46 protein-coding genes and 1 tRNA gene (2 of these 47 cut by a window edge) are annotated in these 57671 nt (G+C 42.3%); 23 read left to right on the top strand and 24 right to left on the bottom strand.

Translation table 11 applies throughout. The features are described from left to right. The 10 genes from OKW21_RS01210 to OKW21_RS01255 form a co-directional block, all read right to left on the bottom strand. Positions 1-2253: the 5' portion of a sacsin N-terminal ATP-binding-like domain-containing protein gene (locus OKW21_RS01210; RefSeq protein WP_277476536.1), read on the bottom strand. Its footprint begins 405 nt before the window's first position; the window shows 2253 of its 2658 coding nt (coding positions 1-2253); its start codon is at positions 2251-2253; its stop codon lies off the left edge, out of view. Positions 2254-2489: 236 nt separating this feature from the next. After that, positions 2490-3548: a type II toxin-antitoxin system antitoxin DNA ADP-ribosyl glycohydrolase DarG gene (gene darG / locus OKW21_RS01215; RefSeq protein WP_277476537.1), complete on the bottom strand. Its 1059-nt coding sequence runs from the start codon at positions 3546-3548 to the stop codon at positions 2490-2492. 3 nt (positions 3549-3551) lie between these two features. Beyond that, positions 3552-4196, bottom strand: a complete 645-nt coding sequence (darT, locus tag OKW21_RS01220) for a type II toxin-antitoxin system toxin DNA ADP-ribosyl transferase DarT (protein WP_277476538.1) — start codon at positions 4194-4196, stop codon at positions 3552-3554. 3 nt (positions 4197-4199) lie between these two features. Continuing rightward, complete coding sequence (locus tag OKW21_RS01225; RefSeq protein ID WP_277476539.1) at positions 4200-5324, bottom strand: restriction endonuclease subunit S; 1125 nt, start codon at positions 5322-5324, stop codon at positions 4200-4202. Between the two features lie 92 nt (positions 5325-5416). After that, a complete protein-coding gene (locus OKW21_RS01230) occupies positions 5417-6886 on the bottom strand; it encodes a type I restriction-modification system subunit M (protein ID WP_277476540.1) in 1470 nt (489 codons plus the stop codon). 29 nt (positions 6887-6915) lie between these two features. Continuing rightward, complete coding sequence (locus tag OKW21_RS01235; RefSeq protein ID WP_277476541.1) at positions 6916-9003, bottom strand: GmrSD restriction endonuclease domain-containing protein; 2088 nt, start codon at positions 9001-9003, stop codon at positions 6916-6918. A gap of 10 nt (positions 9004-9013) precedes the next feature. Beyond that, entirely contained in the window at positions 9014-10498 is a 1485-nt protein-coding gene (locus tag OKW21_RS01240; protein WP_277476542.1) for a type I restriction-modification system subunit M, read from the bottom strand. 413 nt (positions 10499-10911) lie between these two features. Continuing rightward, a complete protein-coding gene (locus tag OKW21_RS01245; RefSeq protein ID WP_277476543.1) occupies positions 10912-11709 on the bottom strand; it encodes an endonuclease/exonuclease/phosphatase family protein in 798 nt (265 codons plus the stop codon). Between the two features lie 320 nt (positions 11710-12029). Further along, positions 12030-12103, bottom strand: a tRNA-Arg gene (locus OKW21_RS01250). Positions 12104-12255: 152 nt separating this feature from the next. Further along, positions 12256-14118, bottom strand: coding sequence for an ABC transporter ATP-binding protein (locus OKW21_RS01255; protein WP_277476544.1), 1863 nt, complete (start codon positions 14116-14118; stop codon positions 12256-12258). 73 nt (positions 14119-14191) lie between these two features. Here OKW21_RS01255 and OKW21_RS01260 point away from each other — a divergent pair, with 73 nt between their 5' ends. Further along, positions 14192-15271 carry a helix-turn-helix domain-containing protein gene (locus tag OKW21_RS01260; RefSeq protein WP_277476545.1) on the top strand — a complete coding sequence of 360 codons (1080 nt, stop codon included), beginning with the start codon at positions 14192-14194 and terminating at the stop codon, positions 15269-15271. Between the two features lie 4 nt (positions 15272-15275). On the opposite strand, the gene OKW21_RS01265 is transcribed toward OKW21_RS01260, so the two are convergent. The 7 genes from OKW21_RS01265 to OKW21_RS01295 all read right to left on the bottom strand — a co-directional run bounded on the left by OKW21_RS01265 (position 15276) and on the right by OKW21_RS01295 (position 26298). Beyond that, a complete protein-coding gene (locus OKW21_RS01265; protein WP_277476546.1) occupies positions 15276-16052 on the bottom strand; it encodes a hypothetical protein in 777 nt (258 codons plus the stop codon). Next, positions 16019-17419, bottom strand: a complete 1401-nt coding sequence (locus OKW21_RS01270; protein ID WP_277476548.1) for a sensor histidine kinase — start codon at positions 17417-17419, stop codon at positions 16019-16021. The genes OKW21_RS01265 and OKW21_RS01270 overlap by 34 nt, the downstream gene beginning before the upstream one ends. Positions 17420-17474: 55 nt before the next feature. Then, positions 17475-19805, bottom strand: a complete 2331-nt coding sequence (locus tag OKW21_RS01275) for a PAS domain-containing sensor histidine kinase (RefSeq protein ID WP_277476549.1) — start codon at positions 19803-19805, stop codon at positions 17475-17477. Positions 19806-19917: 112 nt separating this feature from the next. Continuing rightward, positions 19918-21048 carry an AMP-binding protein gene (locus OKW21_RS01280; RefSeq protein ID WP_277476550.1) on the bottom strand — a complete coding sequence of 377 codons (1131 nt, stop codon included), beginning with the start codon at positions 21046-21048 and terminating at the stop codon, positions 19918-19920. After that, positions 21045-23192 carry an NADH-quinone oxidoreductase subunit L gene (gene nuoL, locus OKW21_RS01285; RefSeq protein WP_277476552.1) on the bottom strand — a complete coding sequence of 716 codons (2148 nt, stop codon included), beginning with the start codon at positions 23190-23192 and terminating at the stop codon, positions 21045-21047. The genes OKW21_RS01280 and nuoL overlap by 4 nt, the downstream gene beginning before the upstream one ends. A gap of 138 nt (positions 23193-23330) precedes the next feature. Next, positions 23331-24524, bottom strand: a complete 1194-nt coding sequence (locus tag OKW21_RS01290) for a pyridoxal phosphate-dependent aminotransferase (RefSeq protein ID WP_277476553.1) — start codon at positions 24522-24524, stop codon at positions 23331-23333. A 184-nt stretch (positions 24525-24708) separates the two neighbouring features. After that, complete coding sequence (locus OKW21_RS01295; protein WP_277476554.1) at positions 24709-26298, bottom strand: flavin monoamine oxidase family protein; 1590 nt, start codon at positions 26296-26298, stop codon at positions 24709-24711. Between the two features lie 294 nt (positions 26299-26592). Between OKW21_RS01295 and asnB the strand changes: the two genes are divergently transcribed. After that, the gene (gene asnB, locus OKW21_RS01300) at positions 26593-28476 is read left to right on the top strand and encodes an asparagine synthase (glutamine-hydrolyzing) (protein ID WP_277476555.1); all 1884 of its coding nucleotides are present in this window, start codon (positions 26593-26595) and stop codon (positions 28474-28476) included. 163 nt (positions 28477-28639) lie between these two features. Further along, complete coding sequence (locus OKW21_RS01305) at positions 28640-29860, top strand: glycosyltransferase family 4 protein (protein WP_277476556.1); 1221 nt, start codon at positions 28640-28642, stop codon at positions 29858-29860. On the opposite strand, the gene gldB is transcribed toward OKW21_RS01305, so the two are convergent. Further along, a complete protein-coding gene (gene gldB / locus OKW21_RS01310) occupies positions 29835-30827 on the bottom strand; it encodes a gliding motility lipoprotein GldB (RefSeq protein WP_277476557.1) in 993 nt (330 codons plus the stop codon). The two genes, OKW21_RS01305 and gldB, sit on opposite strands and share 26 nt — an antisense overlap. 62 nt (positions 30828-30889) lie before the next feature. On the opposite strand from gldB, the gene OKW21_RS01315 reads away from it, so the two are divergent. The 6 genes from OKW21_RS01315 to OKW21_RS01340 all read left to right on the top strand — a co-directional run bounded on the left by OKW21_RS01315 (position 30890) and on the right by OKW21_RS01340 (position 38691). Then, positions 30890-31525, top strand: a complete 636-nt coding sequence (locus tag OKW21_RS01315; protein ID WP_277476558.1) for an outer membrane beta-barrel protein — start codon at positions 30890-30892, stop codon at positions 31523-31525. Positions 31526-31600: 75 nt separating this feature from the next. After that, positions 31601-34894, top strand: coding sequence for a CHAT domain-containing protein (locus tag OKW21_RS01320; RefSeq protein WP_277476559.1), 3294 nt, complete (start codon positions 31601-31603; stop codon positions 34892-34894). A gap of 33 nt (positions 34895-34927) precedes the next feature. Beyond that, positions 34928-35497, top strand: a complete 570-nt coding sequence (locus OKW21_RS01325; RefSeq protein WP_277476560.1) for an RNA polymerase sigma factor — start codon at positions 34928-34930, stop codon at positions 35495-35497. A gap of 5 nt (positions 35498-35502) precedes the next feature. Continuing rightward, the gene (locus tag OKW21_RS01330) at positions 35503-36237 is read left to right on the top strand and encodes a tetratricopeptide repeat protein (RefSeq protein WP_277476561.1); all 735 of its coding nucleotides are present in this window, start codon (positions 35503-35505) and stop codon (positions 36235-36237) included. A 97-nt stretch (positions 36238-36334) separates the two neighbouring features. Next, positions 36335-37051, top strand: coding sequence for a hypothetical protein (locus tag OKW21_RS01335; RefSeq protein WP_277476562.1), 717 nt, complete (start codon positions 36335-36337; stop codon positions 37049-37051). Positions 37052-37068: 17 nt separating this feature from the next. Further along, positions 37069-38691 carry a thiol-activated cytolysin family protein gene (locus tag OKW21_RS01340; protein ID WP_277476563.1) on the top strand — a complete coding sequence of 541 codons (1623 nt, stop codon included), beginning with the start codon at positions 37069-37071 and terminating at the stop codon, positions 38689-38691. A gap of 75 nt (positions 38692-38766) precedes the next feature. On the opposite strand, the gene OKW21_RS01345 is transcribed toward OKW21_RS01340, so the two are convergent. Continuing rightward, positions 38767-40068 carry a glucuronyl esterase domain-containing protein gene (locus tag OKW21_RS01345; RefSeq protein ID WP_277476564.1) on the bottom strand — a complete coding sequence of 434 codons (1302 nt, stop codon included), beginning with the start codon at positions 40066-40068 and terminating at the stop codon, positions 38767-38769. Positions 40069-40231: 163 nt separating this feature from the next. Here OKW21_RS01345 and OKW21_RS01350 point away from each other — a divergent pair, with 163 nt between their 5' ends. Beyond that, on the top strand, positions 40232-40804 hold the full coding sequence (locus OKW21_RS01350) for a helix-turn-helix domain-containing protein (protein ID WP_277476565.1): 573 nt from the start codon (positions 40232-40234) through the stop codon (positions 40802-40804). A gap of 128 nt (positions 40805-40932) precedes the next feature. On the opposite strand, the gene OKW21_RS01355 is transcribed toward OKW21_RS01350, so the two are convergent. Together OKW21_RS01355 and OKW21_RS01360 are read right to left on the bottom strand one after the other, a co-directional pair. Continuing rightward, positions 40933-41502, bottom strand: a complete 570-nt coding sequence (locus OKW21_RS01355) for an outer membrane beta-barrel protein (RefSeq protein ID WP_277476566.1) — start codon at positions 41500-41502, stop codon at positions 40933-40935. 933 nt (positions 41503-42435) lie between these two features. After that, positions 42436-42762 (bottom strand): winged helix-turn-helix transcriptional regulator, encoded by a 327-nt coding sequence (locus OKW21_RS01360; RefSeq protein ID WP_277476568.1) that lies wholly within the window; start codon positions 42760-42762, stop codon positions 42436-42438. A 134-nt stretch (positions 42763-42896) separates the two neighbouring features. Here OKW21_RS01360 and OKW21_RS01365 point away from each other — a divergent pair, with 134 nt between their 5' ends. Next, the gene (locus OKW21_RS01365) at positions 42897-43898 is read left to right on the top strand and encodes a YhdH/YhfP family quinone oxidoreductase (protein WP_277476569.1); all 1002 of its coding nucleotides are present in this window, start codon (positions 42897-42899) and stop codon (positions 43896-43898) included. Between the two features lie 408 nt (positions 43899-44306). On the opposite strand, the gene OKW21_RS01370 is transcribed toward OKW21_RS01365, so the two are convergent. From OKW21_RS01370 to OKW21_RS01380, 3 genes are all read right to left on the bottom strand, one after another. Then, on the bottom strand, positions 44307-44699 hold the full coding sequence (locus OKW21_RS01370; RefSeq protein ID WP_277476570.1) for a PIN domain-containing protein: 393 nt from the start codon (positions 44697-44699) through the stop codon (positions 44307-44309). Next, positions 44692-44913, bottom strand: coding sequence for a DUF2281 domain-containing protein (locus OKW21_RS01375; protein ID WP_277476571.1), 222 nt, complete (start codon positions 44911-44913; stop codon positions 44692-44694). Before OKW21_RS01375 ends, OKW21_RS01370 begins: the two co-directional genes overlap by 8 nt. 95 nt (positions 44914-45008) lie before the next feature. Further along, positions 45009-47555 (bottom strand): M14 metallopeptidase family protein, encoded by a 2547-nt coding sequence (locus OKW21_RS01380; RefSeq protein WP_277476572.1) that lies wholly within the window; start codon positions 47553-47555, stop codon positions 45009-45011. 200 nt (positions 47556-47755) lie between these two features. Between OKW21_RS01380 and OKW21_RS01385 the strand changes: the two genes are divergently transcribed. From OKW21_RS01385 to OKW21_RS01440, 12 genes are all read left to right on the top strand, one after another. Continuing rightward, positions 47756-48943 carry a phosphoglycerate kinase gene (locus OKW21_RS01385; protein ID WP_277476573.1) on the top strand — a complete coding sequence of 396 codons (1188 nt, stop codon included), beginning with the start codon at positions 47756-47758 and terminating at the stop codon, positions 48941-48943. An 82-nt stretch (positions 48944-49025) separates the two neighbouring features. After that, positions 49026-50186: a pyridoxal phosphate-dependent aminotransferase gene (locus OKW21_RS01390; protein ID WP_277476574.1), complete on the top strand. Its 1161-nt coding sequence runs from the start codon at positions 49026-49028 to the stop codon at positions 50184-50186. A gap of 13 nt (positions 50187-50199) precedes the next feature. After that, positions 50200-51057: a prephenate dehydrogenase gene (locus OKW21_RS01395; RefSeq protein WP_277476575.1), complete on the top strand. Its 858-nt coding sequence runs from the start codon at positions 50200-50202 to the stop codon at positions 51055-51057. A 180-nt stretch (positions 51058-51237) separates the two neighbouring features. Beyond that, a complete protein-coding gene (locus OKW21_RS01400) occupies positions 51238-52158 on the top strand; it encodes a DUF4421 family protein (protein WP_277476576.1) in 921 nt (306 codons plus the stop codon). Positions 52159-52231: 73 nt separating this feature from the next. Then, positions 52232-52576: a hypothetical protein gene (locus tag OKW21_RS01405; protein WP_277476577.1), complete on the top strand. Its 345-nt coding sequence runs from the start codon at positions 52232-52234 to the stop codon at positions 52574-52576. A gap of 217 nt (positions 52577-52793) precedes the next feature. Beyond that, on the top strand, positions 52794-53588 hold the full coding sequence (locus OKW21_RS01410) for a HipA family kinase (RefSeq protein WP_277487592.1): 795 nt from the start codon (positions 52794-52796) through the stop codon (positions 53586-53588). After that, entirely contained in the window at positions 53566-53949 is a 384-nt protein-coding gene (locus OKW21_RS01415) for a DUF3037 domain-containing protein (protein WP_277476578.1), read from the top strand. Before OKW21_RS01410 ends, OKW21_RS01415 begins: the two co-directional genes overlap by 23 nt. 143 nt (positions 53950-54092) lie before the next feature. Further along, entirely contained in the window at positions 54093-54647 is a 555-nt protein-coding gene (locus OKW21_RS01420; RefSeq protein WP_277476579.1) for a hypothetical protein, read from the top strand. 278 nt (positions 54648-54925) lie between these two features. Next, a complete protein-coding gene (locus OKW21_RS01425; RefSeq protein ID WP_277476581.1) occupies positions 54926-55486 on the top strand; it encodes a hypothetical protein in 561 nt (186 codons plus the stop codon). A 154-nt stretch (positions 55487-55640) separates the two neighbouring features. Beyond that, on the top strand, positions 55641-56492 hold the full coding sequence (locus OKW21_RS01430) for a sugar phosphate isomerase/epimerase family protein (RefSeq protein WP_277476583.1): 852 nt from the start codon (positions 55641-55643) through the stop codon (positions 56490-56492). A gap of 100 nt (positions 56493-56592) precedes the next feature. After that, positions 56593-57330: a subclass B1 metallo-beta-lactamase gene (gene bla, locus OKW21_RS01435; RefSeq protein ID WP_277476584.1), complete on the top strand. Its 738-nt coding sequence runs from the start codon at positions 56593-56595 to the stop codon at positions 57328-57330. Positions 57331-57477: 147 nt separating this feature from the next. After that, positions 57478-57671, top strand: the beginning of a protein-coding gene (locus tag OKW21_RS01440; RefSeq protein WP_277476585.1) for a S41 family peptidase. The gene runs 3103 nt beyond the window's last position; 194 of the gene's 3297 nt are visible here — the first part of the coding sequence; its start codon is at positions 57478-57480; its stop codon lies beyond the right edge, outside the window.

Here is a 57671-nt window from a genome sequence, read left to right on the forward strand (position 1 = left end):
GTCATAATCTCTTTTACGATCCAAGCTAGCTTCATAAGACGGAAGTTCTCTTTTGAAGACATTATTCAAAATTTGTTCTACATTTTCACCAATCTCTTGTTTAAAAACCCTTTCTTCTTCTTCTCTAGCCAAATCTCTTGCCGACTCCAAGACTTCATCAATTCCAGCAGTCTTTGACAGATTGGCTAATTCAGACATTTTATTGATGTTTACGCCCGAATTACCTATTGCCACCATTGAATTGATATCCTCGTTAGTAAGTGAAGATTCTGCCAGTTTAGAAAGAGAGGCTAGCTTCCCGCTTTGAACTATACTGAAGGCTTTATCCCGATCGTTTTCATTAAATGTTTCCAAAAAGAGTTGCGGACGATGGCTTGCAAACCATTTAAAATGTTCTTTTAGTTCTTTTTCAGGTAGATCGGATTCACGTGCCCATTGAAATGTAAGCCTCAGTGCTTTTAGAAAATTGGGGGCTTGCTTGTTGCCCTGGTATTCACTGAATGAGTCATCAATTGCTTTTGCTAAATCACGGGTAGTTTTTTCTCTTTTCCCTTCGAGCAGATTAGCAATATTAATTTCAGGATGAACTAAAATTTCCTCGAAATCCTCTTTTGTCATTAAACGATAGACTTCAAATAAAGAGCTATCAACATCATTATTCCAGTAGATAGAGTCCTTTCTTCGTACAAAATTCCCAAGACGATTTGGAATAATTGCATACTTATCTAGCAGATCAGGGTCTTTCTGTAGAACAAAATTTAGAACCATATTGAACCAGGAATAATTTGTTGTCTCAGCTGCTATAATTTGTTCTAATGAACCAAGTTCTGACAGTTCTTTAACAAAATCCTCTAAAGAATAACGTAAGCCAGGGAAAATTGAAAAATCTAAGTTTCTATTCCAGTTGAGATAATCAGCATTTTTTGGTAAGCTTTCAGAACGGAGTGGACAAACTAAGTCATAGTAATTTAAGAGGTCTTCTTCGGAATAAGCGTCCTGGGGAGCATAAGGTATTATTGTATCATCAAGCTTGATCCAATCATCAGTAGTTTTTACGATTTTAGTAGCTAAGTACGTTGCCTTAATTTTATCAATGACTTCTGTTTTATACCAGGCTCTTTCTTGCTCTGTCTTGAATGATGCAGTTGGCCATTTAACTAAACAAGACCAGTTTTCAATCCTTTCTTCAGAAAGTGTTTCTAGTGCCTGACTATGAGCAATGACAGCATCTTCAAGAATGGTTCTGTTTTCTGTATCGTTAACTGTGAGACTTATTCCATCCCGCTCTAAGTGGGGGACAAACTTTTTGCTGTTTAATACTAAAGGAAAACTAAAAGCCTCCGTGCCAATCATTGGAAGTGAACAAAACAGCTTAGTAATCCCATTGGGATAGGGAATAATCCTATTGTTCTCAACTCGAATAACTAGTTGTGCATCATTTTTATTAAAAAGACGTAATAGGATAGAGTCGAAAAGGTGTTCAAATTCAAAAACATTAACTATAACAGATTTAGAGTCATCTGACGATTGTGGCTTGAATATTCTATTTGTATAAGCAATACGATCAGTATTGCTATTGTGGATGGTTACAGATTTAATCTTGGGCATAAAAGCCAAGGTATAGGGAAGGACATCGGCTATATATTTAAGGCCTTCTTTTACCACTTCTTTTGAATCTATATTCGGAAGTGAAGTATTGAGATCATAAGTGAATTTAGTATAAAATTCTCCTGGTTGATAAGTGATTGGCTTAATGCTTTCATCCAACTCTTTAGAAGTTTTGGGAATGGATATCTTAAGTGCTTCCTTATCATCGTAGGCTGTGCGATTCAGTGTGAAGTGAAACTTCAAATATTGATCGGTTTCTCTTTCTGATTTCATCACACCTTCTACCTTTACAATAGGAGAAACCACATGGGTAGAAATAAATCCAGTTCCAAACTGCCCAATCATATCCTGCTCACGTAATTCATCTGAGTCTTTTCCAGAGTCTGGCGCAATCAAATTCTCAGCATCAGAAGGCCGAAAGGGATTGCCATTGTGCATGAAGATAAGACGATCTTCATAAACTTCAAGACCCACATCCACAGAGTCATTGTAATCACTGGCATTTTGTAATAACTCCCAAAACCAGCGATGTTGAAGATCATTTACATTGCTTGGGATGGGACGAAGTTTTTCCATTAACCTTTTGGCTGGGATATTTAATCTATTCTGCTCTCTTGCCTCCCTTATTTCGTCTTGTATACTCATGGTTTAATTATTTCATACTTTATTCTTTGACATTTGGTATTCAAATCTATTTCACAGAGTTGGGGGATAATAAAATGCTATATTCTATCAATTTCGCTAAAAGCCATGATGGAGTATTTTTACGCACACATAAGTATATCATTTTTTGAAGAAAAAATAATGCTTTTTGTGAGATAAAGTAATCTTTTTGAGATTATTACCTAAAAGTAGGGAGAGGAAATGAAAGGCTACTTGGATTATACCATAAAAGCCTTCTCGCTTTGGTATTGCTTGAGGTGTTGATACGCTATTTCTACGTATTCTTTTTTGAACATTTTGGTCTTGCGATCAGACCACTCTGCTATTTGTGGAAGGAGTTCTTCTGCTGAGGCTTGTGGATTGTCTTTTAGTAGAAAATCTACGGATGCGAGTAGTTCAAGGGAGAAGGCTGACTCAAAACCATCTATGAGCTTTAGTAGGTCCTGAAGGCGATTATATTGCTCATTGCTGAGCTTGGTATGAACATACTGATTTACCTCCTCAAAGAGCTCATAATTGAGCAGAAGAGGCTCAAAAGGTTTGGCATTCTTTTGCTCCATACCCTGTATGTACTTGCCATTAAGATGATAAAGCACATGCCCTACAGCAGGGGAGTAGGGGCCATAATAGCTGGGAGTAAAATCTAACTTATTCAGTTGCTGTTCACCCATTCTTTGTAAAAAATAGACCAGTTTATTGGCTACAAATAGACTAGTCTCTTCACCTAAACGTTCGTACTGGAACATGGTAAAAAGCAACATAGCCCTGGCAGGAGTGAGTTTAACTTCCTTTGCAGGAGACTCTTTTCTTAATTGTGCTTTGATGTTAGGATTAGGCTCATATACCAGTACCTCCGTACCCAACGGAGCGAGATACTGTTCTATCACCGCTTTTACTTTATCCCACTTCAAGCCGCCATTGCCACAACCTAAGGGGGGGATAGCAATGCTCTTAATGTTGTTAGCTTTGAGATCGGAAGCCAGGGTTTTTAGGCCCTCCTCTACATATTTATAGCTGGATTTGCGGTAGTAAACGGTTTTGGTAGGGAAGTTGACAATCCACTTCTCCCCCTGGGGGGTGAGCTCTTTTACCCACAGCAGTTTACCGGGTACTAATTCTTTTTGCTCGCAGGCTTTTTTGTACGCCCGAAAGTTCTCTGGAAAAGCTTCCTTAAACTGCAAGGCAATACCCTTTCCCATAATACCCATCGTATTAACGGTATTCACAAGTGCCTCAGTAGGGGCATCTAAAAGGTTACCTTGGGTATACTGGATCATGGGCTAATAATAAAACATTTCATTTGGGTTTACAAGTACCTCAATTTCCAAACCATATTTGTTTACTTCCTGTTTCACCCACTCTGCTTTATCTTCAGTATAAGTAATAATATGGGTGATGCATTGAAGAGGTACATGATCTTTTACTAAAAACTCTGCCTGCTTTCGCCGCATTCTGTCCCGATCATCTGCCGTGTTTTTCCATACCCTTTTGTATACGATATCCCAATCTACTTTATCCAAATCGGCTTTGTCAGTATAGAACTTAGTTAACTCTTTTTTAGCATGGCCATCTGTGAAGACATAAGTGCATTGGCAAGGTTCTATTTGATCTAAGGTAGTGCGGAGATAAATAATATCTTCCTGAGGGAGCTTTTTGATGCCTCTATGACCACTTATGATATTAAGTAGCATAGGAGAAAGCGTACCAAAATAAAAGGGTATGTAGTCACCTACATTTCCGTAGCCAGATAACTTTATTGGATATTCAGTGCGTTTTCTGATAAGGTCAGAATCACCAATTTCTACATAATTGGGATCGAAATGAGGACTTTTACGAGTATAAAGCCCATGCTCCAGAATATGAGGCAGGTTCCGGTAGTGTACCAGCCTGTAAAGCCTTACGATATCTGGAACTTCTCCGGGCATACTTTAAAATATCTGATTGATGAGGCTTTTTTGGAGCGCTTTGGAGGAAGAAAGTTTTTTTTCAATAGCATCCAATGAGTCATCTATATGCTTTAGTATATTTACGATCCCCTTCTGTTCATCAAGACTAGGTACAGGAATATACATTGATCCTAACTCTTCTCTGTTAACTTTAGGCATACCTGTTCTATTTTGAAACCTTAGTAGCTTTTGGGTGAACTTATCTGTCAATAAATAATAAAAAAGATATTCTTTACAAAGAAGATCAGAATTGGGTTTAATAGGATAAATGTCGGCGCTACATAAACCTGTAAAATTAGGATTAGCGACTTTTTTAAAGTAGGGGCGAATCTTTGAATAAATTATATGTTCTTTTGAAAAAAGGTAGTTACCACTAGTTATATTCAATTCTTTAGCGGTTTTAAATTCTGTTATTCTACCAGTATTGGGTTCTATTCTCTCAGAACCAATTTGTACTAAACCTGAATACTTCTCATCCTTAGGGTCCACTTGCCCACTAGTGACTTCAGCGATATTAAAAAACTTATGTGCTTGCCATTCCTTATTGATTAAACCGCATTTTGAGTTTTTCAACTTAATATTCTTAGCATTATCAAGAGCAGCTATACCATAAGTAAATAGCTTCTCCCTATTAATTAGTCTAAGAAATTCAGTTTTTTCTTTTACAAAAATGATGTTTTCAATTACCTCATCCATAGCCCAGAGGAGTTCGGCCAGTTGGGCTTGCTGCTCTTTGGGAGGGAGGAGGAATTCGTAGTTGGCGAGATCATGAAACTTCACTCTGGGGGAGAGTCCACCAGCAGAATGCTTCACGGCATAATCAAAAAACTTGTCATTATTAACTACAAATGGAAGTAGTTTAGGCAAAAGTCCTTCTTTAGCCCGCATGACGGTAATATCACCAGAACAAATGCCATCAAAGTTTACCTGTGCTGCTTTTTTGAGATAAGCTCTTCTTCGTCCAAATAAGATATCTCCCTTTCTAAACTTTTTTGTAAAAGTAGTACTGTCTTCAATACTGGCAGCTCTTCTAAGGTGTATATCTTCAGGGTCAATGTGCTCAAGACCTACTACATGTGCAATGCCTTCGGCATGCATATCCTTCATCGTTTCCCTGGGTTCACTTACCACCTCTCCAAACTTTACTTTTTGCCAGGTTGATTTATCTAAACTTAGGCTTTTGCTCAGTACTGCTTCCATTAATTTTCAAGTATTTGAAAGAGTTCGTTCATCTTTGATTTCAATTCATCAGAAGATTTTTCCCACTTGTCATAGACTACTTCAAAATCTTCAGAAGAGTCAGGGTTGTGCTGGACTGGGCGAACATACAAATTGATAGCCATATTACCGTTTTTCTCCTTTAGTACTTCATTAGTAGCAACTAAAGCAGCAAAATTATTTTTTTCGGTAAAATCCTGATAAGCTTTGAAGATTTTATCAACATGGACCTTCTCTAAGAAACCCATTGTTTTATCCTGCCTAACTTCATTTACTGCATTAATGAATAGAATTTTACCCTTTTTATGCTCTTCTTTATTGGTTTTGGTAATCAGTAGACAGGCTTCCATAGGAGAGTTGTAAAAGAGGTTTGGTCCCAGACCAATGACACATTCTACCAGATCTTCTTCAATCATCTTCCGGCGCATATCAGCTTCAGAGTCCCTAAACAATATACCGTGAGGCCAGAGTGAGATAGACCTTCCGTTATGTTGATCCAGACTTTTTTGTATATGCTGCTGAAAGGCATAATCCGCACATCCTTGTGGAGGCGTGCCCCAGATATTCCTGCCGTAAGAATCTTGCTCAAAGCTTTTACGGTCCCAGGCTTTAATGGAGTAGGGGGGATTGGCCAAAATCACATTAAACTTTTTCAAAGTATCATGTTCCAGAAAGGCCGGATGCGTCAATGTATCTCCTCTTACTACCTGAAACTCCTCTATGCCGTGCAAAAACATATTCATACGGGCTATGGCTGAGGTGAGCAGGTTAATCTCCTGCCCATAGAGCCTTAGTGTGCGGTATTCCTTGCCTTCTTCCTTTAAATGTAAAGCACAGTTGAGCAGAAGCCCCCCAGAGCCACAGGTAGGGTCATACACGCTCTCCCCCGGTTGCGGGTCCATGATCATGGTCATGAGCTTTACCACCGTACGGTTGGTGTAAAACTCCGCAGCGGTATGTCCGCTATCATCAGCAAACTCCTTAATCAGGTACTCATAAGCATTGCCCAGCTGATCATCCGGTACATTGGCCAGGTTGAGCTTATGCTGAGAGAAGTGCTCAATGAGATTGGTGAGCGTTTCATCGGAGAGGCGGTTCTTATTGGTCCAACTGGCATCTCCAAAAATTCCGTATAATGTTTCCGGGTTGGCCTTCTCAATACCTCGCATCGCTTCCTGAATAGCCCTACCTACATTTACGGTAGTTTCCCGCACATCATTCCAGTGTGACCCTTTGGGTATCTGGAAGCGGTGGTTCTCTTCAAAAGAGGCGTACTCCAGGTCTCCGCCACTTTCCTGCATAGCCTGTTCAAACTCCTCATCATACACATCACAGATACGCTTAAAAAAGAGTAGGGGGAAGATGTATTGCTTATAATCTCCGGCATCTATAGTGCCTCGCAGGGCAATAGCGGCCCCCCAGAGATATTTTTCTAATTCCGCCTGGGTCATATTTTGTTTAGGTAGTTTTTATCAATTCTTTATTCTGCCTCACTTACAAGAAGGCTCTCCTCCAAATAAGGTCTAAGGATAGAATGAAACCATGCAATGGCGGCCTCCCCATCTTTCAGGGTAGCCTCAGTAATATCCCTGCTATGTCTTATGCTATTCCTGAGCTCTCCCAACTGACTGAAGCGTGTCATGATCATTCCTTTGCTACCAAAGTTCTCTTCAAATATAGGCCATACTCCCTTAGCTAGCATTACGTCTTTATATTCCTGTAGATCAAAAAAGTCTAATTTTCTCCGTAAGGCATCAAATTGCTTTTTATCCTCTCCAGGATTTTTTCTCAGCCAGTGATTAATTCGCCCTTCAGACTTTTCACGAATGTGTATAGGAATAAACTCCTCGTAGGCATTGAGTTCAGCAGTGTTTTCCAGTTTCATCGCAATTAGGTTCCTCATCGCAATTTCCAGATTTTCTACCTCCTTATCGTAGTGCTGAAGGTCTTCAGGTACTACATTCTCCTTTTTAGTTTCATGATATGACTTCAAGAATTTATTGATACCATCACATATTTTTTTCCTTCTTTCCTCCAAGAAAGTTTCGTATTGATCAATATCATACAGCTCTGTATTAGTAGGTACAAACTGTTTCCTTAACTGCTCAGCATCAATCTTGGGTAGATATTCCGCTGGGTCGGTATCCAAAATTTCAATGTTAGATTGCTGAGTAATGAAAGCAATATTGGCAATCTCATTAATCAGGGCCTTATGAACAGAGTTTTTAGAATTGTATTTTTTATAAAGAAAGGCTTTAGGGAATATATGATGGCGTTGAAGCTTATTATTATAGCCTATGCTTTTTGAGTAAAGACTTAATGCAGGATTGGTCCAGTCCTTAGCATTTTGAGCTCTAATAGCGCTGTAAAAAATATTATAAATTCTACTTCTAACCCCTTGGTAAGCCAGGTCTTCTGTTCTCAGATAGAGGTTAGTGCCCCGGTAAAGCTGCATCTCTTTGATCAGTGCATCTAATGAATCTGTTTCTTTGATAATGTTGATGTCCTTCTCCAGATAGGATTCAGAAGATCCACTAAAACGCCCCCAGAGCAATGCCATGAAAAGCCAGAAAATAGCCTTATTGGCTTCCTCTGCACTTTCAAACTTTAAATCTTTGCGAGATAGATAGTAGATTAATACATACAGTACATAGAATGAACTGTAACTATCAGAAGAGTCAATGTATGCACTATCCCTTAGAATATTGATGAGATACGATAATAGTTTTTTGAGTTTAGGCCATGCTTCCTCAAATTGCTCCTGGGTGACATCTGCAATTTCAGCAGTGTATTTTCCTCTGCCAGTTGTTAAGATGTTGATACATCTGGTCAGAAACCTGAAGCTAAAGTCGTAATTATAAGTTTTGTACTCCTCTATTACTTCCCTAAAACGTTCTTTTACCTGGGGCCAGTTAGAAGTAATGATGGCTAAGGCAAGATCCGATTCACTGAGCGTAGTACCTGTCTTATTTACTAGGTTAAATATCTCTACAACTTTGTCTAACTCGGTAATTGTAATTTCTTTGATATAGTATCCGTAGTTTTCAATTTCACCTAGCTTGTTGATAGTATCAATCTTGCTTAGATAAAAACTCTTTGTATCTGCGTCCAAGCTATTTAAATCCTTTAGAAAAGCAGATACTCCTCCCTTGCTCAAAAAATCGGAAACATGAATCCACTCCGGATTATTTTCCATCTTCCGAGGCATATAGTATTCAAATTCTTCAGTCTCCAGATTGAAGTATAAGTCCGTACGCAGAGATACCCCTTCATACCAGGAGGGTGTTTTACCTCTGAAAATAGTATAAATGGTAGTGAGTCTTTGTTGCCCATCAAGAATAAGCTGATGGTAAATAGAATTGGTATCAGGCTTATCTCCTCGTATTTTAGAAGGTTCTCTGGTTTTCCAGATCAGAAATGACCCTGAAGGGTACTCTAAAAAAAGAGATCTAAAAAACTCTTTTACCTGGGTGCTATTCCAAACATATCCTCTCTGAAACTCAGGGATAGTATACTCCCCATTGTCAATAGACATTAAAATGTCCTTAATCTTCTTTTCAATAGCCATCTTACAACCTTTAACTTAAGAATTTTTGAAGTACTGATTTAAATTTATCTTCTGCTTTCAAGCTCTCATTCCATGCCTCTTTTAGGTCAGCTAAGGCCTCTTCAACGGTAGGTAAATCATCTTCAATGATTTTTTCTACATACAGAGGAATATTGAGATTGAAGTCATTTTCTATGATATCTTCTAGAGATGTCACTTTTACATGGTTTTCTACATCTTCAAAGGCCGAATACCACTCATAAATCTGTTTTACGTGCAGCGGCTCCAGGAAATTCTTGGCTCTTCCTATTCTGATCTGATCAGCAGCATCAATAAATAGTACCTTATCTTTTTTAGCTGCTTCTTTTTGCTTTTTGAAGACCATAATACAGGCTGCTAGTTGTGTACCGTAGAAAATATTAGGTCCAATACCGATCACAGCTTCCAACAAATCATCTTCTAATAAGGCCTTTCGTATTTTGCCTTCTGCCCCTTTACGGAATAGCGCACCATGAGGAAGTACTACAGTCATTCTTCCACTCGCATTCATGGATTTGATCATATGCTGTACCCAGGCCATATCAGCATTACCCTGAGGGGGTACACCGGCTATGTTACGTCCAAAGGGGTCATTGGCCCAATTCTCCGCTCCCCAATTACCAAGTGAGAATGGAGGGTTAGCAATAACACAGTCAAAAGTCTTCAAACCATCAGCCTCAAAAAATACTGGGTTTTTCAGTGTATCACCTCTCTCTATAAAGAAATCCTCAACCCCATGCAGAAACATATTCATTCTGGCAATAGAGCTAGAAGTAAGGTTCTTCTCCTGACCATATAGCTTAAGTGTGCGGTAATCCTGCTGATGGTCTTTTAGGTGATCCACACATTCCAAGAGCATGCCTCCGGTACCGCAAGCCGGATCGTAGATGGTTTCACCTTCTTTAGGATCTAGGATATGACCCATAAGGTGAACTACTGAGCGAGGAGTATAAAACTCACCTGCTTTTTTGTTAGTGAGATCCGCAAAATGCTTGATCAGATACTCATAAGCCTGGCCTAAAATGTCAGGGTCTACCAGTTCATTAGATAAAGTATATTGGGAAAAATGCTCAATTAGATCAGTAAGAAGGCGATCCGAGAGTTTATTTTTATTGCTCCACTGGGCGTCACCAAAAATATCATATAAATACTCTTGGTTAGCCTGCTCTATACCTCTTAGGGCTTTTTCAATAGCTAACCCTACATTGGTAGTAGTCTCACTTACATCTTTCCAATGACACCCTTCAGGAATCTCAAATCTGTGAAATTCAGGTAATGAAGCATATTCTTCATCGCCACCAGATTCTTCTAAAGCTTGTCTATATTCTTCATCGTAAGTATCTGAGATTCTTTTAAAAAAAAGGAGAGGGAATATGTATACTTTAAAGTCTGAGGCATCTACTGGACCTTTAAGTATCCATGCTGCTTTTGAAAGGTATTGTTCTAATTGAGAGAGCGTTAGTTTGGTTTCTGTCATAGCATAAGTGTAAAATTCAGTATTATTCACTGTTTCCACCTTTTAAATTAAGATTGGCTAAATTGAGAGAATTCGTGAGCATTTATCGCAACCTGTTAAATTACACTTGAGACAGATATGATAATCTATCAATGCAATCTAAATCATTAATTTTGTAATAAGCAGTAACACTTTATTAAACACAAGCAAATAAAGATTTCAATATAGTAAAGAAATTGTGATGAAAAATCTAGGTGAAACCGATATTCCCAACGAAGTAAAATTTTCTTATGAATTCCCGGAAACTACAATCAAGAAGTTGAATAAGTAAATTGTAGACACACCTTAAACCGTTAATTTTAATTAATATTAATGGAATCAAGCTTTTACTCTCTATTATTTTACTCGGTGGGTGTATTTTAAGACATAGAAGCTTATTCCCATATGCTGATCATCATTGAGTGATCACTAAGCTTGTTTGTACGTACATTATGGTCATAGTAACAGTTTACTATGGTGAGGTTTTTAGATAGAATATGGTCAAACCTCCTTCCCACTTTATTGCTGTGTCCCACATGCCAGCTGTAGTCGTGCACATTGTAGCCCTGAATTGTACGATAATTATCCACAAAACCATAGGGCTCTAGTCCTTTCAGCAAGCCATATTCACCATCATGCCATCGGCTTCCCTGCTCTCTGCACCTGGCAAGGCGGATACTACCATCCTTACGAATTTTTTGCCCCCAGGTGACCAGTGTACCATCGCAAAGTTCAGTTTGGGGAGAGTTGAAATCTCCACAAAGAATAGCAGGGGTATCAGAAACACAGGTCAGATGATGATGTACACCTTCAAAGGTCTCAATCTTTATCCATCCATTGGAGGCTCCGGGTGGAATGTGCGTGGTAGTTATTTCAAGGTTGTCATAGGCTGGCACACACACAGTCAAAGCCTTCTCGGGCCAGATCAATTTGGGTTGGTCTGTAGGGTATATCTCTTCTTTGGCAGCAATCATCACAAAGTTGTTCCTGGATTTAGGAAGTTCAGGATCATAGTGATGAATTGTAGAGGTCACATGATAACCTTCTTGTTCTAATACTCCACACCATAGATCATGAGTAGAGGCCTTAATTTCTTGTAATGCAATAAAATCCGGTTTATGCGTAAGAATAGCTTCAAATTGGAAAGGTAATTTCTTTTTGCGACCAGCCGTATTCCAGGTAATGAGTTTCATAACCCTTAAATAAACATAGACAAGGCAAATCAAATAGACAGAACAAATGGGTACCTTACTCAGGTATAGTTTTATGACTTAATTTCTGTTCAATAAGAATTAATTTGACTTTCACATCTAATCTTTTTCAGAACATTGCAGCCTATGAGAAGGTGTTTTATTGGCCATAGAAGTTGTTATGTAATTGAAAAGATTTATAGCCTTATATTTCTTTTATGAATAGGATGAGTAAAGAGTTATAAACTAAGAATGTTGGTGAAATTGTTGGTGAAAAAGAAAAAGCCACTCACAATTTTGATCGTAAGTGGCTGATTGTCAAGTGATCCCGCCAGGACTCGAACCTGGAACCTACTGCTTAGAAGGCAGTTGCTCTATCCAGTTGAGCTACGAGACCAAAATTTTAAAGAGCAGAGTATTTGCAAAACTCTCATCCCCTTGGTCTGCGAGACCTTCAAGATTGCCTTAGTGTAGAAGGCTTTTCTTAAATGAGCTGCAAATGTACGCAATATCTGCTTAATTATGCAAGGCCATCTGCTAGAATTTCGCCTAGCGATAACCCTGGGCTTGTAAATCAAAGAGTTCAGCATACTTCCCTCCTTTAATCAGCAACTCTTCATGAGTGCCTATCTCCAGTAAACCTCCTTTTTCCAGTACCAATATCCGGTCGGCCATGCGAACAGTGGAGAAGCGGTGAGAAATTAAGACCGCGCTTTTGCCTTCAGTCAGGTCGGCAAAACGACGAAATACTTCGTACTCCGCCCGGGCATCTAATGCAGCAGTAGGTTCATCCAAAACCAGCAATTGAGCATCTCGCATGTAAGCCCGGCTGATAGCGATTTTCTGCCATTCCCCTCCCGAAAGGTTGACCCCTTCCGCAAACCTACGCCCAATCATCTGCTCATAACCTTTGGGCAACTTACTGATTACTTGGTCAGCCATGCCACGATATGCGGCATCATCTACTTTGAGGCGATTATCTTTTTCTTCTATTTTCCCTACCGCAATATTTGTGGAAGCATTCATCTGATAACGCACAAAATCCTGAAAGATCACACCAATGGCTTCCCGTAGTTCTGCAGGGTTATATTCTCTAAGATCACGGCCATCAAGTAATATTCTTCCTTCATTAGGGTCATAAAGACGAGTAATTAGTTTGATGATGGTGGTTTTTCCAGCACCGTTTTCTCCCACCAGAGCCAGCTTTTCTCCGGCATGAAGCGTAAAAGATAGATTCCTTACTGCCCATATATTTGTGTTAGGGTATTTAAATCCTACCTTTTCAAAGGTGAAGCCCCCTTGTATGGGCTGAGGTACAGGCAAGGATTTGTCATTTACCGCGATAAGGGGTTTCATTTCAAAGAAATCAAAGAAATCCTGCAGATAAAGCGCTCCTTCTGCCATGCTAGAAAACTGGTTCAGAACATTCTCAAGCAGCGTACGCAAACGTGAAAAAGAGCCAGCCAAGAAAGTAAGGTCACCAATGCTAAGCTGGCCATTTACGGTTTGGAGAATGATCATGACATAGGCGCCATAATACCCGGCGCTGCCGATGGTGGCAAACACACTCCCCCAGCGGGCACGGTCTATGGCTACTTTGCGGTTGGCCAAATAGTATTTATCAGCCAATCTGCTGAAGTGTTTGACCAGAAAATCTGATAAACCAAAGATTTTTACTTCTTTAGCTGTCTCATCACTGGCGCCGATAAAGCGGAAATAGTCCAGCTCTCTTCGCTCAGGTGTCCATTGGGTATTGAGCGAGTAGCTACGCTCATTGAAATGTGATTCTCCCAAAAATGCAGGGACTACCGCTACCAGTATGAGTAAAATGAGCCAGGGGTTAAAAGCTACCAATCCGGCAGCCAGAAAACCAATGGTAATGATGCTCTGAAACTGGCTGAGCACCTGTGTCATTAGCGTAGTACGCCTTACTGTTTGCCGACGAGCCCGCTCCAGTTTGTCATAAAAATCTGCGTCTTCAAACTGGGCGAGGTCTAGTGAACCAGCATGCTGCATCAGCCGTACAGAAGATTCGTTGGCGAATTTATCGCCCAAAAGACTATCCAAAAGTACAGTAGCCCGGTTGATGGCATCTGAAACAATCGCTAGTAATAGTTCCAGCCCTATGTAGGTAAAAAGTAATGTGAGCTCAGCCTCTCCGGAAGCTTGAGTTAGCCTTACGACTTCATCAATAATGAGTTTACCAATGTATAAGGTTGTAACCGGAATAGCAGCTCGCACCACACGCAAGATCACATTGGCCGTAAACATTTTAGGGCTTACCTGCCATATTAAGCGGAAGAAAGCAGGCAAGTGCTGTAGCGCCTGAAATCTTTCTCTTAGTGAAAGCCTTTCTCCTTGCTTTACTTTATCTTTGGCTGAAGTTTGTTTTTTATCTTTGTTTAAACTCATTTTCGGGTAGAAAGGGAAACTTTTTGTATACTTACTAAGTACTTTAGCTAATTGCTAATCAAAACCAACTGCCTTGAATACGGCGAGTCAAAATATCCGGTACCTCAGAAGAAAGTACCAGTTTACACAAGAACAAATGGCCCAAAAGCTGGGTATTAAGCGGTCCTTGCTAGGAGCATATGAGGAAGCCAGGGCCAACCCCCGGCTGGAGGTGCTGGTGAAAGCAGCCGAACTATTCAACGTCTCGGTGGATCAGTTGGTTTCCAAACCCCTGAGTAAACCCCTCGGAGAACCCCAGAAGTCTGGCCAGTCCGGGAATATCCATTCTGGGACTCGCCAGTCCAGGACTATCCAGTCCGAGAATATCCATTCTGAGAATATCCATTCTGGGAATATCCATTCTGGGAATATCCATTCTGGGACCCACCATACCAGGATGCAGCAAACTCATGAAGAGGAGGCAGATGACGCGTTTTATGGTGAGCATTTATCAGGAGAAGGGAAGTCCGCTAGCCGGGAAGCTAACAAGCTATCAGATGAATCAGATACATACGCTCATCAACCACCAGCTAAAAGACCTTATCTGCCTCCCAGGAAAATTAATTTTCCAGCTTCTGAGAGCAAAAAGGCTTTGCAGCGTGTGCGCTTAGTAGTGGAAGGTGAGTTTAAGCAGTATTTCTATAATGCAGTGGAAAGAGAATATCTGGAAACTTTGCCAGAACTAACACTCCCGCTACCTTCATCTGCCGACCAATACCGTGCTTTTGAGATCATTGATGATGCTATGCGGCCCCTAAAAAAGGGAGCAATAGCAGTAGGATGTAGGATAGAAAGTATCCAAAAGCTTAAAGATGGTAAACCGCATATTCTGATTACCCGAACTGAAGGTATTCTTTTCCGTCGCGTTTATAATCATATTGCCCGCTCAGGAAACTTACTGCTGGAAGCCAATCATCCGGCTTATGAGCGCATTAGCCTGCCTGTACTGGGTAAGGAGGTGGAAGCATGGGAAGTGGTCTTATATATCTCTGCTGATGATCCTTATCAGTTTTCTCCTGTTCGGGATAACAATGAAGCGATAGATTTACCCCGGCTCACGTCCATCGTATTAGAGCTGCAGCAGGAAGTGATGAAGCTGAAAGAGAATTTGTAGTTTTTCAGAAAAAGCTTCTGAACATCTTCTCCATTTCACCCACTGCATCCTTTTTTTTACTGGGGTTGCTCACTGCAGTTCCTAGCTTGTACCAAAGTCCATCTCCCTGATCAATATACTTTCCGGGCTTATTGGGAAGCTTGTTTTTAGCTTTTTCAGGATCATAATCAGGCAGGTAGACAGTCTGTAGAAGAGGCATAAGCTGCTCCCACTTGAGTGTTTTCTCTTCTTTCTTTCCATTTTTCTCTCTCATCACGGTAAGAGAACGATGGCTGAAGCGAGGCTGTACACTGATTGTTTGCTTATCGTTAGCGCCTAGTTCTACATAACTTATCTTCAAAGGAAGTTCTTTCTTGCTGATTTCATAAATTGCCTGGATAATCTCTTGCGTAAAGTATTCCCAACCCTCTATATTGTCAGGAATACCTTTCTCTGTCTCATCATTTTCGTAATTCAGCTTAAGTTCAAGTACCTGCTGGCTATCTGGTTTTGGCGATTCAAAAAGATGATTGGTACTGGCTACTACATCTAAGATGGCAGGTTTCCAGGGCTTAGGGAGCGAGCCTTTCCACTCAAAATCATCATAAAGCGTAAAGCCTTCTTCTATAATTTCTTCCTCACTAAGCTGCTCACGTTCAGTATATTTGATCTGAAAAGAAGTTTGAAGCTGGGCAGAGGAGAAGTCAATGCTCAGGCGATACTCGTGGGCGTAGGGAGGAGGTACTACCAGGGTTTGAAAAATGATTTCTATTTGTTTAATACGGGATTTAATGAGCGACATGGAATTTTATTAGGTATTTTAACTGTAAATATAGTGCCTTTTCCTAAGGTTGACACTACACTTATACTACCCTCAAGTTTCTCTAATGTTTCATTAACGATATAAAGCCCCAGGCCGGAGCCTATGCCATCCTGATTGGCCCGAAAAAACATCTCAAAAACTTTGTTCTGGTGATCTTTTGCTATACCCATGCCATTGTCTTCTACTTCCAGCATAGCCATATCATCTTTTGTAGTAACCCTGATCTTTACGAATGACTTTCTACGGTGGGGAGCCGAATAGCGAATAGCGTTGGACAACAAATTGCTGACAATAATGCTCAGCCTGTGTTTATCAGAATAAAATGGACTGTGCTGTTGTATACTGACGTATTTCTCTATGTGGATTGAGTTATCCATATAGTCTAATTGTTCAAATATCATATGGATTATGTCAGAAAAGTCAATTTCCACTTGTTGAATTTCTGTGCGGGCATTTTTGCTTACATGCACGATATCCTGAATGAACCCATCCAGCCTTTTGACGCTTTTTTCTTTAAGCAAAAGATACTCTTTTACCTTATCAATGTTTTTTTCCAGTTTGGCAAGGTGAATGAGGCCAAGGATAGAAGTAAGTGGCGCCCTGAGATCATGAGAAGCCCGGTAAACAAAACGATCCAGCTCATGATTAATCTTTTTCATTATCTGATTTTGAGATTCCAGAGCCTGCGTTCGTTCAGAAACCATGCTTTCCAGCTCAGTATTGTACGTTTTTACCTTGAGTGACTCTGCTTCAAGTCTTTGAATAAGGTTAGTAAAGGTCTTTAACATACGATATGCAATAATGCTTAGTATTGCGAAAATCATCATGTAGCTAAAGAGGAGGGAAAACGGATGGGTATCAAAAGGTTGTATAGATGTCTTGTATGCAATGATAAAGTAGTGAATGGCGATAGACACAAAACCTAAGCTGCAAACGATAAGCATTTGGTAAGTTTGCTGCATAAAAAACGCTACGCAGAGTATACACAAGGTAAACAGAAGGGTAGTTTCAAGTATTCGGTAATACGTAAGGTCGTGGGCATAAAAATAGTCAGTAAGTATACTATGGATGATGATGATGCTAACGAGACATATCAGGTAAATATGAGCGGCAATGTTTTGGCGGCAGGTTTTGATTAAATATAGGGCAAATGCAGAAGACAATAAGAAGATCAGGTCTCCAAATATCACCAATAAGGGCTTGGCATCAGCAATATGAATAATGATACCGATTAGAAGAGAAGGAATAGTAATAAGGCAAGCAATTACTAAAACTCTGGCTTTTTCCTTCTCATACAGCGATCCCTTTTCGTAAGTATGTGTAAAATATTGAGTCAACCCGTCCACAGCGAATTATTAATCAATGGGTGAAGTAGTAAGTAAGTTAGCAATTTTGTAATAGCTAGTCCAGTGTAGGGAGGTAAACAGTAAACTTAGTCATTTTTCCAGGCTCAGAGTAAACATCAATGGTCGCGTTAAGCTTATCAACAGTTTCTTTGACAATATATAAACCTAGCCCGCTACCGCTTTTATTCTGGTTGGCTCTGTAGAACATCTCATATATACGGGCTTGATGTTCATTATCTATGCCTACACCATTATCTTCTACCGCTATCTTAGCACCTTTCCGGTTGACTTGAACACATACTTTTACAAAGGGTTGGGGCTGGTTGAGGTTGGCATAACGTAAAGCATTAGAAATCAAATTTCTAAGTATGACTCGTATCCTTCGGGTATCAGAATAAAAGTCTAATGTTTGATCAATCTCGCTAATTTTTTTAATACTGTGACTTTCCTGATCATATTGTTGCTCTTCAAATATTTCATCTATAAGCTTCTGAAAATCAACAGCCTCTTTCTGAATAGTTAGGCGTGCGTTTTTAGAAAGGTCCATGATTTCTCTGATAAAGCTATCTAGCTTCAGTATGCTTTTTTCCTGCAGGTCCAGATAGTGCATTATTGTGGAGTGGTCTTCTTCTTCCCGGGCAATATGGATAAGGCCTAATACGGAAGAAAGGGGGGCTCTGAGATCATGAGACACACTATAGACAAACTGGTCCAGCTCACCATTAACTTTTTTGAGTGCCAGGTTTTGCTGGAGCAGTTGCTCTTCCGCCTCTTTCTGGGCAGTAATATCCTGAGATATCCCGAAGATTACCTTTGGCGCATTAGCCTTGTAATGCGAGTATAGCATGAATTGGAGCAGCGTTCCATTTTGGTGATAGAGGCGATAGGGAAACTGATCCTGAAAATGAGGGTCTCCTTCATTTTGCTCAGCCCAGGCTAGCCTTTCCTGTAAGAACGAAATATCCTCAGGGTAGAGAAAGCGCTCAACAAATTCTTCCATGCTAAGGATAAGATCTTCATCTGTAGGGAGTCCTATTACGTTGAGTCCTTCTTTACCGATTTTGATCATACGGGTTTGCAGGTCAAATTCCCAGCTGGCAGCGCCAGCGATTTTAAGTGCCTTAATCAGGTTGTATTCGTATTCTTTTGCTTTTTCTTCAACTTTTTTAAGGGTGGTGATATCCTGTCCGAATAATGAGACCTCTCTTACTTCCTGCTCTGTTTTGATTGGGTTGAACGTAATCTGGAAAAAAGTTTTTTCCTGCTTTACCATTTCCACAATCATCTCGCTAAAACCCTCTCCACGAAATGCTTTTTCAAAGCGAGTTTGCCAGAAGTCTCTGATATGCTCAGGGTATTTGGAAAGCAAAAAATCCCCGCTCTTTAGGTTTTGCCCGTAAGCTTCGTGAAAACGTCTCTGAAATGCTGTATTGATCACCTGTACCTGCCAGTTGCAGTTAACCGACATGATCATTTCCGAAGTATTTTCAATAACAGAGGATAGCTGAGAGGTTCTTGTGGCGACCTCTCTTTCCAGGGTTTGGTTGGCTCTCTTTTGTTGATTGAAAATCTCTTTCATGTCGTACTGCAGCAGTGCTAATGCGCCAAATACATTGTAAAAAGCATCATTATAGTCAGTGTGAAAGTCTGTGGTATCAAAGTCTTTGTGCCAGGTCATTCTCCCAACCATCTCTAGTAATTTCTGAGCCCTGTTTTTATGGAGATAGTGAAGCTTTTCGTGCTTATCTGTCAAATACAGGTATTCCTGTAAAAGCTCCTGATGACTTGCCTGATGGGGGTCAAAAGATGTATCTGAATGGCGTTTAGACCTCGCCTGTTCTGAATGTTCTTTTCTTAAGATAATATGGATAGCTTTGGGCAGAGACCTGGCTAAGGTGACCTTATCGGAAAAACCGGGATGGATGCTGGTATAGATTCTGAAAATGGTTGTCCCCAAGCCAGATAAGACATAATAACTGTGTTTCCAATGAGGAGCGAGTGCATTGGTGATGTCTTCATAAACCTTGCGGGCCGAGAGAGAAAACGCATTGATGTTAGAAAGGTCAAGTATATGATAAAGCTGTTGAGATTGATCAGCAAAAGCGACAACTTTTTTCATGCGTTCATAAACCGCCTTGCTGTGCTTTTTTCTTACGTTGCCTTTTACCCAGTACAAAATAATTTTCTGATTGATCAGAAAACCGATAAAAGCATATTCGTCAGCGATAAATTGCCATTCCTTTTTGCTAATTACTTCTAGCTCTTCACTACTTTCGTTAAGAATGAGATGGCGAATTGCATTGACATCTGATGCTACTGACTCCAGATCGTAACCATCACTTATTGGATATGTGTCGTTCTTGCTAATGTTGTTTTCAGGTTGCATAGGCCAAGAGGATATCAATCAACAATCTTCTTATCATGACCATTTATGCTGGAATTTAGCTGTTTTTCGGTCTATTCCAAGTGAACGATATGATATTATAGTGCTTTGGCCTTTATTTAGAATCAGCTTGAAGTAGCTTTAGCGTATGCTTTCGCCTGATCTTACCGCTGGGACTGAGGATAAATTCGGGAAGTTGAATAATTTGCTTAGGGACTTCATAAGGATGCAACTGCGCCTTCATCCATTTTATAAGGTCTTCTTTCTGAGCAAGCTGTAAATGGTTTTTTCTTTCTATGATAAGGCAGAGCTTTTCTCCCAGTTTTTCATCGGGCAGTCCGGCTAAAAAAAAACGTTCAGCAATTTTAAATGCTTCTATTGCAGGTTGTAGCGCCCCTTCCAGCTTATCTGCAAATAATTTTACCCCGCCACTATTGACCACATTATCCAACCTGCCGAGCCAGCGGAAATGCCTGTAATCAAGCATCTCCACAATGTCATTGGTTTGCAGCCACTGCTCTCCGCTGACTTTGCCTTTAACAGAAATACAGGCTCTTGCATCTTGTTTTATCTCTACTCCTGGCAGTACTTCGTACACATCCGATGCTTCTGGACCATTAATCTTTCGCAAAGCAATGTGGGAGACTGTTTCTGTCATGCCATAGGTGCTGTAAACCGGCGCTTTGAGCTGATCTTGGATTGATTGTTCCAGGCCTGCATCAATTGGAGCGCCGCCCACCAGTATGGCTTTCATAGCATTGAGGCTATGCTTAAACCTACGATCATCAGCTTCAAGCATGCTTTTAAGCTGGAGTGGCACCAGGGCCGTAAAATCTATAGGCTCATCTACCGCTTCCAAGGGCTTAGATGAAGGAGGGATAACTGTGAGGGGCATCCCCAGTTCAAGGCCTCTGACTAACATCATTTTTCCGCCGATATAAGCTGTGTTGATGCAGACAAGCGCCTGATCTCCTGCCTTTAAGCCTAGTGTAGAAATCGTAGCCTGTGCACTGTGCTGCATCTGCTCGCGGCTGATCAGGATCTTCTTTGGCGTACCTGTAGAACCAGAAGTATTTATTTCAAAAGAGGACTGTCCACTAAGCCAGGCATGGCAGAAGGCAAGCGTTTGCTGAGTATAGGGAGAAAGGTGCTCATATGCCGTAAGGTCCTGAATAGCTCGTAAGCTTGCGATTTCTTCGCTCAGGTAGGTGTTTCTTTCAATTCTGATCAGAGTGCCAGCTGTCATAGGATCAACCAGTATAAGAAGGCGATGAACACTAATAAAGTGATGATAAAATAGGTCTGAATTTTTCCCTGCTGGGCGGGACGAGCCAGCCAGCCAATAAAAGAGGAGAGCTTAGCCATAAGTGTTACCAGCCCATCTATAACGTAATGGTCAAACCAGGCGATCAGGTGGGCAAATACAACCTGAAAAACACCTAGAAAATCTATAAAGCTATTGATTACCTTCTGGTCAAAGTGATGGATAAAAACGGATATACGAATTATCGGAGTGATCACCACAAATCTGTAAAGGCTATCCAGATACCAGTTTTGGAAAGAAATGCTTCTTAGTCCTTTGTTCTGCTTATCATATGATGCATAATTTTTGGCAAACTTTCCCCCTGGCCGGTAAAATAAGTAAGCCAGCCCCACTCCGCCTGCTACTAAGCCTAACGCCAGTACGCTAGTAAAGAAGTGCCAGTTATCTTTGAGGATGATGATTTCTTCCAGATACCTGAAATCACCGGGCACCGCCAGTATCGGACTAATCAGCTGGGTAGTGATCCAACTCATGCTGCCTTCCAGCGGATTGAGAGAATACACAAAACCTATGGAGAGTGCTGACAATACCATCAGGGGTATGATCATCAGTATCGGAGACTCCTTAAGTTGACTCTGTACTGCCTGTAGTCTTGCGTATTTTTTCGTTGCCCGAAACTCTCCCCAAAAGACGAGTAGCAGCTGTCGCCCCATATATAAGGCTGTGAGAAAAGTAGTGATAAAAGCCAGTGCCGGTACCAGATAATAAAAGCTGAGCTGTGGTGGTGCAATGGCATCAGTCCAGGCAAGGGTGCTTGCCAGAATTGCGTCTTTGGATAAAAAGCCTGAGAACAATGGTACCCCTGCCAGTGATAAAGCTGCAATCAGATAAGCCGAAAAAGTGTAAGGTATTCTTTTTCTAAGCCCCCCCATCATCCGCATATCCTGAGCGTCAAAGTGCACCCCCTCCGCATGATGTTCCAATTGGTGCAGTGCATGAATGACTGAGCCTGCCGCCAGGAACAGGCAGGCCTTAAATGCTGCATGCGTGACGAGGTGAAAGAGTGCTGCATCATATGCGCCTATGCCCATCCCCATGATCATATAACCTAGCTGCGATACTGTAGAGAAAGCCAGCACCCTTTTAATATCATGCTGGGCAAGTGCCGCGATCGCGCCCATAAAAGCTGTGATAGCTCCGGTAAAAGCGATAACTGTTAGTGCGTCGCCATCTAATAATACAAAGACTCTGGCTAATAGGTACACACCGGCAGCAACCATTGTAGCAGCATGGATAAGTGCTGAAGCAGGAGTAGGACCTTGCATGGCATCGGGTAGCCAGGTTTGCAGGGGAAACTGTGCCGATTTACCTACCGAGCCGCAGAATAAACCAATACCGGCAAGGGTAAGCCAGTGGGCTGGGGCCGAGTTCTCAAAAATCTGCTCACCTATCCTGAAATAACTCAGCCAGTACCCGTCTTTGGTAAGTACCGACTGCTGCATGAGCCGCTCCAGTACCTGCAAATCTAGTGTGCCAAACTGTGACCAGAGAATCATAATGCCTACCAGGAATCCGGCATCACCTATGCGGTTCATGATAAAAGCTTTGCTCCCTGCCTGAAGGGCTGCTGGTTTTTCGTTCCAAAAGCTAATCAGCGCATATGAAGAAACCCCTACCAGTTCCCAAAAGACGAAGATCAGCAGCAGATTATCCATCAGCACTACGCCCAGCATAGCGAAGGTGAACAGGCCGAGGTAGGCAAAGTAGCGAGTGTAGTGTTTATCGCCCCGCATATACTCAATAGAGTAGAGGTTTACCAAAGCGGAAACCATCGTAACGACCAGCATCATGAGGGAGGCTACTTTATCTATCAGTAGCCCAATCGTAAAAGAGTATTGAAAACCGTCGGTAGTGAGCTGAAACCATACCGTACGGGCATGAATTGTTTCTCCGTTCCATACAGAAGTAAATACCAGGGCAGAGGCTACGGCTGCTCCCAGGTGAATACCGGTACTCAGCCAGGCCCAGGTTTCTCTTCCTCTTCCGAATGTGATCAGCAGCAAAAAGCTGAGAAAAGGAAGCATCATGACCAGCAGAGAAAGTAAGCTGCCGGTGTTGAGTGCCAAAGTTTTTGATAGTGATGCGTAATCCAAGTCGCTACAGGTTTGGCACAAAAGTAAAGGCTTAGCTGATAAATAAAAAGCCCGCCTGACACCAAGCGAGCTTTTTTACACCAGTAAGTTAGACTGATATGAAGAAGGTTTTTAAGATATTTCGTTAAATGCTTCGGCAAAGTATTCCATGTCCTGCATGGTACCGATACTTACCCTGCACCATTCCTGATTACTGAAGCTCCAGCTTCTTACGCCTACACCTCTTTTCATCATCTCGCCACGGAAGCGGTCGCTATCCAGACGAACAGGGAAGAGTACGAAGTTAGTATCGGAAGGGATGTACTCATAGCCTGCGTCTTCCAGTGTTTTGTAGAGGAACTGCTTAGATTTTTCATTCATCTCCTTGGCGTACTTCTGATATTCAGCATCTTTGTAAGACTCAATAGCCGCTGCCATAGAAGTAGATGAAATATTTCCGTTGCCATTGCTGTACTTGGACATTTCTTTAATTACTTCAGGCTGAGCCAGGGTATAGCCGATTCTCAGGCCAGCGAAGGCGTGTAGTTTGGAGAAGGTACGGGTAACGATCACGTTGTAACCTTCAGCAACCAGGTCCGCCATAGAGTATTTGACCGGATCGGGAGTGTAGTCAATATATGCTTCGTCAATGAAGATAGGCTTCTTCTTAGAAACTTCTTTGCAGAAAGATCTCAGCTCTTCCGGATCTACAGTGGTACCGGTTGGGTTATTAGGATTACAGATATACACCATGCTGTGCTCATCTGATACCGCATCGGCAAGCGCGTTTAGGTCATGCTTATAATCTTGAGTCAGGGGAACAGTATCCCACTCAGCACCTACGTTCTGGGCAGTACGGATAAGCGACATATACGTAGGGTCAGCGGAGAGTATACGGCCACCATTTTGTCCGTAAACTATGGAGGCTGCCAGCAAGAGTTCGGTAGAACCGGCACCCAGCATCAGTTGTGTGGGGCGAGAGCCTCCTCTACCTCTTTCATCCGTTTTGGAAAGCTTGAAGTCATCGGCTAATAGCTTAGCAAACTCCGATTTCTTTTCAAAGCCATACCGAAAACTTGAGTCAATCTCAGAAACCAATGCTTCACGCGCTTTTTTACAGGGACCGAAAGGGTTCTCATTGGCCAGCAGGCGGGCTTTCATTTCCGGCCTAGCCATTACCATATTACCTACCTGCTCCTGAGGAAGCATATAGAGCTGTGCTGCGATTTCGTTAGCAGCCTGAGCCGTATTCCACTTCATGGAAGAGCCAAAAGTAAGCCCTCCGGCAAGCATAGCTCCGGATTTTAACCAGTTTCTTCTATTCATCTGTGTAGACATTTTTAATAGATTTTGACTTTAAAGATTACGTAAGTGATTGAACGATGCGCCGCTCGTAATTTTTTATGTAAATTTATGAAAAATAAAATTTAATAGTTTGAAAAATCTTATTAATTCAAAATAAAATTTTTAATCATAAATTATTTAAGATTAATTGTTCTGTGAGTATGCCTTACTCTTGAGATCTATACTGTGCCTGTCCTTCGGTCACTCTGGCATGAATACTAGACACGGTACGACGGGCTGATTCAAAAGCGCCGGCCATCCAGGCGGTATGGTAAGAAGTGTGTTCGCCTGCCAGATAAATATTGTCATCTGGCTTGATCAGGTCAGGATAGAAACGCTGTCGGGTAGCCTCATTGTATTCTGCCCAGCCGCCTTTGCTATAAGGTATTTTATGCCAGGCCAGAGAGAAAGAGTTTTCAAACTCGTCTTTGTACTGAGGGTGAAGTTTACTTCCTTCTTCCAGCGCCAGTTGCTCTCTCTCTTTCAGGGAAAGGTTTCCGGTATATTCAGCTTTCTCACTAAAGTTATAGAAACCCTTCAGTACGCCTTTTTTGCCCAGATAATCATAATTAGGGTACATGATTTGGGTGATGGTGGTGTTGGTACGGGATAACCCACCAAAAATATTTTCGTCTTCTTCCCAGAAGCGGCGCTTAAACTGTAGACCTATTTTACAGGCCTTTTTATAATCTATAAAGTCACAGGCCCGCTGAACATTGGAGGAAAGGTCATTCTTTACATTAGCCAGGACAGGAAGAGGCAAGGTACAAATGCAGTAATCTCCTTTGATCTCCTGCGTTTTACCATTAGAGGTGTAAACGACCCTCACTCCTTTTTCTTCCTTACGAATCTCATTGACTACCGACTCGTACCGGATATTGTCTTTCACCTGCTCTGCCAGTGCATAAGGTAAGCGATCCATACCTCCCACCGGCTCAAAAAGCGTCATTTGCAGGTCATGGGTGTAGACAGGCAGGTTAGACATGGCCGGGTCAATGAAGCCTGAATTGATCAGGTCCATCAGCTCATAAGCATCGGCGGGAATTCCCGGCTGGTTACCTGCTCCGGGAGGCGTTTTATAGCCTCTTCTGGAATCACCGGTATATAGCATGTCGGGATTCAGACCACCCTCCACTCGCAAAAACTCAATAAGCTTTTCCTTATCTTCATTGGTCATAGGTAAATCAAGCGCCTCCTGATCAATAGCTTTGTTGAGAAGCTCGCAGATATAACCCTGCATATCATACTTGACCTCTCTGATGCGGACAGGCTTATTAGAAAGCGATCCGCTACCCTCACTGTAGAGAAAAGCATTTTCATTAATATTATTAAAAATCTGGAGAGGAATGCCCATTTCACGACAGTAGTGCATAGTAATTTCATGGTGGTGAGGGATACGGGCTGCTCCGGCATTGAGGTAGTGGCCTTTATCAAACTTACAGCTTTGAGGTGATCCATCTTCTTCAGTTTCCTGAGTTCCGCCTCTTACAGTCCACACCCTGCCTCCGGGACGGTTACGAGCTTCCAGGATGGTGCAGTCATAACCCAGCTTATTCATTTCATAAGCGGAGGTCATACCGGACAGGCCGGCACCTAAGATGATGACTTTAGTACCGTTAACCTTACCTTGTAGCTTGAAGGGGTGGTTAGGGGCTTTCTGGATCATACCCATGGCTACCATCGCTGGATAGCTGGCCCCGGCCAACACAGACACACGATTCAGGAATGCACGCCGGGAAATGGTGGATTTGCTCATAGTATTTTGTTAGGACTGTAGCGAGATATTATAAAGCACGAAAATGCTTTTTATATAAATGGAATATTATAATATAAAGTACTGATATTATAGAAAATATTGGTAAAAGTAATTGATATTATATAAAATATCAAAATATAATTTTGAATTGGATAAATGGTAAAATCTATTTTTTTGCGTTTTGCTATTTTAACAAAATCGCTAAGAAATCTCCTTTTTTTGTGTATTTGTCAATTCATTTGTCTCTAATTGCATCTGATTTAAATCAGCATTCATCAATTTTAGCGAATTAGCATGTGTGGAATCCACCTGATTTTTGATAAAAAGCTTCAGTTAGCAGCAGCAAAACCTACTCCTCTAATCCAAATGTTAAATGTATCTGCCTACCGAGGTCCTGATGCTCAGGGAACGCAGAGTCTGCCAATGCGGGGAGGGAATTTGCATCTAGGAAGTAATCGCCTCAAAATCATTGATCCCAGGGACAGTGCTAACCAACCCATGGTTTCGGCTGATGGTAGGTATTGGCTTTGCTTCAACGGTACAGTCTACAATTACTATGAACTTAGAAATGAACTGCTCGGTCAAGGTGTACAATTCTCTACTCAATCCGATACCGAGGTATTATTGTACCTACTGATCTCCGAAGGGAGAGCAGCATTAGATAAGCTGAATGGCATGTTCGCGCTATTTTTCTATGATAGCCAGAAGCAAAAGCTGTTGCTCGCTCGTGACCGTTTCGGCATGAAGCCTCTCTTTTACACGAATGATCAGGGGTATTTCATCTGCTCTTCTGAAGCAAAATGCATTACCAGCAGCGGGCTGCTAGAAAAAAAGCTGTACGCCCCGGCAGTGCAGGACTATATGTGCTTTCGCTACGTTAACCCTCCTTATACTTTTTTTGAAAAAGTGTACCAGCTACCGGCAGGAAGTTACATGGAAATCAATGGTGAAAAAGTGCCTGAAATCTGTTCTTATGCTGGTCAAATTACTCGGAAAAGTGAAATTTCAGAAGCTGAGGTGATGGAGAATACAGAAGAGTTGCTCCAGGATGCAGTGCTGAACCATTTGGTTGGTGATGTACCTTCAGGACTGTTGCTTAGCGGAGGTGTAGATTCTACATTATTGTTGAGCCTGATCAAAGAACAGGGGGCACATCCGGTGCCTACCTTTTCTATCATTAATAGCGAAAAAGAAGCGGCTTTTGGTACCCGAGACTATTATTATGCCCGCAAGGCAGCGGAATTGTACGGGAGTCGTCACTATGAGCTGACTTTGGAAAGCCAGATGCTGAGGAAGCATCATCAGGATTTTCTGACACACATAGATCAGCCGGTGGGGGATAGTGCAGCATTTATGACCTTTATGATTTCCGCAGAGGTTAAAAAACTGGCAGGCGTAGCTTTGAGCGGCGCCGGAGCCGATGAGCTTTTCGCAGGCTACAATCGTCATCAGGCTTATCGTCAGTATTTGAGATATTATGATATAGTGGTGAAGTTTAGTGGCTTTGTAAAAAATGGTACAAACTGCTTACCAACTGGCTTTGCTCACCCCCTTCGTAAGCAATTTCGGCTACTCAAAAAGCTGGGACAGAGTATGGAGAAAGACCCAGCCCTGACTTTCATTAATTTTACTGCACAGACTTCAGGCTTGCAAAACTCACAACAGCTATCTTCCCTGAAGAATTCTGAGGCCGGTGGTCACACTGATTTTGAAGAAAGGTGGCTTAGAGCAGCACTTGAGCACGATCTCAGCAACTACCTGCCGGCTGACGTGCTGGCGCTATCAGATAATATGAGCATGGCTCATAGCCTGGAAATGCGTATGCCTTATCTGGATTTGCCTCTGACAAACTATGTGCGCTCCCTACCAGCAGGCTTCCGGATGAAGCATGGAAAAAAATGGATACTCAAGAGGTTACTGGAGAAAAGAGGAGGAAAGGTATTCAGTACAAGATCCAAAGAGGGCTTCGGGCTTCCCTTCGGGCAATGGCTACACCATGATGAAACTGAGTACATTCGTCATAGCCTTCAACGCAGGGAGCAGTTGATATATGAACATATCTCCTACGAACAGGTTCAGTATATGCTTCAGGCACATTTACAGAAGAAAAAAGACTATAATCAGGGGCTATGGGCAGTATGGATGCTAGCCTCCTGGCTGGAAATTCACTTTCCCTGAGAACCCTTCGGACAGGTTTGCGCAGTCAATTGAAACTTCTGGGAAAAAAATTGGGATTGGTAAATAATTAAGATACAGAGTCTCGACTTTATGTAATATTCACTGTAATTTGCGAATACGTCTTTCTAATTTTTAGCAGGTATAGGCCCTGCTGATCGCTGATATGCATATACTTTATATTCACCAGTATTTTAGAACTCCTGAAGAGGGGGGAGCCATTCGTTCTTACTACCTGGCTAAGGGCATGGTTGATGCGGGGCATCATGTGGATTTGGTGACGGCCTACAAGGGTGACCGTTATAAGAAAGAGTTTATTGATGGCATTCATGTCCACTATTTGCCAGTTTCCTATGACCAGAATTTTACTTTTTTTCAGCGTATCAAAGCCTTTTTGAGCTTTGTCGTGCTGGCTTGCATCAAAATCTCAGCGTTTGAGAAAATAGATGTTTGCTATGTATCGTCCACTCCTCTTACCACCGGACTCATAGCGCTCTTTCTTAAGTGGAAGTTCAGGATTCCCTATTATTTTGAAGTTCGTGACCTTTGGCCGGAGGCTCCCATTCAGATGAAGGTAGTGCGTAAAAGCTGGCTAAAATATCAATTATATAGCCTTGAAAAGAAAATTTATCATAATGCCGAGGCTATTATTGCGCTGTCTGCAGACAGCCAGCGTCACATTTCTACACTGGTGCCTCATAAGGAGGTAGCCTTAGTTCCTAATATTGCGGATTGTAAGTTTTTCAGAAAGGCCGAAAAAAATACTTATCACGAAGCACAATTTGATGTAAAGGGCAAGTTTGTCGTCTCTTACTTCGGCGCAGTGGGAGAAGTCAATCAGTTAGAATATCTGCTTGAGGCAGCGGAAGCCTGTAAAAAGCAAATGCTGCTGGATGTAGTGTTTCTCATTGCGGGTGTAGGCAACCGGTTAGAAACTATACGGCAAAAGGCTGCTACACGAAACCTGGACAATGTCCGCTTCGTCCCTTACCATAACAAATATGGCCTTTTATCACTCCTCAATATTACCGATGCGGCTTACATCAGCTTTGCCGACGTCCCCGTTTTAAAATGTTGTAGCCCCAATAAGCTTTTTGATGCGTTAGCTGCCGGTAAGCTTTGTGTCACCAATATCTCGGGTTGGATGAAAGAGCTGCTGGAAGGAAACCAATGTGGCTTTTATGCCAATCCTCACTATCCTGATGAATTTGTCAAAAAAATTGCTCCTTTTGTCAACGACCGCAGCCTGCTGGACAATTACCAGAGCAATGCCCGAAATCTGGCCGAGCAGGAGTTTGACCGCCAGTTGCTGGTTGACAGGTTATTGGTTCAGATAGAAAAAGAACAGGCTGAAAAAGTTGCTAAGGCTTATACCTTGCCTGTGTAAATATCTCCTGAGCATCAGCATTGCTCATGACTGCCTGTACAGAAGTATCTGTTTTATCGACATACGTTTGGACGATCTGCCATCCCAGCCATCGCCCAATCCTACCCGGTATTTTAGCGTTAATCTCAGCTACGTTTGGCCTTTCACCTACATAGCGAGGTTTGATGATGTGGCTGGTTTCGTACAGCAGTTCACGGTTGATGAAGTGCGACCATATCAGCTGATCGTTTTCTTCGGCAATCGCTAAATCCTGATCCGTATATCCGGTAAGTACAGTGTCAGGCAGGCAGGGCATCATTTTTTGGGTGAAATAATAACTTTTTCCATAATACACCATTTCTGCCAGCAGTGTATTGTCTTCCATATCGGTTTGGTTCCACTTATTAGAAAGCAACATCACACAATTGGGTACGATATACTCCGGACGGTAGCGGTTAATGATATAATCATAAACTCGCGGACGAAAACGGGCATCTTCGCCCAAAAAGTGCTCAATACTGATCACAATCAGTTCATCACTCACAAATAAATCTGCTCCTACGGTGGCTAGGGCTGTAAAGGTCGCATATACTTTGGGGGGTGTGAAGGCGGGATAATAATGTTTAATATGTCGGAAGGCGTCTTCAAACTGGCTTTCCAGCATCTCAAGGTCAGGGAAAGCTGTTTGTGTTTGCTGATAAAGTGTATCTACGTGGGGATCATGAATAATCCTGTCCAACTCATTTACCAGAATGGAATCATGGGGGAATTGGTCAGCTTTCAGGAAATGTTCTGTCATAAGCGGATATCTGTCCAGAAAACCGGAAATTTCTTCCCTATTGTCCAAATCAAACATTTCCTGATCCAACCTTTGTATATTAACTTCCATGGGAATGCCCGAAATATTCGGTCCTTCATCGCAGGAATCACTACTACATGAAAACAATAGTGTACAAAAAAGATATATAATTATATATATGTACTTCATTAATCTAAATTTTGACCTTAGCAAATCAGCTTAATAACGACAAAAGCAAAACTATCATTTTTATGAACAGAAAAAATTCAATAGTTCTGGCACTCTTACTCACACTTTTAGCCACTCCCGCCTGGTCTCAGGTAGAACTGGGGCTGCAGTTTTCGCCCTCGTTATCTTTTAACCGCATAGATGACGATCAAGCTAGTGTGGCACTTTCTCCTGATGGAACGGGCTTCAGGGGAATATTTGGCTTACTAGGTGATATTTATTTTCAGGAAAACTATTATTTCAGTACCGGTCTATTCTTTGTTCCCAAGCGCGTGGGCATAGAAGATGCTACTAATAACATTGATGAAGCTTATCGACTGCACTATTTACAGGTACCAGCTACACTCAAGCTTTTTACCAACGAGGTAGCCTTAGATATGCGAATTTATTTTCAGGTAGGTTTGACAGCAGACATAAAAATTCTGGAAGACGAGCTCTCTGATGAGGTAAGGTACATAGAGGACTTTCGGTCTTTTGACTCCAACGTATTGCTGGGGACAGGCTTGGAGTATAGAATAGGTTACAGCACTACTGTGTACGGAGGCTTAACGTATCGCCGCGGGCTGATCAACGTAGTGAAGAACCAGTTTGAGCCCAATGTAGGAGACATTATTATCAAAAATGATATGCTAAGCCTGGATATGGGTGTGAAATTCTGAAGAAAAGCGCTGTATATCGTATAAAAGCACGTTTTTTATTATCTTAGGTGAGATCTTATTTAAGTCTCACCCATTATGTTTCCTAAGCGTGCTTTTGTCTTTTTATGTTGTACGGTTCTGTTGCTATCATTTGCTACTGTTAACGCAGGCTTCGCTCAGGATGCATCTCAGGTAGAGCAACTCTATACAAAGGCCAAACGGTACCAGGATCAGGCCCTGTATGACAGCGCACTGTACTATTTTGAAATCACAGAAAAGCTTGCCCGGCAGCAAAAAGACTGGCAGGGGGTGATGATGTGCCTTTATGGAGTAGGAGGCATACGTTCAGATCAAGGTAAATATGAAGATGCGGAAAAGCGTCTTTTGAAGGCACTGAAAATCTCTCAACAGCATTTTCCGGAACATATTTATGAGACGGGAGAAGCTTACTATATTCTGGCTTATAATTATTCACAAAAAGCCGATTATCCTGCGGCCTTAACGCATTACCAGAAAGCAATAGCCATTTATAAAAAAATACAGGGAGATCAGCATGTATCAGTGGCCAATACTTATGCTGCAATAGGAGCCATTTATAATAATTTAGATCATTCCAACGAACTGGCCATCCAATCTTTTCTGAAAGGAAATGATATACTCAAAGAAATTGGTAAGAGTGAGAGTATTGAGATGGCTCGTAACTATAATGACCTTGCCAATACCTATCAGGATCTGGAACAGTACGATCTGGCGCTGGATTATCATCATCAGAGCTTGAAGATCAAAGAGAACGTATTGCGAGAGAACCATCCTGAATTGGCAGTCAGTTATTTCAACCTGGCACAGGTATCATTGAGTAAAGGAGATCTGGATGCTGCCATTGCCCACTATCAAAATGCGCTGGAAGTAGACATTTCCAACTTTGGTCATGACCATCGTTGGGTTGCGGAAGATTATTTTAACCTAGCGCATTGCTACAATGTCAAAGGTAGCTACGACAAAGCCATTCGCTATGCGCACAAAGCCTATGACATGCTAAAAGCGAATTATGGAGAAAATAATCTGAGAGTCGCAGAATCTTTGTATGCTTTGGGAGATGCTTATTATTATACCGGAGACTTTTCTGCCGCTCAAAACGCTTACCTGAAGGCCGTAGCTACTTTTAAAGAACTTGCTGAAAGGTACCAGGCGCAGGATGCTCTGAATGGACAGGCGTTGGTGCTAAACAGCCTGGGAAAAGTAATGCGGGAGAGACAGGACTATGATGCAAGCATAAATTATCATCAGCAGGCACTTCGGCTACATTTAGTCATGCAAAATACCAAGAGGGCATCAGTGGGAGATACGCAGCTATTACTAGCGCAGGCTCATCTGGAAAATCAAAACTACGATCAAGCTGAAAAATTATTGAAAGAAGCTCATGCCAATCTGGCGCAAAGTCTGGGAGATAAGCACCCTGCTGTAGCAGATGCCTACCGCCTGCTGGGAGATGTCAATATGCAGCTTGGGGAGTATGATAAGGCCCTTAAATACTATCAGCATTCATTAGCATGCCTTACAGCTGATTATAATATAAAATTAATTGAAAAACTCCCTCCTAAAGAGGGCATTCACCTCACGCCAGCTTTGATTACTACGCTGAGGTACAAAGCTTTGAGTTTACGTAAACGTTTTGGCAAAACACAAAATGCTGAAGATCTACACTTAGCACTTTCGCATCTGGATTTTGCATCCGCTATGGTGGATAGTATGCGGGTACTCTATTTACAGGATGGCTCTAACCGTAATCCGCTACAAGATCATTTGCCGGTTTATGAAGATGCGCTTTCTATATTGTACGATCTGCATCGTATAGACCAGGATAAAAAATGGGTGGAAGCGGCCTTTAGCATGATGGAGCAAAGTAAAGCATTGCAATTGCTTTCTGCCCTGCGAGAGGCTGATGCCCGTAACTTTGCCGCTGTACCGGATGCTATCCTGCAGCAGGAAAAGCAAATGATGCTGGACTTGTCGTATTATGAAAATATGACGCGCAGAGCCGATAGTGCCCAGCAGGAATGGCGTAGTAAGGCCTTTAGCATAAAACAATCATACGATTCTCTGATCAGAAAAATTGCTGCCGACTATCCCGAATACCATGCCCTGAAATACAAGGCAGAGGTAATGAGTCTAAGCCAGGTGCAGGAAGAAATGCTCAGGCCTGATGAGGCCATGCTGACTTATCTGCAGGGTGATAGCAATATTTACAAAATTACCCTTACGCAGGAAAGCGCGAAACTAGAAAAGATTCCTAATACCCATCAACTTCAGGATGCGCTGGACATGGTGCGCTCTGCAATTACTGAAAAACGCTCTATTGATCAGTTTGCCAGTCCTGCCCACAAAGTATATTCAAAGCTTATTATGCCTTCCGAAGCTTTACTTCAGCACAAAAAGCTCATTATTATCCCGGATGGTAAGCTCAGCTACCTGCCTTTTGAAGTATTGTTGAAAGAAAAAGTTGTGCAGGGGGCTGGCTACCGTACTTTACCCTATTTGGTGCGGGAACATCAGCTCAACTACCAGTTTTCTGCTACACTTATGCAGATGCAGAGAGAGCAAAAGATGGAAAATAAAGCTGTGAGCTATCTGGCTTTTGCTCCTGAGTTTAATCAGGTTACACCACTTTTGGCCTCCGCGGACAAAAATCCGCTTCAGATTGAAGACACAGTAAGGGGCACTTTAGCAGAGCTCAGAGGTACAGTCAGGGAAGTCAAGGCTATTGGTCGCTGGATGGAGGGAAACTACTACGAAGGTAGGGATGCTGATGAGGCTACATTCAAACGGGAAGCTTCTAAATATCAGGTGTTGCATTTGGCGACCCATGCTATCGTAGACGATCAGTATCCTATGAACTCCCGATTGCTTTTTACCCCCTCAGCCTCAACTGAAGAAGATGGAAATCTGTATGCATGGGAACTCTATGGTCTGAAACTGGACGCAAAAATGGTAGTGCTTTCGGCCTGTAATACCGGCTATGGTAAAATACAAAGAGGAGAGGGCGTAATGAGCCTGGGAAGGGCTTTTGCCTATGCCGGTTGCCCTAGTGTAGTGATGAGCCTCTGGCCCGCTCAGGACAGAGCCACTGCCGATCTGATGGAAGCCTTTTACGAAGAAATTGCTGGCGGGCATGATAAAGATGTGGCAATGCAAAATGCCAAGCTGCGGTACCTGGGCGAAGCGAATGAACTCTTCGCCCATCCGTTCTATTGGGCAGGCTTTATAGTACAAGGAAATACCCAACCGCTGGAGAATCATAGCTCTTGGATAAATTATATCTGGATAGGTAGTGTATTGATAATTTTGCTCTTTAGCCTTTTGGCAGTGAAAAAAATCTTCTTCCAAAGGTAACCTTCTCCTTCAACGATCAACTAACCATAAGATTTGGAGCTAAAATCAACGCAAGAGATACTCAAAGGCATTCAGCAGCATGATACGCTTGTACTAAGACATCTTTACCAGGAGTATTATCCTGTAATTCGTAAGCTTGTCATCTCTAATAATGGGAGTGAAGAAGAAGCTAAAGATATTTTTCAGGAAACGCTGATGGTAATTTATGAAAAGCTTAGCAGTGACTCATTAAGTTTTCAGTGTAGTCTGAAAACATACTGCTATGCCATTGCCAGAAATATCTGGCTTATGACGCTTCGCCGTAAAAAAAGGGGTGGAGGCATGCTTAAAGATGCAGAAAGTACCGATGATTTGGGCGATAAACTGATTGAAGATATGACTTATGCCAGGCGAAGGATGGTTTTTCAGGAGCATATGAATAAGTTAGGGCAAGACTGCCAGCAGATACTGAAAGCTTTCTTTCAGGGAAAATCTTTAAAAGAAATTGCTGAAAGCATGAAGTTTAGCCCCGCCTATGCAAAAAAAAGAAAACACATCTGCCAACAGAGACTCATCAGCTCCATTGAGCAGGATATACTTTTTGATGAACTTACTGAGCACTGAAGATAATGATAGAGGAAAAAGACATTGAACTTGCAGAGCGATACCTTTGTGGTGCTTTAAGCAAGGCTGAGTATGTAAAGGTAGAGCAGCGTCTTGCTTCTGACCCGGTATTTAAGAGGCGAGTAGAGATGATGCGTGAACTCAGCAATATGTATAGTGGTGAAGCAGAAGATTTTCGTGCTTTGTTAGAGGATGCACATCTGGAATATACAAACCAAAACCAGCCTTCTGCATTCAAACGCTACTGGCTGGTGGCAGCGAGCCTAAGTCTCTTGCTATTAGCTGCTGCTTATTTTTTCTTTCAAAATGGCTCAGCAGACCCTCAGCAATTGTATGCAGAGCACTTTAGCCTGCCCCCGGATAATCTGACGGTCCGTACCGAACTACCAGAGCAGGAATTGATCAACACTGCGATGGAACAGTACAATGATGGACAACATCAGCAGGCTTCAGTATTATTTGCGCAGGCGCTGGAAGCACGGCCAGATAGTGTCCCCATCCTGTTCTACAGTGCAGTGAACCTTATGGCTCTGGGAAATATAGAGGAGGCAGTTCCTCAATTGCAAAATGTAGTGGCGAAGGGTAATTCATCCTATTTTATGCCAGCGCAATGGTATTTAGCCTTAATATACCTGCAAGTGAACCAGAAGGCTGAAGCTGAGAGAATTTTGAATGAACTGCAAAACGCTTCTTCTTCCTATGCCTCTAAAGCCGAAAGATTATTAGAAGAATTTGATTAAAAAATATTGATAAAGGGGTAACCTTCAGGGAGTCCATGCAACAAAGGTAGAAAATGAATAGCAGCAAAAATCTGCTGATTGTTAAACTACCTTTATCATGAGTCTCTTTAAAACCTATTTTCTCAGTTTCATGCCTTTTTTGCTCTGTACACTTCCCATGTTTGCTCAGGGGGGTAACGGATATGGACAAGGCAGCCCTTTTACTTTCTTTCCTCAAACATACCAAGCAGGACTTAGTAAATATTACCCTACCAGCCTATACCTGGAGCCAGGTATGGGTGCAGGAGTGTGGTACCAGTCAGATCAGCTAAATATGGAGCCCCAACGGCTACCGTTGGTAACGTTTCTGGAAGTCAGCAAAGATCTGAGTCCGCTTTCTTATGGCATTAGCTACAATACGTTTACTTCTTTCCGGCAGAGAGATTTTGTGCTCAACCCTGAGTATGCAAGTTTGTATGCCCGCTACTCTTTCTCTCAGCTTTTTTCTTTTGTACCCCTTCAGATAGATGCTTTCGTTATGGCGGGTGCTACTGCCTGGCAGGCAGAACTCAGAGATGAGCGGGCACCCGAATTCCGCTCTGCCGAGCCTATTGAAACCGAGCGTGGGGCAGGCTGGATGGCAGGAGCAGGAGTTCGCTACTACCTCAAAAATCTGGGGCTGGGGGCACAGTGGAATTATTACAATGCTCAGGCCTCATTCCTGGCGGGCGCCGATGAACTGGTAGAGGTAGCAGTGGGTAGCGCCCAGCTACAACTCACCCTGAGCTACCGCTTCCGCCTCAGCGACCCTATTCAATGTCCTACTTTCCGTTAATCTAAATCCTTATGAAAATGTCTTATCTAAAACTATCCGTCATCCTTACTATCAGTATATCCTTTGTATTTCTGGCCTGTCAGCGAGAAGAAAATGACTTTGACCGGCAGGTAAACGCAGCAGCCATTAATGATTTTCTGGATACCATTCCCACTTTTGAGCCCCCTCCTCCGGCCTCGCTCATTACTGGCGAGATAAGCTACTCCGAAGACCAGACTTCCGACAATCTGGATGTACTTTGCGAAAAGCAGGAGTTTGAGGAAACCTTTGTGCTGGACAATCTAACCCTCAATGCTTTTAATAATAAAACTGCTACCAATACCGCAGCTCTTTATCCGGGAGCGATTATCCACCTCAAAGACCTGAATGATATTGGAGACCTGAATACCATCGGTAGTTTTGAACGCGAGCCAATACAAATCAACAGTACACTGGGAGACTTCAGAGAGGTAGAGGATCCTTCCAGCCGGGGTAATGTAGATAAGATGATCAAAGAGATAGAAAATCAGGGAGAAGACTTTGCTGCCAATATCAGCGCGGAGATTGTAGAAGCCTATTCGCTGGAGCAGGCCATGTACCGCCTAGGCATAGATGCCAGTTACCTGGGGAATTCTGCCAGTGCTGATTTGAGTCTGGAAACCTCGGTAGAGAAGAAAAGTGTGTTCATCAAGTTCTTTCAGGTGTATCATACAGTTTCTATCACCCGTCCTACCAAAGCGGCTGATTTCTTCGGGTCTTCGGTAAACAAAGAAGACCTGGAATCCATTACCGGTCCTGACAAGCCGCTGGGCTATATTGAAGAAGTAGCCTATGGCAGAGTGCTGGTGGGCAACTTCACCTATACCGGTACAGAAATCAAATCTTCTGCTGACCTGAAAGTAACGGTAGAAAGAGGCGTAGGAAGTGGTGGCGTGTCTTTCAGTGCAGAAGATAGTAAGCTTTTGCAGAATTCAACTTTTAAAGTAGCCATACTGGGAGGAGACGCACAGGAAGCTTCTAAGATTTTTGGCAATGGAGTAAATGCTATTGAGAATGCCTGGAATTTTCTGGCTGAAGGAGGCAAGGATCGTTCACTCGGTGTTCCTGTACAATACAAAGTACGCTATCTGGCCAATAACCAGCTCTTCGCCCTGGGTGGCTCCACCGGCTTCCAGGCTCCCTACTGTGATATACTCAATAACCATGTGACCATCACTAAGATCAAGCTTACCAAATTCCCTCCTAACAATCCTGATGGAAAGAAATGGGATTGGGGTGCATTCCCTGCCGGCAACAGAGAGCCCGATGTATATCCGGTGATCTCCCGAAGAGTAGGAAGCAGTTGGAAACAGGAAGGTAACTGGGAGGATGAAACCTCTTACCAGCTAAGTAGCAGTGACCTGCCCAAAGACTATGGCGTAAGCTTCCCGGTGGGTAAGTCACAGTTGAGAAATGCCTTTTCTTTAGAATTATATGACAACGATTCTGGTGAACTAAAAGGACAACAATTGATGGGTAGAATCAATTATGGGTTTAGCAATTATTTACGAACGATCTCCAACCCCAAGCCGGAAAACCCTTACCCATCCTCCATTACCATTCAGTCCAATACCGGCTACAGCGCGGTCCTTTCTTTGAAATGGGAAGCCAGGGGAAATTGATGATTTATTGAGGTAGTGCTAAAGAGCAGCGTATTAAGTAATACGCTGCTCTTTTCTACAAAAACATAATCTTGCTTAACGGCCTGCTTCCGGCACTGATTTGAAATGCTTATCAGCAAAATCAATGTATTGCTCCCAGTCATAGGCTTTCAGGTCATGTCCTTCGGAACGGATATGGTAGCCTATCGTAGCCATTACCGGGCGGTTTACTACCGGCATTTCATCTGCCGGTAAGCCTTCTTTACCCAATAGTTCATAGACTTTGCTGGCATGCTTGCTACTTAAAAATTCTCCTTTTGGATCGGCCCAAAGGTCTTCGGCAGCGCTGGCTACGTAAACCGGACGGGGAGCCATCAGGCTGATCAGCATGTGTTGATCTACCGGAAGTGCCGACTCATTGTCATTATACTGATTGAAATTATCAGCAAACCAATGGGGAAAAGAAGTATTGATACGGGCTACTGTTTCTCCGAATTTACGCCGGGAAAGTGCCGCGCCCCCACAGCCGGAATCATTGGAGATGACCAGGGCAAAACGTTCATCAGTTGCGCCTGCCCATAGCGAAGCTTTACCCAGTCGGGAGTGCCCGATGACTGCTACCTTATCCGCGTCTATGTCACTATCGGTTTCCAGATAATCCAAGGCACGGGAAAGTCCCCAGGCCCAGGCGGCAATACTACCCCACTCATCATCGGCAGGTTTCTGCCCGGCCTCGTGAAATAATGCATGAATACCGTTTGCAAACCCATCATCAAAGTCAGGGTCAATGTCGCCATAATAGATGTTGATGAGGGCGTAGCCCCGGTCAATGATACGTGCTACCGGCCAGCGATTTATCCGTACACCGCGCGACTTTTCATCTGCCTGATTACCGCTGATTTGGAATTCTTCATTGTTTCTTACCCAGCTATCGCTAATGCTAATGCGTGGGTCAGGATGAATCGTGTGGTTACCGTAAAAGTTAAGCCCCAGAAAAGCCGGAACCGGCTGGACGGCATCATTGGGAATAAACATCAACAGACTCATGTCATGTGAAGCCTGTCCGTTGCTGAAGGTAACTTTTACCTCCCTGAGCGTGGCAGTACCATCCAAAGCCTCAGGATCGTTGGTAGTAACTTCGTAATCTACTTTTACGTCAGCCTCCGGCACTTTACCGTATACCTGTTCGGCAAACCGTTGTAGAATCTCCGGCCTGCGCAATGCTTGCCAGCTTTGCTGATCTTTTACCGGACGCCCATCGCTGAGCGTAAGTATATCGGGCAGCGTATAGTCCGGTACTTTAGTCTCATCATAATTATATTGGTCATGAGACTGGGTAAAAGCACTTGTTGATGTAAGAAGAAAAAGTAAGATGTAGGTTGTGGTACGTTTAAACATAGCTGTGAATTAAAAGCTTTTGTATCAATATAAAAATAATAATCTTTTGTAGCGTATTTAGCCCAGTGAATATTGCTGTTTGTAGCTTTTTGCACGTAGACAGAGCATAATCAATACATGTAGGGCCTGCTGTGTAAAATTATTTTGCACTAAAAAATTTGAGATGAATCCGACTAATATACTACACATTAAAAATATGGTTTGTAACCGCTGTATCATGGCGGTTGAAGAGATGCTGAATAAACTAAAAATTCCCTATCAAGCTATACGACTGGGAGAGGTGCAACTGACAGAACCCATCTCTGAAGAAAAAAAGACTGTGCTGGAAAAGGAATTGACCGCCATAGGCTTTGCCCTGATTGACGACCGCAAAAGCCAGATCATTGAAAAGATCATTAACATTCTGATTGAACAAATCTATCAGTCGGACGAGCCTCTCAAAGTTAATCTCTCTGACTATCTCTCAGAAAGGCTTCATTATGATTACAGTTATCTGAGCAATATTTTTTCAGAAGTAAAAGGGATTACGGTTGAGAAGTATTTCATCGCCCAGAAGATTGAGCGGGTAAAAGAGTTGATGGTGTATAATGAGCTTTCTCTGAGCGAAATTGCCTACCAACTAGGTTACAGCAGTGTAGCGCATCTGAGCAGTCAATTCAAAAAAGTTACTGGTCTTACCCCCAGCCACTTCAAAAGTATCAGAACTGAGAAGCGTAAACCGCTGGATGAGGTATGAAATTTATCTGTAATCTGACAGAAATATTTCTAAAGAAATTGAAGCTGATTTCATGATCAGCATTAAAAAATGAGTTGAACCGTAGCTCAACTCATTAACTATTATACGCTATCTGTTGAATCAGGGGATTATCTTCTTCCGCCGAACATATATCCACCGATTCTGATACCCATATAGCTGTTTTTAATCTTTCCGGTAGTTGTGCCAGATCCATCAGCCATTACTGATTCAGAGGATGAAATGATGTTATAATCAATGTTGATATTGAAATTACCGATATCTAACCCTAATCTTGGGTAAAATCCGATTTCTGATCCACCGCCTACTTCAGCATTGGTATCACTGGCAGAAACTGCGGCTAACATATAGACACCCACACCAGCACCTACATAAGGGCGAACTTTTGAAGAGGTTAAATAGTACTGACCATTCACAGTGTAAGAGCCATTGGCAGAAGCACTTGCTTCAGTGCCATCAGGACTAATTTTTGCCATTACTGCAGACTCTATTCTTAAACCTACAGCAATGTCATCGTTGATTCTGTAAGCAGGTTCAAGGTCTACTAAGATTCCCCCGCCACCACTACCGGGTTTGGCATAGCCTAATCCTAAGCCTAATTTAAAGGGCTTGTAATCCTGTGCTGAAGCAATACTTGCTACCAACATCATACTTAGTACACTCAGTACAAACTTTTTCATGCTTGTTCGATTATTTGTTGATTTAATGAGCGCAAGAAAAAGCTTTATTTAATAAAATAAACACTATAAAAAATTAAAATATTACAATGTTTCATTTATAACAGATTAATATCAAGCCCTTGAATGTGAAAAAGAAAATTTATCACCCTACACAAACGAATGAATGTTTGCTTATCAGGATCGTTGGTGAATAAAGATTTAGCATTAGCATTTACTTCCCCCGGGATGAAACTATCATGTAATTCAGGAATACCATCTCTCGTGAAGTCTTACTATTCTAGTGAGTGGTTTTTTTTGCAAGCCAACTTATCGGAAGGCATTTAAAATATGACTGACCAGGCACCCGTTTCGCCAGTCATCTTTGGCATAGTTGAATGTATTTTGCTGACAGATCCGAAAATCAGTCTTTTGCGCATAGTATTTCAATATGGTACATAGAGGGGAGCTTGGTGCCTGAAATGGTTGAAGGAGGAAAGTAGCCCTTTCCAGGCAGTGGGCAAAGTTTTGAAACTCTAAGACCAATGGAGCAAAGGATCGACAAATTTCCAAGCCATTTCCCCTTGCCTCTCAGTCTTCTGGAAAAGTTATAGAGCATTTCCCCCGGCCTACCCAATGCCTTGACAAAGCTGTGGTATGTTTATAGGCGGTGGAGCAGTCCCTGAGAAAAGTGTTGAGTCCTGGTAAACGGAGGTATCAGTGTGTGGATCACATTTCTGCTATTCAAACCCGGGAGAAATACTAAACAGTGCTTGACAAACATTTAAAGGCGTTTACAGACATGTAAAGAGAAAAATTGATAGGATGATAAATCATCTGCAAATAGTATTAAAAATGATGTAAATTGAGGATTATTTATAAAAAAATAAACGCAATTGCATTTATTCGGTCGTTGCATATAAAAACCTAATCACACAGACAAAATCTTATTAAAATTTAACTATGAGATTCATCAATAGATTTTTCAAAAAGGATTCCTCCTTTATACATTCCTTTGAGGGCAGGATGAATTTTGTTACCAAGTTCTGTTAAGCTGTACTCAACACGTGGAGGAACTTCAGGATAAACGTTTCGATGTATTAATCCATCCAATTCTAATTCTTTAAGTTGTTTAGTCAGCATTCGTTGGCTAATCTGGGGTAATAATTTTACTAACTCACTATATCTTTTTTCTCCTTGAAAAAGATGTAAAATGATAGTTGCCTTTCGTTTTCCTTTCACAACATTTATGAATGTATCAATCGGACAATAACTTTTTTTCATTTTTTTTCTCCCAAAGTCTTAATTATACTCAAATCAGAAATAAATGTTCGTATACCAACCTTTTGTAAGTTATTGATAAGCATAATATTTATCCTGACATTAGATCAAAAATAAATAAAATTTACCGACAAAAGATGGTACAGAACAAATCTACTTTTAAGGCATTTCGGGTTGAAGCGGTTGATGGCAATTACCATGGAGCTGTTAAAGAACTGGAATTTGACCTACTAAATAACGATGAGGTTTTAATAAAAGTGCACTATAGCTCATTGAATTACAAAGATGCATTGTCAGCCTCAGGTAATAAGGGAGTAACAAGAAACTATCCTCATACACCAGGCATTGACGCAGTAGGGACAATAGAAAAATCAAACAGCGATTCATTTGATATTGGAGAAAAAGTGATTGTAACCAGTTATGATTTAGGAATGAATACTGACGGTGGATTTGCCGAGTATATTCAAGTTCCAGCTGAATGGGTTGTGAGATTGCCTGATAATATGACGATGAAAGAGGCAATGATATTTGGTACTGCAGGGTTAACAGCTGGAATGTCTGTTTTAAGACTTACAGAATTGATAAAGCCTGAAGATGGAAAAATAGTGGTGTCTGGCGCAACTGGTGGAGTGGGTGCATTAAGTGTTTCCATCTTAAGTAAACTGGGATATTCAGTGGTTGCAATTACAGGTAAAACAACAGAACGGGAATACCTAATGAACCTTGGTGCAAAAGAAGTTCTAATGCGCAACGAAATAGAAAATTTTGATAAAAAGCCCTTACTAAAAACCCTATTTGCTGGCGCCATTGATACCGTTGGTGGTACAATTCTTGAAAATATTATTAAATCCACCAATTCTATGGGTGTTGTAACTTGTTGTGGCAATGTTGCTTCTCCAAAAATTGATTTGACAGTTTTTCCCTTTATCTTGAGAGGTGTTACATTAATTGGAATAGATTCACAAAACTACCCAATGAAATACAGGAAAATAGTATGGAACAAGTTAGCCCAAGAATGGAAACCAGAGCAATTAGATGATACTTGCACTGAAATTAAACTGGAGGATGTACAACCGAAGATTGAATTGATGCTAGATGGAAAACTAAAAGGAAGAACAGTTTTGGCTATGGTTAAATAAATACGCAACATAACATTTTGTATAAGTAGTGGCAGTGATGTGCTAAACATCAAGTTTTGTAACCCGCTCAAACGGCGTAGGGGCTTGAAGGAAATTACCACGCAATCTGCTACTTCATTAAGCTTGTCTTTGGGAAGCTTCTTGATGCTTTTGATGACATTTTCAATGACCGCTTGCTTATTCATGACATGCCGTGTATCAAAAACATACGTGAAATACTCGGTTTAGTATTTATCTCAAGCTGAATATAATTCAATACACCCAGCTTGAGACAATATACTACCGCATTACCTTCCCAAAGAAAATACTATTCAGGAAAATCTTGTTGGTGCCGTACCAGAAGGCGCGGAAGTTAGGGTTGTCCGTGAGGGCAATGATTACCCATCACCTCTCCTGACACATTACATTTTACTTCCACAAAGCTTGTACATGTATAGATTTTTGCATGTCAGGATCGTTAGTGATTATTGGAATGTTTAGCATCTTTCCACCTCCGGAAATAAGCCGGTCATGCAATTCGGGAATATCATCAATAGTGAAGGCTGACTGTACGAGTGAAAAAGTAAGGGGCAGATCCTGAAAGGATGGATATGTATTAAGGTAGTGTTCTGCTTCTTTTAAAGAAGTTTCAATTCTACCTTTTTCAGCTAAGTAAGCCAGTTCTGAGAAGACAATAGATGGAATATAAATCTTTGCGAGGGCGTTTTCAGTCTGTTCAAATATGTGTTTTACCTTCTTAGGCATTTTCCTTTCCTCTAAGCGGAGAATCAAAGCCATCGTATCACTTACATAGCTATTCATTGGGATAAAGACGTTTGTAGTCTTTAAACTCTTCTTCAAGGTGATTCAACTGGCCTTTATTGAGTTGGGAAAGCTCCTCAGAAAGTGATTTGGTATTGGGCGATTCCTCTTTTTTTAGCAGGAAACTAGCGAAATCTGCTACTTCATTAAGCTTGTCTTTGGGAAGCTTCTTTATGGTTTTAATCACATTTTCTATAACCGCTTGCTTATTCATGACATTCCATATTTTTAAAGTATACGTTAAACACTCTGTTTAGGTATTTATCTCAAGCTGAATATAATTCAATATACTCAGCTTGAGACAATATACTACCGCATCACCTTCCCAAAGAAGATACTATTCAGGAAAATCTTGTTGGTGCCGTACCAGAAGGCGCGGAAGTTAGGGTTGTCCGTGAGGGCAATGACTACGCCCTGCCCAAAAGGGGCAATGCCTACCGCAGCGGTATTGCGCAACTGTTCTTCTTTCTCTTCAGCAATATAGCCTGCCTTCAAAGGTGTGGTCGTGTACATGATCGGATTCACATAAGGATTACTGGCTTTTTCCATAAAGAGGGAATGGTCACGGAAGAGACTGATATCCTCCTTGTTCATGCCGTAAGCAATAGGATGCGTAAGGTCTATGCGGGCATCAAAGATAGCCCCGCCAATGACCTGCGCCCCCTGAAATTTTTCTCGCTCTCCAAAAGCACGCTGTGGTAGCGAATCATTTTTAGCAGACTTATATTTAAAACCACCGATACCATTATCCGACAGCCACTTACCAGCATCTTTGGTAGCGATCACTTTGTTGCCCTCCTGTATCCAGCTTTTGAGCTTGCTCTTGACACTTTCGCTAATATCGTTATAGCGTCCATCTACCATGATCAGAGTATTGTAAGGCTTGAGGCTGGCCCGGTTAAACATATCCAGCGACATCATTGTAATGGGCATATGCATACGCTGATCCAGCAGGTGCCAGACTTCTCCCGATTCATAGCTGCTTACGCCTCCTTCAATCAGCATCACGATTTCAGGCTTTTCCAGCGTTTCGTAAGTACGACTCCCCAGGCTGACTCCGGTGCTTGTCATGCCGGTATTGGCGGCATATACATTAATACCGTCTTCTTCAGCTACCGTTTGTAGCAATTCATAAATTTCATCAGCATCCATATCTTCCTGTATGCTGATGGGAATCAGGATGGTGCCAACATCAAAGTTTTTTCCATTCCGGTCAGTAAAGGCTTCGGTAGAAACTTTCAGATTGAGTCCGGCATCCTGCAATCTGTATAATGCTCGGTGCGCATAATAGCCATCCATTTCAAATAAATAGGCATACGCACTGCGTTCGCCTACTACTTCGCCTTGGGGAAACTCAGGCTGCTCTACTGCCTCACCCTGGCTGAGTTGTCGGCTGCTCAGCTCAGCAAAAGGAAGGTTGTAGGCCAGTGGAAAAGTCCAGGCGGATACATCATAGAAAAGACTGTCATTGAAAGTAGTACGTCTTTCAAAGAGTGCTTTGATCAGGCGGTACTGCGGCTGATTGGTAGGCACCAGATAGCTGCTTTCGGACTCAAAAGTATGTCCGTTGGCAGAAATATCCTGTGCCGGACGGTACAAATCTATCTGATGTCTTTTGAGTACTTCTGCCATATGGTAAGTGGTTGCCGCATCGGCTTCGCTACCAAAAACATAAGCTTTGATCGGATCGGCAGCAGCCTCATTCAAAGCGCCGGGATAGAAATCTACCTGATGTTGAAGGAGGTCATTCTTCAAAGCCTGTGCGCCTTTCAGCGTAGAAAAGCTGGCGCTGACCTGATTACGGATGGTAAAGGGAAAAGTCAGCACGCCATTATCAGTTTCCTGGGCATGAGCGCGGGAACTGGCCTGTTCAAAGAGAATACCCACCGCTCCGTTCACATCGGGATAGGTAGAGCCCTTACCGTAGTAAAAGTCGTCGTAGCTTTCTTTGGTATAATAAAAGGAACCGATTTCATCCAATCCTTCGGCATGAAACTCTCCTAAGGCTTCGGTAAGGCGGAAAGTGTTTTCGGGCGTAAGCGGATTGTTACGGGAAGGAATACCCGGCTGAAAGAAGAAAGTAGCATTGCTCCCCATCTCATGATGGTCGGTCACGATATTGGGTTTCCAGGCATGAAATTTTTCCAGCCTGCCTCTGGACTCAGGATGTTGCTGTAGCAGCCAGTCACGGTTGAGGTCAAACCAGTAATGATTGGTACGGCCACGGGGCCAGTGTTCGTTCTGCTCAATGTTATTAGGGTCGGTACTCAGATATTCCGCTTTGTGGGTATTGACCCAGGTAGCGAAGCGGTTCATTCCATCCGGGTTGATAAAAGGATCAATGAGGACGATGGTATTGTCCAGCATACTTTCTACTTCTTCACCCTGAGCTGCCGCCAGGTAATAGGAAACCAGCGCTGCAGCATTAGTGCCGCTGGGTTCATTGCCATGTACGCTATAACCTAACCATACCACTACCGGTTGTTCTTCTATACTTACATTGCTGGTCTGTTCAGCTTTGCTCAGATTGACATGAGCCTCTTTGATCTGCTCAATATTACTTTGGTTTTCCTCCGAAGTGATGGTGAGCAGGTAGAGTGGACGGTTTTCGTAAGAGCGTGCGTATTCTTCTAAAGTTACCCGCGGAGAGGCTTCGGCCAACGCTTTGTAAAAATTCATGAGCTGGGTGTGTTCAGCATGCATCTCACCCACCTGAAATCCCAGAATAGATTCAGGAGTAGGAATGCCGGAGTCGTAAGCAGCATCTTCAGGCAGGTAGTAATCTAAATCAACTTGCTGTGCCCAAAGCATTTGGGAGGTAAAAAGACATACTGACAGGAGTAATCGCTTTATCATAATTTGGTGTAAGGTTAAGTGTGTAATATTTTGTGGCTGAGCGGAGCCTCTAAATAATAGAGTATTGTTGAAATGTAAAAATCTGCGGCTGATTATTAAGAGAAGTTGAAAAAAAGTGAGGCTGTTTTAGCGAACAACATAATAAGCTTTAAATTTGTGTGAATAGCATAGACAATCATTTTTTAAAAATCTATCAAACTATGAAGACTATTGATGATATTAATTTTTCAGGAAAAAAAGCTCTGGTAAGAGTGGATTTCAATGTTCCGCTGGATAAGAATCATAAAATCACGGATGACAATCGTATGCAGGCAGCCGTGCCTACACTCAAAAAAATACTAAAAGATGGTGGTTCAGCCATACTGATGTCGCACCTTGGTCGTCCCAAAGAAGGCCCGGAGGAGAAGTTTTCTTTGAAGCATCTGGTAGATCATCTTTCCACACTACTGGATGGCACGCAAGTACATTTTGCCAACGACTGTGTAGGCGATGAAGCGGAAGAAAAAGCCAGTCAACTCAAAGCTGGAGAAATCCTGCTATTGGAAAACACTCGTTTCCACAAAGAAGAAAGCAAAGGCGACGAAGAGCTTGCCAAAAAAATGGCTAAGCTGGGCGATGTGTATGTAAATGACGCTTTCGGTTCAGCCCATCGCGCACACTCTTCTACCACCACGGTAGCCCAGTTTTTTGACGAAAAAGCTGCCGGTTATCTTCTCAAAGCTGAGATTGACAATGCCGACAAAGTGATGGAAAGTGGCGAGAAGCCTTTTACCGCCATTATGGGGGGGGCTAAGATCTCAGACAAGATTGAAATTATTGAGCGTCTGCTGGACAAGGTAAACCACCTGATTATTGGTGGAGCTATGAGTTATACCTTTTTCAAGGCAATGGGTGGTGAAATTGGTAAATCTCTGGTAGAGACCGACAAACTGGATCTGGCGAACGAACTGATTCGCAAAGCCAAAGATAAAGGCGTGGAGCTACACCTGCCTATTGATTCCATCATCACGCAGAAGATAGAAGAAGGTTCTGAAACAAGGGTAGCCAATAACCACGCGATACAGGAAGAGTGGATGGGCGTAGACATTGGTCCTGAAGCCCGACAGGTGTTTGCTGACACTATCGCCAGCTCCAAAATTATTCTCTGGAACGGACCTATGGGCATTTTTGAAATTCCTGACTACGCTGAAGGCACCAAGGCAGTTGCCGAAGCTGTAGTGAAAGCGACTGAAGGCGGCGCTTTTTCCCTCATCGGTGGTGGCGATTCCGCAGCGGCAGTCATCAGTATGGGATATGGCGATAAAGTCTCTTATGTATCTACCGGAGGTGGCGCCCTGCTGGAATATATGGAAGGCAAGGAACTTCCCGGCGTAAAAGCTTTGGGTTAAATCCTCTCTTCGCTAAAAATAAATCAAGACTTGAGAGGATGATTTTCCTTTCAGGTCTTTTTTTTATCTTAGTTTTATCTCTATGATCATACCAACAGCCAATCGTTTACAAAACGTTAAAGAATACTACTTTTCTATCAAGCTGCAGGAAATTCGTCGTATGCGCGAAGCTGGTCTGGATGTCATCAATATGGGCATAGGTAGCCCGGACCTTATGCCTTCAGAACAGACTATTGAAGAGCTGTATCAGTCGGCACGTCAAGCCAACCATCATGGTTATCAGCCTTATCAGGGCATTCCTGAGCTACGTAAGGCAATTGCGGACTGGTATGAACAGACTTATCAGGTAAAGCTGAATCCTGAAGGAGAAGTGTTGCCGCTGATGGGGTCCAAGGAGGGCATTACCCACGTTTCTCTTACTTTTCTCAATCCAGGAGATGAGGTGCTGGTTCCTGAACTGGGCTATCCCGCCTATACTTCAGTCTCAAATATGGTAGAAGCTAAAATCAGAAGCTACCCCCTGCGTGAACAGGACTGGCAGCCTGATCTGGAAGCTATGCGTAAGGAAGATTACAGTAAGGTAAAGTTAATGTGGCTCAACTATCCCCATATGCCAAGCGGAGCTCCTGCCCAGCCAGAGGTGCTCGAAGAAGTGATACAACTTGCCCGGGAGAGAAAGTTTTTGATCTGTCATGATAATCCTTACAGTTTGGTGCTGAACAAGGCCAAGCCACTGAGTATCTTATCGCTGCCCGCCGCCAGGGAGGTATGTCTGGAATTTAATTCCTTGAGCAAGTCACATAATATGGCAGGCTGGAGGGTAGGCTGGCTCTGTGGTGCCAGAGAATACCTGACCGAAGTGCTGAAAATCAAAAGTAATGTGGACTCTGGTATGTTTCGTCCGGTACAGGACGCGGCAATACAGGCACTTCAAAATACAGAAGCCTGGCATGCTGAGCGAAACGCTGAATACGCAGAACGAAGAAAGCTCATTTTTAAGCTGCTGGATACTTTGGGTTGTAGTTATCAAAAGGAACAGGAAGGGATGTTTGTCTGGGCTAAAATAAGCGATGCCGAAGCTTCTTCCGAAAAATTTGTTGACAGCATTTTGCAGAAATATCATGTTTTTTTGACGCCTGGTTTTATCTTTGGGGCAAAAGGTAATAGATATATCAGGGTTTCTTTATGTAATAAGAATAATATTTTGAAAGAAGCTATAAGTAGGGTAAATAATTTGGTATAAGAACTAACTTTTTATGAACATTTGCATTGTCGGATTAGGATTACTGGGTGGTTCTACCGCCCTTGGCTTGAAAGCAAAAGACAGTAGCTACCGGATTATTGGAGTAGACAATAACCGCGAGCATGCTGCGCGTGCTTTGGTAGGTGAGATAGCAGATAAGATTATGACGCTGGAAAAAGGAGTGCTCAATGCGGATGTTATCATATTGGCTACACCGGTCAATGTGATCCTCAAGCAACTCCCGCAAGTTTTGGATATTTTGCCTCGCAACGCGGTGCTCACTGATCTTGGATCTACCAAAGAGTTGATCTGCAGCTCCGTTAGTAACCATCCCAAGCGAGGACAATATGTAGCAGCCCATCCTATTGCGGGTACAGAGCGGTCAGGGCCTGATGCGGCATTCGCTGAATTATTGTTAGAGAAGCAGATGATTCTCTGCGAAAGAGAAAGGTCAGATATTGAAGCGCTTGAGGTGATAGAAAATCTTTTCAAACTGAAGCTCAACATGCGGATGAGCTATATGGACCCGGCAGCACACGACCGACATATCGCTTATGTATCGCACCTTAGCCATATTAGTTCGTTTGCTTTAAGTACTACGGTGCTGGACAAAGAAAAAGACGAGCTCAGCATTTTTGAGATGGCGGGCAGTGGGTTTTCTTCTACGGTTAGGCTTGCCAAAAGCTCTGCCAAAATGTGGGCCCCTATCTTTACCCAAAATACCAAAAATATATCTTCAGCCCTGGGGGCTTACATTAAAAACCTGCAGCGTTTTAAGGAAATTATTGATGCTGAGGACGAAATTGCCAGCAAGCAGGAAATCACTAAAGCCAACGATATCAAGAGAGTGCTTTCAGGAATTGAGAAGTAAGTTTTTTCAAAACGATTTTGTCTGTATTATAACATTCAGTGCTTAATTTTACTTTGGTAGATAAACAAGCCACTGAGACACACACGCTCCATACTTATTTTAAGCAGTCTGTTACTGCTTATCGCGCCCTTCCACAGGTCGTACGCGCAGAACGATTTCATAGGTGTCCTGAATGATACCATGAATGTAAAAGCTTTACTCATCAACCGTGGCCTGAATACTTCGCTACGTAACGTAGATAAGGGTAGCAGGATAGATTTCGCTCCAAACAACCTTAATTACATAGGAGTAGGGTGGTATTTTTGGGGAGTAGGGGTTAAGCTTCACTTTCCACTTCCTGTTTCCTGGTTTTATGAAAGAGCTGATATTTTTAAAAGCCAGGTGATTGACATTCGTGGTACATTGTACCAAAAACATTGGTTATTAGAAGGGGGGGTACAGCTATATCAAAACTTGTATTTAAGTGAAGGACAGACATTGGATGATGGTCTGAATAGTGCTAGTGAAACAGGCATACAAGCATTTCGGTTTACCTCTAGTGTTACCTACCTTTTTTCTGGCGAAGAGGTTTCAGTCAAAGCACCATTCAATCGTAATAATATCCAGTTGCAGAATGCCGGCACATGGATGCTGACGGGTGGTTTTTCCTACATTAACCTATCAGGTGAGGGTTCAGTAATTCCTGAACGTGCTCGTAACGAATTCGCTAATGACTCAACGATCACTGAGGTTAGTGCTAATTCTTTCTTTATACGCCCTGGTTACACATACAATTTTGTGTACCGCAACTTTTTTCTTCATGCTTCTGGATCGGTGGGGCTGGCCCTGCAACGAAAAAATCTGGAACGTGTGGATAGTGATATGGATAAGTTGGGGGTGGCCCCTCTCTATAATTTTGGTGCGGCTATAGGCTATGATAATGGAAAATATTTTGCGGGAATATCATCGGTATTTACATATGGCTATATGCAATTGGGTAACATCCGCCTGCAGGAACGTGCTAGAAATACCGAGCTTTTTATCGGCTATCGCTTTCCTGAGCCCAATTGGATAAAAAATAATAAACCCCGCTTTCTAAACTGGTTTACTAATTCCAAATAACTAAAAACATTGTACCCGGCTGTAGGTTGGATATATACAAGGACCGACAATATTTTTTGACCTTAAATTTAGCATGATGAATACACAGGATATGAAAGATTACAGGCCGCCCCTTACCGAAAAAATCAATGAACTCGCTAAGAAAGGGTTTGAGACTCAGTTCAAGTTTGAAAATGGAGCACTGAAAGACCGTACATCGGATAAAAATTATCAGGCTCAGGAGTTGAGCATCATTGAGGAGTATCGTTTTGAGGGAGAAAGTAATCCTGACGATATGTCTATTCTGTATGCCTTGGAAGCTCGTGATGGTACCAAAGGTATAGTGGTAAATGCTTATGGAACATATTCAGACGATGATCTGGGTGATTTCATGAAGCGTGTAAAAGAAAAAGGTAAACTACAGGGAGTGAAAAAATAATATCCCTATTCATATTTTTTATGTATAAAAATAAAACCTGTACCCTGGTACGGGTTTTTGTATATCTGCCTCAGGCTATTCAACGTTCTCTTTAACATCGCATGAAAGATGCTATCATTATTGAAAAATCTATTATATATAAGATCAAAACTATTATGGAAGTCAGAAAGAAGACTTCAACTTCCTTAAGTTCGCGTCTCATAGCACATAAGATATGATGAATTACCAGCCAGAGATCAGAACAGTCAATGTAATCCGCTATGTGACTCCCCTGCGGGAAGGAGGCTCGCTCCCTGCATTGGTAGAAGCCGATGATGAGTTTTTGTATGTGCTCAAGTTTCGTGGTGCCGGGCAGGGAGCAAAAGCACTGATTGCCGAACTCCTGGCAGGAGAAATTGCCCGTGTTCTAGGTTTTCGGGTCCCTGAGATTGTATTTGCCGAACTTGACGCTACCTTTGGGCGATCAGAGGGAGATGAAGAAATTCAGGATTTGCTCAGAGGCAGCGAAGGGCTCAATCTTGCCTTGCATTATCTTTCTGGAGCTATCAATTTTAATGCCCTGGTTACACCTATAGAGGCGAGACTTGCTTCACAGATTGTTTGGTTTGATGGGCTGGTGATGAATGTGGATCGCACTACCCGCAACACCAACATGCTTACCTGGCATAAAGAATTATGGCTCATTGACCACGGAGCCTCATTTTACTTTCACCATTCCTGGCAAAACCCTGAACAGCAGGCCCTCAGGCCCTTTGCGCATATCAAAGATCATGTATTGCTAGCCTGGGCTACTGAGCTGGAAGCGGTTGATACCGATTTTAAATCCAGGCTTACCACAGAACATATCAGAGCCATCGTCTCTTTAATTCCGGATGCATGGTTGCTGGAAGATTCTCCTTTTGAATCCCTCTCTGAGCATAGAGATGCCTACATCAATTTTTTGGTAACCCGTCTCTCTCATACAGAAGTTTTTATAAAAGAAGCACAAAATGCCAGAAAAGCACTTGTTTGAATATGCAGTCATTCGGCTAATGCCCCGTGTTGAACGCGAAGAGTTTATCAATGTGGGAGTTATTATGTATTGCGCAGAAGAGCGATTTCTGCAAACCGCCTATGCACTTAACAGAGACAGACTACTGGCTTTTTATGAAGTAATAGATATAAAAGAAGTTGAGGCACGATTGCTGCTCTTTCAGCGGATATGCAGAGGAGGAAAAGAGGCTGGCCCTATAGGTCAACTACCTATAGCCGCACGTTTCCGCTGGCTTACAGCAAGCTGCAGTACTGTCATTCAGACCTCCGCAGTCCATCCGGGTTTGTGTAAAGATGCTCAACAAACATTAGAGCACTTATTAAAACAATTGGTACTGTAAGCATCTCAATTCAGCATAATATTATAAAAATAGTACAATATATTATTGGTATAATACTATTACATACGTATTGTAAAAGAACTAAAAGCCCTTTTATCTCATCAAAAGAAAAAGCTATTTGCTGGTAGAAAATAAATGATTACATGATGAGACAGTTACTTATTATCTTATTAATCGCAATCAGTCCTTCTTTGCACGCACAACACCTGAATCGTAACTGGAAAAGTGAGCTAGAATCCTCACTAAGCAAGTTCATGGCGTGTGAAGAGAGTGAAAGTACACCTGCTTGTCACAACTTTGCCGGCGAATCTTTGCAAACTGTTTACAGAATCAACGACTTTTATTCCAGTGAAAAAGGAATGTTTTTGGAGCCACATGAGATCTATGAATTTCTTGATAAAAGTGACCAATGGACATTATTAGGGAAAGGTTATGATCAGAACGCCCTGAATAATGCACAGCAATATGCAAATGGAAACAAAGCGGTAGTGGCTGTGATGAAAGGAGAAACCTATGGTCATATGGTGCTTATCTTACCAGGAGAGTTACAGACCTCCGGCTCATGGAGTTTGAAAGTACCTAATTCAGCATCCTTTTTTACACACCAGACCGATAAATCTTATGTCAACAAAAAACTGTCTTATGCCTTTACACCCAGCGATCAGGGGCATGTGCTCTTATACGGAAGGAAATACTAGCGTAGAGGAAACAGTTTATGCATCGCAAAATTATCGCTTAGGTATACTGTAAAAACAATAACTATCAGCTAAAACTTAGTATAGAGCTCTATCCGACTTCGGATAGAGTTTTTTTGTTTTAGTGAATTTTTACCCTGCCTTAGGTAATCCAAATACCCGGAATAGGGTAGTGAAAATCCTGCTTTCATGGTATAGTAGAGTGCCGGCCTTGTCCCCAACTTTGTCATGACTCATGTGCTATGCATGTGTTTTTACACCATTAACCTATTTAATATTTTATGATGAAAAATCTCTTTCTGCTCTTAAGCATGCTTATGGTTTTTACTGCCGGTTGCAAAGAAAATGATACACAGTCTGATGCGTGGGATGACTCTCCCCGAACAGATGTGCCCCCAGTGCTCACAAACGCTATCTGGCAGGTGGGAAGCATTTCTTTTGGTAATTTCTGGGATGACCAGGGACAATACGTGGGTGCGGGACATGATGGGGCTATTCGTTATTACTTCAAAGCAGATGGTACTTACGAGTTATATTCTTATCTGAGCGTGCGCAGCTACAACTGTCTTAGCCAGTCTTATACCTATGTGAAGGGTACAGTGGAGGTCAGGGGTGATCAGCTGACATTCCATCCTGTAGAAGGAAAATACAAAGGGGCAGACAATTGTGTAAGTTCAAATAACTTTGTGCGCCCTGTAAGAGAAGATGAGAAAGTAAAATTTGCTAAAACGTATCAGTGGGAAGTATCGGAGGGTAATGATGGCAAGATTCATTTGTATATGCTGGAAGATGGGCTGGCCGCCGAACCAGAAAATATTCTCATCTACGATAACGAAATGTAACTGCAGTGATTCGCAGAGGTAACCCTCAAAATTGTAAGGCATAGCATAGCTATTGTACGCAGGGACTATGCCTGTTCTCCATTTATTGAAAAAATTAAATTGGAAAATGTAGGGGGTTTCTTGTATTTTGGGGCAAACAAAAACACAACCTAAGATGAAATATACAAGAAAAGACTTTCTACAATTGCTGGGACTGGGTGCACTGGCAACAGCTACTGCTTCTACAGCTTATGCTACCCAGCCTTCTAAGTACAGTATTAAGCCTCATGCGGAGCCTCTTACACTGGGCGTTGCTTCTTACTCTTTACGGAGCCTTTCTTTGGAAGAGGCTATTGCAGTAGCCAACCGCCTGAAACTAGACGCTATCTCATTAAAGAGCATGCACCTGCCACTGGATAGCTCTCCTCAGCAAATTAAGGCTGCTGCCAAAAAAGTGAGAGATGCCGGATTGGATTTCTACGGAGCTGGTGTAATCTACATGAAGTCTCCCGGAGAAGTAGACAATGCTTTTGCATATGCCAAAGCAGCCGATCTGAAAATGATAATTGGCGTACCCAATTATGATCTTCTTCCCCAGGTGGAAGAGAAAGTAAAGGATACAGGCATTATGCTGGCAATTCATAATCATGGTCCGGGAGATGATGTGTATCCCAGCCCCGATAATGTGTATGAAAAGGTGAAAGATCTGGATAAACGTATCGGGCTTTGTATTGATATCGGCCATACTTTCCGTATTGGTCAGGACCCGGCAGCTAAAGCCAAGCAGTATGCAGAACGACTTTATGATGTGCATCTTAAAGATGTAGACAAAAGAGGCGCTGAAGGGGGGACATTGGAATTGGGGCGTGGCATCATGGACATTCCGGCCTTTCTGAAAGCCCTGCAAGAAATCAACTATACCGGAGTAGTAGGATTGGAGTATGAAAAAGATGGTGATGATCCCGTACCCGGACTGGCTGAGTCAGTAGGTTACACCCGTGGTGTTTTGTCTGCGCTCGATATATGATGATTATCGCTAAAGGAGTGGCTCAAGGCTGGCGAAAGTTATTATATTGGGCACTCCTTTAGTGCTATACATACATTATCTATTATTCAAGACAATATCTATGAGAAAGTTGTCAGTCATCACACTTTTATTTATTGCCATTCTTACCTTCCAAGCCCGGGGCCAAGCAGAAAAAATACATATTTCCGAAGATTTAGAAATCATTCCCCTCACCGATAAGAGCTTCATTCATGTTTCTTACGTGACCTACCCGTCTTTTGGGCGAGTGGCCTGTAATGGACTGCTGTATGTCAACGGAAACGAAGCCGTAGTGATGGATACGCCGCCCAATGACGAGATATCCGGACAGTTGCTGGATTGGATCTCTCAGAAATTTCCCGAAACCAAGGTCACAAGTGTGGTCATCAATCACTTTCACAGTGATTGCCTGGGAGGACTGGGCGCTTTTCATGAAGCCGGAGCTACATCTTATGCTTCCAGGCTTACCTGCAGCCTGGCCGGGCAGGATAATGCTGTAGTTCCGCAAAATTCATTTGCCAGAAAAAAGAAAATCAAAGTTGGTGACCAAGAGGTGGTTTGTAGATTTTTAGGAGAGGCGCATACGCGGGACAATATCGTGACCTGGCTTCCTGAAGAAGAAATCCTCTTCGGGGGGTGTATGGTCAAATCTGTGAATGCCACAAAAGGAAACCTTGAAGATGCTAATGTAGATGAGTGGGCAAGCACCATCAGCAAGGTAAAAAGAAAGTATAAAGAAGCTAAAACCATCATCCCGGGACATGGAGATGCAGGAGGCGTAGAGCTATTGGATTATACCATGCAGCTTTTTGCTTTATAGCAGCTTCCTGTTTCTCTAGGTGTGTCATCGCAAAAGGCTGGTTTTATTCAGTCTTTTTGTAAATTGATGGGTAAGCAACATTTCTAAAATTGTCTGCATACATTTTCGTCCAGACAAACTGATTATTTACCTAATAGTATCCAACAAATGACACAGCCCAAACCTTTGTTTAAGCTTGCTATGCTTTTTCTTGCCCTATGTACCAGCAAAGAAATCCTAGCACAGGAATCTCGCTTATTAAGAAACCCCGCCATCAGTAATGAGCATATCTCTTTTGCCTATGCCGGAGATATCTGGCTGGCAGATACTGATGGCTTCAATGTGCGTAGACTGACTACATT

The organism is Catalinimonas alkaloidigena, assembly GCF_029504655.1.
GTDB lineage: Bacteria > Bacteroidota > Bacteroidia > Cytophagales > Cyclobacteriaceae > Catalinimonas > Catalinimonas alkaloidigena.

What these genes read in the sequence shown, in the direction of transcription:
- OKW21_RS01390 (WP_277476574.1), top strand. Translation starts at nt 49,026, where the DNA reads ATGATCATACCAACAGCCAATCGTTTACAAAACGTTAAAGAATACTAC.
- darG (WP_277476537.1), bottom strand. Translation starts at nt 3,548, where the DNA reads ATGATCCAGTATACCCAAGGTAACCTTTTAGATGCCCCTACTGAGGCA.
- OKW21_RS01385 (WP_277476573.1), top strand. Translation starts at nt 47,756, where the DNA reads ATGAAGACTATTGATGATATTAATTTTTCAGGAAAAAAAGCTCTGGTA.
- OKW21_RS01320 (WP_277476559.1), top strand. Translation starts at nt 31,601, where the DNA reads ATGTTTCCTAAGCGTGCTTTTGTCTTTTTATGTTGTACGGTTCTGTTG.
- asnB (WP_277476555.1), top strand. Translation starts at nt 26,593, where the DNA reads ATGTGTGGAATCCACCTGATTTTTGATAAAAAGCTTCAGTTAGCAGCA.
- darT (WP_277476538.1), bottom strand. Translation starts at nt 4,196, where the DNA reads ATGCCCGGAGAAGTTCCAGATATCGTAAGGCTTTACAGGCTGGTACAC.
- OKW21_RS01430 (WP_277476583.1), top strand. Translation starts at nt 55,641, where the DNA reads ATGAAATATACAAGAAAAGACTTTCTACAATTGCTGGGACTGGGTGCA.
- OKW21_RS01235 (WP_277476541.1), bottom strand. Translation starts at nt 9,003, where the DNA reads ATGGCTATTGAAAAGAAGATTAAGGACATTTTAATGTCTATTGACAAT.
- OKW21_RS01370 (WP_277476570.1), bottom strand. Translation starts at nt 44,699, where the DNA reads ATGAATAGCTATGTAAGTGATACGATGGCTTTGATTCTCCGCTTAGAG.
- OKW21_RS01340 (WP_277476563.1), top strand. Translation starts at nt 37,069, where the DNA reads ATGTCTTATCTAAAACTATCCGTCATCCTTACTATCAGTATATCCTTT.
- OKW21_RS01410 (WP_277487592.1), top strand. Translation starts at nt 52,794, where the DNA reads ATGAATTACCAGCCAGAGATCAGAACAGTCAATGTAATCCGCTATGTG.
- OKW21_RS01265 (WP_277476546.1), bottom strand. Translation starts at nt 16,052, where the DNA reads ATGTCGCTCATTAAATCCCGTATTAAACAAATAGAAATCATTTTTCAA.
- OKW21_RS01335 (WP_277476562.1), top strand. Translation starts at nt 36,335, where the DNA reads ATGAGTCTCTTTAAAACCTATTTTCTCAGTTTCATGCCTTTTTTGCTC.
- OKW21_RS01360 (WP_277476568.1), bottom strand. Translation starts at nt 42,762, where the DNA reads ATGAAAAAAAGTTATTGTCCGATTGATACATTCATAAATGTTGTGAAA.
- OKW21_RS01420 (WP_277476579.1), top strand. Translation starts at nt 54,093, where the DNA reads ATGATGAGACAGTTACTTATTATCTTATTAATCGCAATCAGTCCTTCT.
- OKW21_RS01240 (WP_277476542.1), bottom strand. Translation starts at nt 10,498, where the DNA reads ATGACAGAAACCAAACTAACGCTCTCTCAATTAGAACAATACCTTTCA.
- OKW21_RS01255 (WP_277476544.1), bottom strand. Translation starts at nt 14,118, where the DNA reads ATGAGTTTAAACAAAGATAAAAAACAAACTTCAGCCAAAGATAAAGTA.
- OKW21_RS01290 (WP_277476553.1), bottom strand. Translation starts at nt 24,524, where the DNA reads ATGAATAGAAGAAACTGGTTAAAATCCGGAGCTATGCTTGCCGGAGGG.
- OKW21_RS01345 (WP_277476564.1), bottom strand. Translation starts at nt 40,068, where the DNA reads ATGTTTAAACGTACCACAACCTACATCTTACTTTTTCTTCTTACATCA.
- OKW21_RS01375 (WP_277476571.1), bottom strand. Translation starts at nt 44,913, where the DNA reads ATGAATAAGCAAGCGGTTATAGAAAATGTGATTAAAACCATAAAGAAG.
- OKW21_RS01295 (WP_277476554.1), bottom strand. Translation starts at nt 26,298, where the DNA reads ATGAGCAAATCCACCATTTCCCGGCGTGCATTCCTGAATCGTGTGTCT.
- OKW21_RS01380 (WP_277476572.1), bottom strand. Translation starts at nt 47,555, where the DNA reads ATGATAAAGCGATTACTCCTGTCAGTATGTCTTTTTACCTCCCAAATG.
- OKW21_RS01395 (WP_277476575.1), top strand. Translation starts at nt 50,200, where the DNA reads ATGAACATTTGCATTGTCGGATTAGGATTACTGGGTGGTTCTACCGCC.
- OKW21_RS01280 (WP_277476550.1), bottom strand. Translation starts at nt 21,048, where the DNA reads ATGACAGCTGGCACTCTGATCAGAATTGAAAGAAACACCTACCTGAGC.
- OKW21_RS01350 (WP_277476565.1), top strand. Translation starts at nt 40,232, where the DNA reads ATGAATCCGACTAATATACTACACATTAAAAATATGGTTTGTAACCGC.
- OKW21_RS01365 (WP_277476569.1), top strand. Translation starts at nt 42,897, where the DNA reads ATGGTACAGAACAAATCTACTTTTAAGGCATTTCGGGTTGAAGCGGTT.
- OKW21_RS01425 (WP_277476581.1), top strand. Translation starts at nt 54,926, where the DNA reads ATGATGAAAAATCTCTTTCTGCTCTTAAGCATGCTTATGGTTTTTACT.
- OKW21_RS01405 (WP_277476577.1), top strand. Translation starts at nt 52,232, where the DNA reads ATGATGAATACACAGGATATGAAAGATTACAGGCCGCCCCTTACCGAA.
- OKW21_RS01275 (WP_277476549.1), bottom strand. Translation starts at nt 19,805, where the DNA reads ATGCAACCTGAAAACAACATTAGCAAGAACGACACATATCCAATAAGT.
- OKW21_RS01315 (WP_277476558.1), top strand. Translation starts at nt 30,890, where the DNA reads ATGAACAGAAAAAATTCAATAGTTCTGGCACTCTTACTCACACTTTTA.
- gldB (WP_277476557.1), bottom strand. Translation starts at nt 30,827, where the DNA reads ATGAAGTACATATATATAATTATATATCTTTTTTGTACACTATTGTTT.
- OKW21_RS01230 (WP_277476540.1), bottom strand. Translation starts at nt 6,886, where the DNA reads ATGACCCAGGCGGAATTAGAAAAATATCTCTGGGGGGCCGCTATTGCC.
- OKW21_RS01330 (WP_277476561.1), top strand. Translation starts at nt 35,503, where the DNA reads ATGATAGAGGAAAAAGACATTGAACTTGCAGAGCGATACCTTTGTGGT.
- OKW21_RS01245 (WP_277476543.1), bottom strand. Translation starts at nt 11,709, where the DNA reads ATGAAACTCATTACCTGGAATACGGCTGGTCGCAAAAAGAAATTACCT.
- OKW21_RS01400 (WP_277476576.1), top strand. Translation starts at nt 51,238, where the DNA reads ATGAATGTAAAAGCTTTACTCATCAACCGTGGCCTGAATACTTCGCTA.
- OKW21_RS01225 (WP_277476539.1), bottom strand. Translation starts at nt 5,324, where the DNA reads ATGAAGGATATGCATGCCGAAGGCATTGCACATGTAGTAGGTCTTGAG.
- bla (WP_277476584.1), top strand. Translation starts at nt 56,593, where the DNA reads ATGAGAAAGTTGTCAGTCATCACACTTTTATTTATTGCCATTCTTACC.
- OKW21_RS01305 (WP_277476556.1), top strand. Translation starts at nt 28,640, where the DNA reads ATGCATATACTTTATATTCACCAGTATTTTAGAACTCCTGAAGAGGGG.
- OKW21_RS01355 (WP_277476566.1), bottom strand. Translation starts at nt 41,502, where the DNA reads ATGAAAAAGTTTGTACTGAGTGTACTAAGTATGATGTTGGTAGCAAGT.
- OKW21_RS01415 (WP_277476578.1), top strand. Translation starts at nt 53,566, where the DNA reads ATGCCAGAAAAGCACTTGTTTGAATATGCAGTCATTCGGCTAATGCCC.